This window comes from Frankia sp. Allo2 (genome assembly GCF_000733325.1).
In the GTDB taxonomy this organism is placed as follows: Bacteria; Actinomycetota; Actinomycetes; order Frankiales; family Frankiaceae; genus Frankia; species Frankia casuarinae.
In genome coordinates, this window is sequence record NZ_JPHT01000024.1 from 1 (window position 1) to 57,671 (window position 57,671).

General features: G+C 72.0%; 53 protein-coding genes and 5 pseudogenes (1 of these 58 running past the window's edge). 35 read left to right on the forward strand and 23 right to left on the reverse strand.

Annotated features, from left to right (window positions below; genetic code table 11):
• The 3 genes and pseudogenes from ALLO2_RS15595 to ALLO2_RS15605 all read left to right on the forward strand — a co-directional run.
• Positions 1-337, forward strand: a 337-nt coding sequence (locus ALLO2_RS15595) for an ISAs1 family transposase (protein WP_035732960.1), incomplete at its 5' end; no start/stop codon positions are given.
• A 311-nt stretch (positions 338-648) separates the two neighbouring features.
• A pseudogene (locus ALLO2_RS24645) lies at positions 649-1,194 on the forward strand (transposase); the annotation flags it as partial.
• 29 nt (positions 1,195-1,223) lie between these two features.
• A pseudogene (locus ALLO2_RS15605) lies at positions 1,224-1,741 on the forward strand (IS5 family transposase); the annotation flags it as partial.
• 166 nt (positions 1,742-1,907) lie between these two features.
• Here the strand turns inward: ALLO2_RS15605 and ALLO2_RS15610 are convergent.
• Positions 1,908-2,396, reverse strand: a complete 489-nt coding sequence (locus ALLO2_RS15610; protein WP_023841898.1) for a DinB family protein — start codon at positions 2,394-2,396, stop codon at positions 1,908-1,910.
• A 412-nt stretch (positions 2,397-2,808) separates the two neighbouring features.
• Here ALLO2_RS15610 and ALLO2_RS15615 point away from each other — a divergent pair, with 412 nt between their 5' ends.
• Complete coding sequence (locus ALLO2_RS15615) at positions 2,809-3,324, forward strand: Tn3 family transposase (protein WP_035732963.1); 516 nt, start codon at positions 2,809-2,811, stop codon at positions 3,322-3,324.
• Positions 3,325-4,851: 1,527 nt separating this feature from the next.
• On the opposite strand, the gene ALLO2_RS15625 is transcribed toward ALLO2_RS15615, so the two are convergent.
• Positions 4,852-5,658, reverse strand: a complete 807-nt coding sequence (locus tag ALLO2_RS15625) for a methylenetetrahydrofolate reductase (protein WP_035732966.1) — start codon at positions 5,656-5,658, stop codon at positions 4,852-4,854.
• A gap of 471 nt (positions 5,659-6,129) precedes the next feature.
• Here ALLO2_RS15625 and ALLO2_RS15630 point away from each other — a divergent pair, with 471 nt between their 5' ends.
• Positions 6,130-7,509, forward strand: coding sequence for a hypothetical protein (locus tag ALLO2_RS15630; protein ID WP_232235126.1), 1,380 nt, complete (start codon positions 6,130-6,132; stop codon positions 7,507-7,509).
• 77 nt (positions 7,510-7,586) lie between these two features.
• On the opposite strand, the gene ALLO2_RS15635 is transcribed toward ALLO2_RS15630, so the two are convergent.
• On the reverse strand, positions 7,587-8,261 hold the full coding sequence (locus ALLO2_RS15635; RefSeq protein ID WP_011436725.1) for an SUMF1/EgtB/PvdO family nonheme iron enzyme: 675 nt from the start codon (positions 8,259-8,261) through the stop codon (positions 7,587-7,589).
• Between the two features lie 109 nt (positions 8,262-8,370).
• On the opposite strand from ALLO2_RS15635, the gene ALLO2_RS15640 reads away from it, so the two are divergent.
• Both ALLO2_RS15640 and ALLO2_RS23430 read left to right on the forward strand, forming a co-directional pair.
• Positions 8,371-8,967, forward strand: coding sequence for a TetR/AcrR family transcriptional regulator (locus tag ALLO2_RS15640; protein WP_011436724.1), 597 nt, complete (start codon positions 8,371-8,373; stop codon positions 8,965-8,967).
• An 83-nt stretch (positions 8,968-9,050) separates the two neighbouring features.
• A complete protein-coding gene (locus tag ALLO2_RS23430; protein ID WP_023841344.1) occupies positions 9,051-9,569 on the forward strand; it encodes a TIGR03086 family metal-binding protein in 519 nt (172 codons plus the stop codon).
• Between the two features lie 77 nt (positions 9,570-9,646).
• Here ALLO2_RS23430 and ALLO2_RS15650 read toward each other — a convergent pair whose 3' ends face one another.
• Together ALLO2_RS15650 and ALLO2_RS15655 are read right to left on the reverse strand one after the other, a co-directional pair.
• On the reverse strand, positions 9,647-10,330 hold the full coding sequence (locus ALLO2_RS15650; RefSeq protein ID WP_011436722.1) for a DUF2599 domain-containing protein: 684 nt from the start codon (positions 10,328-10,330) through the stop codon (positions 9,647-9,649).
• Between the two features lie 97 nt (positions 10,331-10,427).
• Complete coding sequence (locus ALLO2_RS15655; RefSeq protein WP_035732971.1) at positions 10,428-10,706, reverse strand: GlsB/YeaQ/YmgE family stress response membrane protein; 279 nt, start codon at positions 10,704-10,706, stop codon at positions 10,428-10,430.
• Positions 10,707-11,059: 353 nt separating this feature from the next.
• Here ALLO2_RS15655 and tatA point away from each other — a divergent pair, with 353 nt between their 5' ends.
• Together tatA and ALLO2_RS15665 are read left to right on the forward strand one after the other, a co-directional pair.
• Positions 11,060-11,344, forward strand: a complete 285-nt coding sequence (tatA, locus tag ALLO2_RS15660; RefSeq protein WP_035732972.1) for a Sec-independent protein translocase subunit TatA — start codon at positions 11,060-11,062, stop codon at positions 11,342-11,344.
• Positions 11,345-11,435: 91 nt separating this feature from the next.
• Positions 11,436-12,485 carry a site-specific integrase gene (locus ALLO2_RS15665; RefSeq protein WP_108913407.1) on the forward strand — a complete coding sequence of 350 codons (1,050 nt, stop codon included), beginning with the start codon at positions 11,436-11,438 and terminating at the stop codon, positions 12,483-12,485.
• A 141-nt stretch (positions 12,486-12,626) separates the two neighbouring features.
• Here the strand turns inward: ALLO2_RS15665 and ALLO2_RS15670 are convergent, their stop codons facing one another.
• Complete coding sequence (locus tag ALLO2_RS15670; RefSeq protein WP_035732973.1) at positions 12,627-12,806, reverse strand: hypothetical protein; 180 nt, start codon at positions 12,804-12,806, stop codon at positions 12,627-12,629.
• 190 nt (positions 12,807-12,996) lie between these two features.
• On the opposite strand from ALLO2_RS15670, the gene ALLO2_RS25720 reads away from it, so the two are divergent.
• A complete protein-coding gene (locus ALLO2_RS25720; RefSeq protein ID WP_023841343.1) occupies positions 12,997-13,173 on the forward strand; it encodes a hypothetical protein in 177 nt (58 codons plus the stop codon).
• Positions 13,174-13,245: 72 nt separating this feature from the next.
• Here ALLO2_RS25720 and ALLO2_RS15675 read toward each other — a convergent pair whose 3' ends face one another.
• Positions 13,246-13,845 carry an adenylate/guanylate cyclase domain-containing protein gene (locus tag ALLO2_RS15675; protein WP_011436715.1) on the reverse strand — a complete coding sequence of 200 codons (600 nt, stop codon included), beginning with the start codon at positions 13,843-13,845 and terminating at the stop codon, positions 13,246-13,248.
• Positions 13,846-13,946: 101 nt separating this feature from the next.
• Entirely contained in the window at positions 13,947-14,984 is a 1,038-nt protein-coding gene (locus tag ALLO2_RS15680) for a pentapeptide repeat-containing protein (protein WP_035732978.1), read from the reverse strand.
• A 747-nt stretch (positions 14,985-15,731) separates the two neighbouring features.
• On the opposite strand from ALLO2_RS15680, the gene ALLO2_RS15685 reads away from it, so the two are divergent.
• The 7 genes from ALLO2_RS15685 to ALLO2_RS15715 all read left to right on the forward strand — a co-directional run bounded on the left by ALLO2_RS15685 (position 15,732) and on the right by ALLO2_RS15715 (position 24,648).
• Entirely contained in the window at positions 15,732-17,990 is a 2,259-nt protein-coding gene (locus ALLO2_RS15685) for a VWA domain-containing protein (RefSeq protein ID WP_349256636.1), read from the forward strand.
• Positions 17,987-18,595 (forward strand): cob(I)yrinic acid a,c-diamide adenosyltransferase, encoded by a 609-nt coding sequence (gene cobO, locus ALLO2_RS15690; RefSeq protein WP_035732980.1) that lies wholly within the window; start codon positions 17,987-17,989, stop codon positions 18,593-18,595. Before ALLO2_RS15685 ends, cobO begins: the two co-directional genes overlap by 4 nt.
• Positions 18,589-20,271: a cobyrinate a,c-diamide synthase gene (locus ALLO2_RS15695; RefSeq protein ID WP_035732982.1), complete on the forward strand. Its 1,683-nt coding sequence runs from the start codon at positions 18,589-18,591 to the stop codon at positions 20,269-20,271. The genes cobO and ALLO2_RS15695 overlap by 7 nt, the downstream gene beginning before the upstream one ends.
• Positions 20,268-20,744 carry a cobalamin biosynthesis protein gene (locus ALLO2_RS15700; RefSeq protein WP_011436710.1) on the forward strand — a complete coding sequence of 159 codons (477 nt, stop codon included), beginning with the start codon at positions 20,268-20,270 and terminating at the stop codon, positions 20,742-20,744. The genes ALLO2_RS15695 and ALLO2_RS15700 overlap by 4 nt, the downstream gene beginning before the upstream one ends.
• Before the next feature lie 331 nt (positions 20,745-21,075).
• Entirely contained in the window at positions 21,076-22,773 is a 1,698-nt protein-coding gene (locus ALLO2_RS15705) for a carotenoid oxygenase family protein (RefSeq protein ID WP_035732984.1), read from the forward strand.
• A 58-nt stretch (positions 22,774-22,831) separates the two neighbouring features.
• The gene (locus tag ALLO2_RS15710; RefSeq protein ID WP_035732986.1) at positions 22,832-24,055 is read left to right on the forward strand and encodes an NAD(P)/FAD-dependent oxidoreductase; all 1,224 of its coding nucleotides are present in this window, start codon (positions 22,832-22,834) and stop codon (positions 24,053-24,055) included.
• 41 nt (positions 24,056-24,096) lie between these two features.
• On the forward strand, positions 24,097-24,648 hold the full coding sequence (locus ALLO2_RS15715; RefSeq protein ID WP_011436707.1) for a hypothetical protein: 552 nt from the start codon (positions 24,097-24,099) through the stop codon (positions 24,646-24,648).
• A 157-nt stretch (positions 24,649-24,805) separates the two neighbouring features.
• On the opposite strand, the gene ALLO2_RS15720 is transcribed toward ALLO2_RS15715, so the two are convergent.
• Positions 24,806-25,078 carry a helix-turn-helix domain-containing protein gene (locus ALLO2_RS15720; protein WP_035733019.1) on the reverse strand — a complete coding sequence of 91 codons (273 nt, stop codon included), beginning with the start codon at positions 25,076-25,078 and terminating at the stop codon, positions 24,806-24,808.
• Positions 25,079-25,292: 214 nt separating this feature from the next.
• Between ALLO2_RS15720 and ALLO2_RS15725 the strand changes: the two genes are divergently transcribed.
• From ALLO2_RS15725 to ALLO2_RS15735, 3 genes and pseudogenes are all read left to right on the forward strand, one after another.
• Positions 25,293-25,781 carry a MarR family winged helix-turn-helix transcriptional regulator gene (locus ALLO2_RS15725; protein WP_035733021.1) on the forward strand — a complete coding sequence of 163 codons (489 nt, stop codon included), beginning with the start codon at positions 25,293-25,295 and terminating at the stop codon, positions 25,779-25,781.
• 30 nt (positions 25,782-25,811) lie between these two features.
• Positions 25,812-26,005 (forward strand): annotated as a pseudogene (locus ALLO2_RS27330) (prolipoprotein diacylglyceryl transferase); the annotation flags it as partial.
• A 149-nt stretch (positions 26,006-26,154) separates the two neighbouring features.
• The gene (locus ALLO2_RS15735) at positions 26,155-27,612 is read left to right on the forward strand and encodes an MFS transporter (RefSeq protein ID WP_035732988.1); all 1,458 of its coding nucleotides are present in this window, start codon (positions 26,155-26,157) and stop codon (positions 27,610-27,612) included.
• 82 nt (positions 27,613-27,694) lie between these two features.
• On the opposite strand, the gene ALLO2_RS15740 is transcribed toward ALLO2_RS15735, so the two are convergent.
• Positions 27,695-29,212 (reverse strand): helix-turn-helix domain-containing protein, encoded by a 1,518-nt coding sequence (locus tag ALLO2_RS15740; protein WP_023841336.1) that lies wholly within the window; start codon positions 29,210-29,212, stop codon positions 27,695-27,697.
• A 196-nt stretch (positions 29,213-29,408) separates the two neighbouring features.
• Here ALLO2_RS15740 and ALLO2_RS15745 point away from each other — a divergent pair, with 196 nt between their 5' ends.
• On the forward strand, positions 29,409-30,395 hold the full coding sequence (locus ALLO2_RS15745) for an amidohydrolase family protein (RefSeq protein ID WP_035732990.1): 987 nt from the start codon (positions 29,409-29,411) through the stop codon (positions 30,393-30,395).
• Between the two features lie 889 nt (positions 30,396-31,284).
• Positions 31,285-32,235, forward strand: a complete 951-nt coding sequence (locus tag ALLO2_RS15750; RefSeq protein ID WP_035733027.1) for a hypothetical protein — start codon at positions 31,285-31,287, stop codon at positions 32,233-32,235.
• Between the two features lie 20 nt (positions 32,236-32,255).
• On the opposite strand, the gene ALLO2_RS15755 is transcribed toward ALLO2_RS15750, so the two are convergent.
• Complete coding sequence (locus tag ALLO2_RS15755; protein WP_035733029.1) at positions 32,256-32,477, reverse strand: hypothetical protein; 222 nt, start codon at positions 32,475-32,477, stop codon at positions 32,256-32,258.
• A 287-nt stretch (positions 32,478-32,764) separates the two neighbouring features.
• Between ALLO2_RS15755 and ALLO2_RS15760 the strand changes: the two genes are divergently transcribed.
• Positions 32,765-33,238: a TM2 domain-containing protein gene (locus ALLO2_RS15760; RefSeq protein WP_232235127.1), complete on the forward strand. Its 474-nt coding sequence runs from the start codon at positions 32,765-32,767 to the stop codon at positions 33,236-33,238.
• Here ALLO2_RS15760 and ALLO2_RS15765 read toward each other — a convergent pair.
• Positions 33,223-33,801: a TetR/AcrR family transcriptional regulator gene (locus ALLO2_RS15765; protein WP_023841334.1), complete on the reverse strand. Its 579-nt coding sequence runs from the start codon at positions 33,799-33,801 to the stop codon at positions 33,223-33,225. The genes ALLO2_RS15760 and ALLO2_RS15765 overlap by 16 nt on opposite strands.
• A 103-nt stretch (positions 33,802-33,904) precedes the next feature.
• On the opposite strand from ALLO2_RS15765, the gene ALLO2_RS15770 reads away from it, so the two are divergent.
• The gene (locus ALLO2_RS15770) at positions 33,905-35,254 is read left to right on the forward strand and encodes an MFS transporter (RefSeq protein WP_011436696.1); all 1,350 of its coding nucleotides are present in this window, start codon (positions 33,905-33,907) and stop codon (positions 35,252-35,254) included.
• A gap of 256 nt (positions 35,255-35,510) precedes the next feature.
• Here the strand turns inward: ALLO2_RS15770 and ALLO2_RS15775 are convergent, their stop codons facing one another.
• From ALLO2_RS15775 to ALLO2_RS15805, 7 genes are all read right to left on the reverse strand, one after another.
• Positions 35,511-35,735, reverse strand: coding sequence for a helix-turn-helix transcriptional regulator (locus ALLO2_RS15775; RefSeq protein ID WP_011436695.1), 225 nt, complete (start codon positions 35,733-35,735; stop codon positions 35,511-35,513).
• A complete protein-coding gene (locus tag ALLO2_RS15780; RefSeq protein ID WP_232235128.1) occupies positions 35,732-36,151 on the reverse strand; it encodes a hypothetical protein in 420 nt (139 codons plus the stop codon). Before ALLO2_RS15780 ends, ALLO2_RS15775 begins: the two co-directional genes overlap by 4 nt.
• Before the next feature lie 188 nt (positions 36,152-36,339).
• Entirely contained in the window at positions 36,340-37,530 is a 1,191-nt protein-coding gene (locus ALLO2_RS15785; RefSeq protein ID WP_023841333.1) for a lysophospholipid acyltransferase family protein, read from the reverse strand.
• A gap of 115 nt (positions 37,531-37,645) precedes the next feature.
• A complete protein-coding gene (locus ALLO2_RS15790) occupies positions 37,646-39,250 on the reverse strand; it encodes a lactate racemase domain-containing protein (RefSeq protein WP_035732992.1) in 1,605 nt (534 codons plus the stop codon).
• Positions 39,251-39,368: 118 nt separating this feature from the next.
• Positions 39,369-40,532, reverse strand: a complete 1,164-nt coding sequence (locus ALLO2_RS15795) for a zinc-binding dehydrogenase (RefSeq protein ID WP_035733036.1) — start codon at positions 40,530-40,532, stop codon at positions 39,369-39,371.
• Entirely contained in the window at positions 40,529-42,889 is a 2,361-nt protein-coding gene (locus tag ALLO2_RS15800) for an HAD-IB family phosphatase (protein ID WP_035733037.1), read from the reverse strand. Before ALLO2_RS15800 ends, ALLO2_RS15795 begins: the two co-directional genes overlap by 4 nt.
• A gap of 350 nt (positions 42,890-43,239) precedes the next feature.
• Positions 43,240-44,163 carry a 5'-3' exonuclease gene (locus tag ALLO2_RS15805; protein WP_198031022.1) on the reverse strand — a complete coding sequence of 308 codons (924 nt, stop codon included), beginning with the start codon at positions 44,161-44,163 and terminating at the stop codon, positions 43,240-43,242.
• Between the two features lie 157 nt (positions 44,164-44,320).
• Between ALLO2_RS15805 and ALLO2_RS15810 the strand changes: the two genes are divergently transcribed.
• From ALLO2_RS15810 to ALLO2_RS15825, 4 genes are all read left to right on the forward strand, one after another.
• Complete coding sequence (locus tag ALLO2_RS15810; RefSeq protein WP_193359376.1) at positions 44,321-44,761, forward strand: Lrp/AsnC family transcriptional regulator; 441 nt, start codon at positions 44,321-44,323, stop codon at positions 44,759-44,761.
• A 91-nt stretch (positions 44,762-44,852) separates the two neighbouring features.
• The gene (locus ALLO2_RS15815; protein WP_084588453.1) at positions 44,853-46,499 is read left to right on the forward strand and encodes an amidohydrolase; all 1,647 of its coding nucleotides are present in this window, start codon (positions 44,853-44,855) and stop codon (positions 46,497-46,499) included.
• Positions 46,500-46,815: 316 nt separating this feature from the next.
• Positions 46,816-48,408: an apolipoprotein N-acyltransferase gene (gene lnt / locus ALLO2_RS15820; protein ID WP_232235129.1), complete on the forward strand. Its 1,593-nt coding sequence runs from the start codon at positions 46,816-46,818 to the stop codon at positions 48,406-48,408.
• Between the two features lie 148 nt (positions 48,409-48,556).
• On the forward strand, positions 48,557-49,396 hold the full coding sequence (locus tag ALLO2_RS15825) for a polyprenol monophosphomannose synthase (RefSeq protein WP_232235130.1): 840 nt from the start codon (positions 48,557-48,559) through the stop codon (positions 49,394-49,396).
• Positions 49,397-49,698: 302 nt separating this feature from the next.
• Here ALLO2_RS15825 and ALLO2_RS15830 read toward each other — a convergent pair whose 3' ends face one another.
• Positions 49,699-50,049: an RNA polymerase-binding protein RbpA gene (locus ALLO2_RS15830; RefSeq protein WP_011436684.1), complete on the reverse strand. Its 351-nt coding sequence runs from the start codon at positions 50,047-50,049 to the stop codon at positions 49,699-49,701.
• A gap of 96 nt (positions 50,050-50,145) precedes the next feature.
• Between ALLO2_RS15830 and ALLO2_RS15835 the strand changes: the two genes are divergently transcribed.
• From ALLO2_RS15835 to ALLO2_RS15860, 5 genes are all read left to right on the forward strand, one after another.
• Positions 50,146-50,664: a hypothetical protein gene (locus ALLO2_RS15835; RefSeq protein ID WP_035732999.1), complete on the forward strand. Its 519-nt coding sequence runs from the start codon at positions 50,146-50,148 to the stop codon at positions 50,662-50,664.
• The gene (gene msrB / locus ALLO2_RS15840; RefSeq protein WP_011436682.1) at positions 50,661-51,080 is read left to right on the forward strand and encodes a peptide-methionine (R)-S-oxide reductase MsrB; all 420 of its coding nucleotides are present in this window, start codon (positions 50,661-50,663) and stop codon (positions 51,078-51,080) included. The genes ALLO2_RS15835 and msrB overlap by 4 nt, the downstream gene beginning before the upstream one ends.
• A 599-nt stretch (positions 51,081-51,679) precedes the next feature.
• The gene (locus ALLO2_RS15845) at positions 51,680-52,075 is read left to right on the forward strand and encodes a DUF5753 domain-containing protein (protein ID WP_011436681.1); all 396 of its coding nucleotides are present in this window, start codon (positions 51,680-51,682) and stop codon (positions 52,073-52,075) included.
• 12 nt (positions 52,076-52,087) lie between these two features.
• A complete protein-coding gene (locus tag ALLO2_RS28310) occupies positions 52,088-52,567 on the forward strand; it encodes a DUF397 domain-containing protein (RefSeq protein WP_011436680.1) in 480 nt (159 codons plus the stop codon).
• Positions 52,568-52,869: 302 nt separating this feature from the next.
• Positions 52,870-53,121 carry a hypothetical protein gene (locus ALLO2_RS15860; RefSeq protein ID WP_023841324.1) on the forward strand — a complete coding sequence of 84 codons (252 nt, stop codon included), beginning with the start codon at positions 52,870-52,872 and terminating at the stop codon, positions 53,119-53,121.
• Between the two features lie 39 nt (positions 53,122-53,160).
• Here the strand turns inward: ALLO2_RS15860 and ALLO2_RS15865 are convergent.
• Together ALLO2_RS15865 and ALLO2_RS15870 are read right to left on the reverse strand one after the other, a co-directional pair.
• Positions 53,161-53,652, reverse strand: a pseudogene (locus tag ALLO2_RS15865) (recombinase family protein); the annotation flags it as partial.
• A gap of 94 nt (positions 53,653-53,746) precedes the next feature.
• On the reverse strand, positions 53,747-54,145 hold the full coding sequence (locus tag ALLO2_RS15870) for a hypothetical protein (protein ID WP_011436677.1): 399 nt from the start codon (positions 54,143-54,145) through the stop codon (positions 53,747-53,749).
• Between the two features lie 237 nt (positions 54,146-54,382).
• Here ALLO2_RS15870 and ALLO2_RS15875 point away from each other — a divergent pair, with 237 nt between their 5' ends.
• Positions 54,383-54,730 carry a hypothetical protein gene (locus ALLO2_RS15875; RefSeq protein WP_011436676.1) on the forward strand — a complete coding sequence of 116 codons (348 nt, stop codon included), beginning with the start codon at positions 54,383-54,385 and terminating at the stop codon, positions 54,728-54,730.
• A gap of 190 nt (positions 54,731-54,920) precedes the next feature.
• Here the strand turns inward: ALLO2_RS15875 and ALLO2_RS15880 are convergent.
• A pseudogene (locus tag ALLO2_RS15880) lies at positions 54,921-55,829 on the reverse strand (acyl-CoA desaturase).
• 544 nt (positions 55,830-56,373) lie between these two features.
• Between ALLO2_RS15880 and ALLO2_RS15885 the strand changes: the two are divergent.
• A protein-coding gene (locus ALLO2_RS15885; RefSeq protein ID WP_084588454.1) for an RNA helicase crosses the window boundary here: on the forward strand, positions 56,374-57,671 show its 5' end (the start). Its footprint extends 1,360 nt past the window's final position; 1,298 of the gene's 2,658 nt are visible here — the first part of the coding sequence; its start codon is at positions 56,374-56,376; its stop codon lies off the right edge, out of view.

Genomic DNA, 57,671 nt, shown 5'->3' on the forward strand with positions numbered 1-57,671 from the left:
CACCCGGACGATCCCGAGCACTGTCACGGTCCACGTCCTGACGAGCCTCACCCTCGACGCGGTCACACCCGCTGATCTCGCGGGCTACGCCCGAGGGCATTGGACGATCGAGAACAAGGTCCACTGGGTGCGCGATGTGACGTTCCGTGAGGATGCCTCGCGGGTTCGGACCGGCCCACTGCCCCGCATCNTGACCACNCTCCGTAACCTGATCATCGGGCTGATTCGCCTCGCTGGCCATAACCGCATCGCCCCGACCATCCGCAGAATCCGACACGACAACGCCCTGCTCCTGGCCATCCTCACTCTCGACAACCCCGCTGACCTGCATCAATGACTTTGCGGGTCACCCTGCGGGTACGGGATCTCCCGGTTCTCGTGCCTGAGGATTCCGTGCATGCCATGGTTCTCCGACCGCGCGGGGCCCGTCCCGAACTCGCGTCTAGCGCTCGCGACGGTGTTGCCTTCCGTGCTTTCGACCACGTCGGCGCACCCGGTCTTCTCATTTCGCGGCTCAATAGCCTGGCCTACACGTGCCCCTACCAACGCTTCAGCCGCCCCCTTGCGGAAGCAGCCACATGGCTCGGGGTCGTCGTGGATCGCTACTCCTTATCCTAAGGCCGGTTTATCCCGGCGCATCCGAAAGTCGAGGTCCGCACGTTCACCACGACCGGGGGTTCGTTAGGTCTCCTCGCGGACTGGCTGGCCCAGAACAAGGTCACGGTCGTGGGAATGGAATCAACAGGGGTTTACTGGAAACCTGTCTTCCGCCTGCTGGAAGACCAGTTCGAATGCTGGCTTCTCAACGCCGCGCATGTCCGTAACGTACCAGGCCGGAAAACGGATGTGGCCGACGCCGCGTGGCTTGCGGACCTCGTCGCGCACGGCCTGGTCCGGCCGTCGTTCGTTCCCCCGAAGCCGTTCCGGGACCTGCGCGACCTCACCCGGGCGCGGCGCACGGTCGTGGAGGAGAAGACCCGCGAGGTCCAGCGGCTGGAGAAGCTGATGCAGGACGCCGGGGTGAAACTCACCAGCGTCGCCTCCCAGCCGCTGGGAGTCTCCGGCCGGGCGATCCTGGAGAAGATGATCGCCGGGGAGCGGAACCCCGAGTATCTGGCGGAGCTGGCCCGCGGCCGGCTCCGCGGGAAGATCCCGGCGCTGAAAGTGCAGCCCGCTGGTCAACCGGGCCAGCACCTGCACATAGAGCGTGTCTCGTGTGGCCGCTCCGGTGGTCATCGGCGATCGTGGACGCGGCCAGCCTGCGNGCNAAAAANGGGGAAGCCTGACCGGTCCGAACCCGGTCGACCGCGGCAAACCGGGCTCGAAGATCCATGTCCTGACCGACGCGGGCGGGCTGCCGCTGGTCGTGGCGGTCTCCCCGGCGAACCCGCACGACAGCGGGGCCTTCGTCCCGCTGGTGGCCAGCATCCCGGCGATCCGTTCCCGACGTGGCCCGCGGCGGCGCCACCCGGCCACGCTGCGTGCGGACAAGGCCTACGACCAGCCGGAACGACGGCGTTTCCTGCGCCGGCACGGGATCGCGGTGCGGATCGCCCGCCGTGGTGTGGACAGTACCGAACGCCTCGGCCGGCACCGGTGGAAAGTCGAGAGAACCCTGGCCTGGCTCGGTGGCTACCGCCGCCTGAGCCCGCGTTATGAACGTAACGGCTACAACTTCCTCGGGTTCCTCTGCCTGGCTGCCGCGATCACCTGCTGGAAGAAGCTCCCGCACTCGACGTGAGACACGCTCTTAGCCTGTCCGGCCAGCTGTCGCAGCATGCCGATCTTCGCGAGATGGTGGGCGCCGCCGCGGGTCACCTGCCGGCGGACCCGCTCGTCGTTGACGGCCACCCCCAGCTCGTCGGCGGCGACGGACCGCGGGGGCCGGTGGAGCGACGGGCTGTCTGCTACCCGAGTACGCCGGTCGCTCCGTCGGTGAGCTCGCGCACGATGTCGGCGTGGCCGGTATGGCGGGCTGTCTCTTCGATCATGTGGATGTAGATCCACCGCAGTGATACCTGGGGTAGGTCGGGGCGGGAGACAGGGGTCGCGACGATGTCGTCGAGCGCGTACCCGGCCGCGGCCTTTCGGGAGGCTGCGCACGCCTGGTCGTACGCCGCCAGCAGCGAGTCGATGGTGTCGGTGTCGGCAAGCACCCAGCTGGTGTCTTCCTGGCCGGTCGGGAGTGTGTCGGGGTCGTCGGTCAGCCGACCGAACCAGTTTCGCTCCACCACGGTCAGGTGTTTGACGAGGCCGGCGAGGGTGGTGAGCGAGGGCAGCATCCTGCGTGCGCTGTCCTGGTCGCTGACACCGCGCACCTTGTGGACGAGGACATCCCGGTAAAAGTCGAGGAACGCTTCCAGGGTTTCGCGTTCGCCTGCGGTGCTGGCCTGCATGACCCGCAGTGTCGGCGGGCGTGGCGGTGGNGGNTGCATGCCGGCAACCNTAGCGCGCTGCGAAGACGGGGCCTGAGAGTGATCAAGTCTGGTGCGCGGGTTGGGTCAGGTTCCGATGACGAGGACTTCGCGGGCGGTGCGGTAGGATCTCGACGATGACCGCGAGCCGTGGCGGGCGGCCAGCGGGCGCGCTGACGGCCGCGGGNACGCGCTCCTGCCGACGTGGAGTCACACCGTTGTTCTTGCGCGTCTCCGAACGCACTCGACCAGGATCTGTGGGGAACCGACCTGGTAGGGAGGCCACCGAGATACGGCAGAAAGGGGCAACGGGCGGCTGTAGCCCGGTGGCGTACGGCGTTGGGTCGCTCGGTATCCTGCCGATCACTATCGGGGGTGTAGTACGGGGTGGCTGGTGGCATCGATCGAGGAGGAGGCTGCGGGGGCGGCCGATCCGATCGGGGAGGTCTCCGAACGCGCCGGCCGGCTGGTGATCAAAACGTTGGCGGAGGCCGGCTGGAAGAATCTGATCCGCGCCGCGATCTCGATCCGGGAAGGCGTCCGCTCCTCGGTCACGCTGCTGCGCCGTCTGGGCAAGGTCGAGGCCTTCCACGGCTTCGCCGACTGGCTGATGTTCGGCGGGGACCTGATCGGCCACAACGATCCCGACCATCACGAGAAGATCGTCAAGTTCAACGAGCTGACCGCGAACTGCGTGATCCACCAGAACGCGTTGGACATCACCGATGTCGTTAACCAGCTCGTCGCCGAAGGGCAGGTGGTCGAACCCGACGACCTGGCCACCATCAGCCCGTACANCCGCGANAACGNCCGCCGCTTCGGTGAANGGGGGCTCGACNCCNCCCCNCCCGAGCAGNCCGTCNCCCGCCTCGACGTCACTCTTCCCACCTCTGTGGATATTCGTCGATGACGCCGACGGCCCCCGGAAGTGGGGGAGACAGCGGGGGTGCGTGGCTTACCCGGATCGGGGAGCTGTTCGGGATTGTTCTGGCTCCGGTAACGGTACTCACCGCGCTGCTCTACGACTTCGGTTTCGTCCGTGCGCAGGCCCTGTTCGGCTATTTCGGCCTCGAAGTCAGCCAGCTGGACTTCTCCTTCCAGGATCTGGTGCTCCGCAGCGCCCAGGTCGTCTTCCGTCCCCTGATCTTCCTCGCCTTCCTGGTTCTGCTGACCCTGGCTGGCCACGCCCTGCTCACCCGGCAGCTGCGCCGACGTCCCCCCACCNCCCGCGTCGCTCGGGGGGCCTCTCCCGCAACCGGGCTGGTTGCCATGCTGCTGTTCCTGACCGCAGCCGGCAGCCTCGACCTGATCAACCTGAAGTTGATACCTGTGCGGGTGGCGCCGGTCGCGCTTGGCATGGCCGCCGTGCTGACCGAGTACGCCGTCCACCTAGCCGAACAGCAGTGTCACCGGCGACGCCGCCGCCGCGCCCGCCGCGGACCACCCCCACCGCTGATGTCCGCCCCGCTGACCCGACTACGCCGCGCCACTCTCGCCGCGACACTGCTGATCGCCCTGTTCTGGGGGTTTTCCGTCGAAGCCGATCGCCAAGGCAACCAGCTTGCCCGCGGCATCGCCGCGACCGTCGGGCAACGATCGGCAGCCATCGTCTACAGCACCGACCGACTCCCGTTAAGCCCGGACTACCAGGTCGACGAAGTCGACCTCACACCCGCCAAAACCATCTGGCGCTGGCGCTACACCGGCCTGCACGTCCTGGCCTACCGCGCCAACCGCTGGTTCCTGCTACCCACCAGCTGGACGAAGGACAACGGCGCACCCGTCGTCATCCTCACCGAGGACCCCACCCGACTCCGCGTCGACATCGTCCCATAAACACAAACTCCCGCCAGGCCACTCTTCCGGCCGAATTGTGCGATATAAAAGAAAGCGAGAAAAGTGTCTCACCCGCCCCCGGAAATGTGCGAGGAAGGCGCGGTTCCCCCACCTCCCGCGGGAGCATTATCGCCATCCGGCGGGGATACCCGAGGACTGGAAGGAGGTGGAGTCCCCGATTCGGGGCGCACGCTCGGGATTCCGCCGCCACCACCGCGCGAAACGGCTGCCGAGACCCCAGGAATCTGTCCATTGATTGATTTTTTCTGGTCGATTGTGGGATGCGGCTGGGGTAGCGTGGGGATCGCGAAGCCGGTAGGAGTACTCGAATGCTCTTCCGTTCCGGAGGTTGTGGGGGATGGGCTAGGCACATGAGATTGAGAAGATGATCTGCACGCTGCCACGAGGACGATCAGACTGACGGGCAGCACAACGAACATAGCTGTCCACCTCCACCAGCCCTCCCTTTTCCTGGCACTCCTGCTGTTTCGGCGTCCACCCACCACATCCCCCGACGATGTTGCTCTGCGACAGATCGACATCTCTTCGTACTAATAATCACTGTCGGGGTGCCCTGTGTCACTCACTCCGGCCCGGGCGGTTAGAGAAGGTCCTCAAGTCGGGTGGCGACCTGGCGGTAGCGGCTAACCGGGACGAGGTGCACACCGGCGAAGGCGCCGCTGTCGCGCAGCCGTAGCACCTGGTCGCAGGCCGCTTCGACCCCGGCCGCCTGGTCCCGTTCGACTGCTTGGACGAGGTCGTCGGGAATGTCGATGTCGGGGATGGCCGCGGCGAGGCGGCGGGCCATCCCGGCGCTCGCGAGGACCATGACGCCGGCGTAGATCGGCAGTTCGACCGGATGGGCGTCGCGCCAGCGCAGCAGGGCGTCCACCGAGTAGCTGATCTGTACGAACAGGAAGTCGGCCGCTCGTTTCCAGGTGGGCAGTGGACGTAGGCCAGCCGCGGCGCCGACCCGGAACGCCGGCATGTCCGCGAAGACCGGATCCTCGCTGGCCGCGCGGGCCTCGTCCATCATCGCGCGCACGGTCAGGTCGCCGGTCCGGTTCCCGGCGGTGGGTTTGTCGCCGTGGACGAACAGGAATTCCTCGACGCCGTAGGCCGCGGCGGTGAGCAGGTCGCGGCGGAAGCCGAGCAGGTTACGGTCGCGGGAGTTCACGCAGGCGATGCTGCGTCCCCCCATCGTCGCCACCTCGTGGGCGACGGCGATGCTCGACACCGTCGCGCGTCCGATGTGGTTGTCGGGGATCAGGAACGCGTCGGTGACGGGGCTCAGGACGCCGATCTGGTGGCGGGCGTGGGTCAGGTCCGGCCGGGTCGGCGGCTCGATCTCGCAGATCATCTCGAAGCCGCGCACCGGGCGTTCGTGACCCGCCGTGGGTTCGCGCATCCTGACAGGATAGGACTCCACGGACCACAGCCACACCGCACGGGTGCGCTGCGCTGCTGTAGCACACCGTAGGAACAGTCCGAGGTGGCCCACCGGCAGTTCGTGCCACTGAAGTTGGACCGGACCGGATCACCATGTCGGCGCATGCGCTGGTCCGATTCCCCCCAGGCCCATGTGCACCCGAGCCAGCGCGGTCCCTGCCAAACAAAGCGGCCGGAACCCGGCCATCTACCGGGGCCGGTCACAGGGAACCATCCCGGGATGATCATTTTCTGACGCCCGGGAAGGGAGGCTTATCGGGCGTCAGGACGCGCCATGCCACGCGCTCCCCTGAAACGTTCCGTTTCGTGGTATAACGTTTTTTCAAACGTTTCATCGCTTGCGACGATATGTAAGTGGAGGGGATGGGTCATGTCTCGGGTGCCACGACCGCCGCACCAGCGTCGGGAGCCGCCTGAACCGGTGGGGCCGATGCGGCCGCCGCGTCCCCGTGACGGCGAACCCGTGCTCCCGGCGGCCGGCACGTCTTCGGGGGGAGCGCCGGGGGCTGGGGGCGGCCCGGCGACGCCGGAGGGATCCACCGCCGGCCCGGCGGCCGGCCACGCGGTCCCCGAAGGCACCCGCGCCCGCGGCGGCGGGGACGACGGCGGGGACGACGGCGGGGCCGGCGGCGCGCCCCCGTCCGGACACCCGGCGCCGTCCGGCGGTGCGGCCGGGTCCGAGGGTGCGGCGGCCCGCGCCGCGACGGCGCCGCGCTGCGCCTTCCCGGGATGTACCCGACCCGCCGCCCCCGCCGAAGGCCCGGGGCGCCCGCCGGCGTACTGCGACGACCCGGCGCACAACCGGCTCGCGGCCTACCGTCGCCGCCGTGAGCTCGCCGGGCGTGGCGGTGCGGACTCCGCCGGCACGCCCGCCGCCCGGGCCGACCTCGCCACCCTGCCGCTGGCCGCCGGTCGGCTGCGCGCCGAGGACCTCGCCGCTCAGGTGCGCGCCCTCGCCGCCGAGCTGACCTGCACCCTCGACGCCTTCAGCCGGCAGATGTCCGCCCTCGGCGACGTCACCGCCGTCGAGGCGGCCGTCGAGGCGGCCGAGGCCGAAGCCGCCGAACGGGTCGCCGAGGCGGTGGCCCGTGCCGTGCGCGCCGAGCAGCGGGCCCGCGCCGCCGAGGCGGCCCGCGCCGAGGCCGAGGCCGTCGCCGGCGAGGCGGTGAGCGCCCTGGAGGACGCCGAGACCCGCCTGGCCGCCGCCGAGGCGGCCAGGCGGCAGGTGGTCGAGCACTCCGCCGAGACGGTCCGCGCGGCCAACGACGCCGCCGAGGCGGCCCGCGTCGAGGCCGACGCGCAGGTCCAGGCCGCCGCCGCCCGCGCCGCCACCGAGATCGAGGCGGCCCGCGTCGAGGCCGCACGGCGCATCGACGAGGCCGTCGCCGCCCGGGAGCAGGCCTCGACGCGGCTGGAGGAGGCCCGGCGCGACGCCGAACGCGACGCGCACACCCTCACCGAGCTACGCGCCGAACGCGACGCCCTGCGCGAGGACATCCGCCGCGAACGCGCCGAGGCCGAGCGCGTGCGTGCCGAGGCGGCGGCGCAGCTCGACCAGGGCCGAGCCGCCGCGGCAGCCGAGGCCGAGCGGGTGCGTGCCGAGGCGGCGGCCGAACTCGACCGCGTCCGCTTCGAGGGCGAGGCACGCCTGGCCGGCGAACGTCNGGCCGCCGCCGAACGTCTCACTGTGATCGGCGAGGCCCGCGCCGAGGCCCGGGCCCGCGCCGAACGCGCCGAACGCCAGGTCGACGAACTGACCGCGGAGCTTCGCGCCGTGCGCGCCAGCCCCACCCGCCCCGACCCCACCTGATCAGGCCCCACCTGATCAGGATCGCTCTCGTCCGGCGGGCAACACGGACCGGTGCGTGAGCACGGATGCGACGTGGGTCAGGGCACGGCGCAACGCGCGACGCGGAACCCCACGTCGTCGAGGTGGAAGGCCGGGTGGCCGCGGCGGCGTACGGAGGCCCGGCAGCTCCAGTGCTCGTCGAACCACCCGCCGCCCCGCAGCACCCGATAGGTGCCGTAGACCTCGGTGTCGTACAGGTCCCAGCACCAGTCCCACACGTTGCCCAGCATGTCGTACAGGCCCCAGGAGTTGGGCTGTTTGCCGCCCACGTCATGGATTCGCCCGTGGGAGTTGCCGCGGTACCAGGCAATGTCGTCGAGCGGCCCGTACCGCGGGCCGCTCGTGCCGGCTCGGGCGGCGTACTCCCACTCAGCCTCGGTCGGCAGCCGGTACCCCTCGGCGCGGGTGTCCCACTCGACACCCTCGCCGTCGGCCTGGACACGGTACGCGGGCGCCATCCCGTCGCGGTGGGACAGGGCGTTGCAGAACCGGACCGCGTCCCACCAGGAAACCCCCTCGACGGGCAACCGGTCCCCGTGGGCCGAACTCGGCCGCTGGCCGCCGACCGCCGCGTACTGCTCCTGGGTGACCGGAAACGCCGCGAGACAGTACGGCGCGAGCTCGACCGACCAGCTGCGCTGCGTTCGCCGGTCGGACAGCGTCACCCGCCCCGGCGGGATGGAGATCAACGTGTTTCCCACGCCCGCGTCCATGGCCGGCGATCCTACCGAGGCTCGTCCGTACGGAGAGTCCCGGTAGGATCGCGGGACGTCCGTATAGAGTGTTACTCTAGAGTGGTGCTCTATGGGAGGTGTCGGGGTTATGAGAGGTGTCGGGGTAGCGCCCAGTCGGGCCCGGCTGGTGGACGCGGCCGTGGCCTGCGTGCTGGAGCAGGGCTGGGAGGCCACGTCCATGCAGGCGGTTCGGCGTCGGGCCGGTGTCAGTAACGGCAGCCTGTTTCACTACTTCCCCACCCGGGGGGACCTGGCCGCGGCCGTGGTGGGTGCGGGTCTTGCCGATCATCAGGGCGCGCTGTGGGGTGAGCTGCACACCTCGACCGGGCCCCGTGATGGCGTGACCCGCCTGGTCACCCGCCATCTGCGGTGGGTGGAAGAGCATCCGCGGCTGGCCCGACTGCTGCTGACCGCGCCGGTCGATGTCCTGCGCGGCTCGATCGATGAGCGCACCGCCGCGGACAACCGCGGCTTCTTCGCCGCGGTGGCCGACTGGCTGCGTGGCCACGGCTGGTCCGACCGGCCCGACCTGGCGGTCGTCGTCGCGCTGTGGATCGGCCCCGCCCAGGAATACAGCCGCCACTGGCTCGCCCGCCCCGCGGGCTCCCCGACGCTCGTCGCCGACGACCTGGCCGACGCCGCCTGGCGGACGCTCGGTCCCCTGCTCACCCCGCGGAAGGAGTAAGGAGTCATGACCCGTTCCTTGCAGTGCTACCGCCGTGCGCTCGACACGTTCACCACCATCGTCACTCGCGTGCCGTCACTCGCGTGCCCGCCGACCGGTGGGACGCCCCGTCCCTCTGCCCGGTGTGGACCGGGCGGCAGTTGACCGGCCACGTCATCGACGGCCAGCAGCAGATCGTCAGCCTGCTCACCGGGCACGGCCCCCGCCCGCCCGTCACCGATCCCGCCCTCCTCACCGCCCTCGCCGGCCCCGATCCGGGCGCATCCTGGCAGCGCACCCACCAGAACACCGAACGCACCCTCGCGGCCCTGGACCCGGCCACCGTCGTGGACACCCCCCTGGGCGCCCGGAGCGTGGACGAGGTCCTCACCGTCGCCGTCATCGAGCCCCTCGTCCACGCCTGGGATCTGGCCACCACCATCGGGCAGACCGTCCAGCTCGATCCCGACACGGTGACCGCGACGCTCCCCGCCGTCGAAGCACTCGGTGGCCAGCTCGCCGCGACCGGCATGTATGCCGCCGCCCAGCCCGCGCCCGCCGACAGCCCACCCCAAGACAGGCTCCTGGCCGCACTCGGACGCCGCTGGACCCCGAGGAACTGACATCAGCAGTATCACGTGGGGGCTGATCACACGGGCTCGTGCGCCAAGTCGTCAACCGCCAAGTCGTCAACCCGCCGTCAGGCCTGCTCGCCGGAGACCGTCCGCTGGGGGCGTACGCCGTCCGGCCGGTAGATCCTGGCCGGTGGCCCGGGGGGATCGGTGCCGAGGGTGTTCCCGCAGCGGGTGGAGATCCATGTCCGGATGCCGCCGGGACGCGGCGCCGGCCGCCAGCTTTCCAGGTCGTAGGTCTCGCCGGTGGCGAAGCCCTTCCCGCCGTTCAGCGCCGGTAGCTGCGCGAAGTTCTGATGGCACGCCAGCTGGTCACGCAGACTGTCGGCAACCTCGCCGCGCAGGCCCGTCACACACCCCTGCACGGCCTGCCAGATCTCGGCGGCAACCTGGCCGGGGTCCCCGGCGCGCCGCCCCTCGGGGGTGGGGCGCACCTGGATGCGAAACCGGCCGTCCGCCCACTGCTGCACGACGATCTCCTCGACGTAGCGGCTCGGGCCGCAGTAGGGCGTGCTGGCACCGGCGGCCCGCGGGCTGTGTGTCGCCTCGGGGCTGGGGCTCGGGCTGTGCGCGGGNGTCGGGCCGCCCGGGGGATGCACCCCCGCGATGGCGTGCGGACCGGCCGGGGTGTCCGGGCCGCAGGCGACGGCGAGCAGCCCCACCGCCGGCACGCCCAGCAGAACCCGCACGAGGAGCGCGCACAGGCGCGCCCCCACGATCCCGGACGCGGTGCTCCCTGCGGTCCCCGCCATGTGCGTTCCCCCGGATCCGGTGCGGGTGGGTTCCGCAGGTTATCGCCGCGTCAACCCACCGCACCGGGCTGCCGTGAGGCGGCCTCGGGGACGAGCGTCAGCGGTGCAACGTACGGCGGCGNCCCNCCGCCCGCCACACCAGCAGCACGACGATACCCCCGATGATCGAGCCGACGATGCCGGACGGTTGCAGCGCGCCCTCGCTGAGATCACGGTTGAACAGGACGTAGCCGAGGAAACCGCCGACGAACGAGCCGACGATGCCGAGCAGGATCGTCGCAGGGATACTCATCGGATCAGGTCCGGGCACGAGCAGGCGCGCGACCGCGCCGGCAACGAGACCAAGCAGCATCCAACTGACGAGGGTCCAGACCATGGAAGACCTCCGACCAATAATGATCATCGATGGCCGACCTATGATCATGGTCGACCGATGATCGAGGAGTAGGACGTCCGCCGTATACCCGACCGACCCGGTTCGTCAAACAACATCCAACAACATCCGAAACGTCGTCCTGCGGACAGCCTGCCCGTCGAGCGGACAGCCTGCCCGTCGAGATGACTGTCGAGATGCCCGTCGAGCGCCCTCCCGGACCGGGCCGGGCGCCACCGCATCATCGGCCCGGCCGTGGCCCGATCACCGGACGGGGCTGCGAACGGGGCGGCGGCCGGTCGTAACATGTGGACCAGGCCGACCGTGCGTCGGATCCCGTCNGAAGGATGGTTCCCGTGGGTGACATCGGCGCTCCCGAACTGATCATCATCATCCTGGTCGTCGTCGTGCTGTTCGGCTCGAAGCGGCTGCCCGACGCCGCCCGTTCCCTAGGCCGCTCCCTGCGGATCTTCAAGTCCGAGATCAAGGGCCTGCACGACGACGAGGCGCCGNCCCCTNCCGCGGCCGTTGCCGCGGCNCCCNCCCAGGNCNCCGNCCCCGCGCCCGCCGCACCCCACACTCCGCCGTCGGCCGAGCCGGCCACGCCGGCCACGGGTGGATCCGGGAACCGGTCCGCCTGAGGCCCGCTGAGCGTTTCCCGCGGCGAGGCCGGGCGAGTCGCGGCGGACTAGGGTGGATCTCGATGCCCCAGGATGCCCGGACGCCCCGGCGGTGAACGACGAGACCACCAGGCCGATCGCCGGCCCCCGTGCGTTACCGGCCGGCTCCGCCGGCGCGGCACAGCCGCCGGTGCCGGTCCTGGCGCCGGGCACCGATGGACAGCTCACCGCCGATCTGCTCGCTCGGGTAGGGGACTACGCCCGCGCCGCGCGTTCCACGGCGACCTGGCGGGCCTACGACAGTGACCTGCGTCAGTTCCGGGCCTGGTGTGAACGTCAGACGGTGCCGCTGTGCCCGCTGCCGGCGACCCCGGCGACGGTCGCGGGTTACCTCGCCACGCTCGCCGACGCCGGGTACAAGCCCTCGACGATCCGCCGCCGGCTCGCCGCGATCTCCGTCTCCCACCAGCTCGGTCGCCATCCCAACCCGGCGAGCGCACCGGAGGTCTGCGCCGTCTGGGACGGTATCCGCCGCACCCGCGGGGTCCGCCCGAACCGCAAGGCCGCGCTGGACACCTCCCTGCTGGCCCGGGTCGTCGCCGGGCTGCGCGACGACGACCTCGCCGACGTCCGCGACCGGGCCCTGCTGCTGATCGGATTCGCCGGCTGCCTGCGCCGCTCCGAACTCGTCGGCCTCGACGTCGCCGACCTGCTGGAGACCCCCGACGGAGTCGTCCTGACGATCCGGGCGTCGAAGACCGACCAGGAGGCCGCCGGTGCCCTGGTCGGCGTCGCCTACGGCTCCTACCGGCCGACCTGCCCGGTGCGGGCCTGGCGGGCCTGGGTGGACGCCGCCGCGCTGACCGACGGGCCGGCGTTCCGCGCGGTCAACCGGCACGGGCAGGTCGCGCCGGGGCGGCTCTACCCGGGCTCGGTGGCCCGAATCGTGCAGCGCCGGGTGGCCGCCGCCGGACTCGACCCGGCCGACTTCGCCGGGCATTCGCTGCGCTCCGGGTTCGCCACCGCCGCCGCCCGCGCCGGTGTCGCCGACCGGTCGATCATGCGCCAGGGCCGGTGGCGCTCCTCAGCGTCGCTCGACGGCTACGTCCGCGCCGGACGGCTGTTCGACCGCGACAACCCCTCCGGCCGCGTCGGGCTGTGAACCCGACCGGCCTGGGATCCGGCGTGGACGGAACCGCGCACGCGGCGTCCCCGGCATGCAGGTGCGGGTCGGGCCGGTGCGCGAGGTGGCCTTCGCCCCGGACAGCCGACTGCTGGCCACCGCCGGCGAAGCGGTGCGCGTTCAGGCGTCGCCGAGATCCTGTCCAAGGGGGAGATGGCGGTAGACGGTGGTCCGTCCGCGTCGGGTGAGCGCGGCCACCAGGTCGATCGGCACCCCGCCGGCGCGGGCGGCGCGGGCGGCCTCCCACATTCTTTCCTCCGCCTCGCAGGCAGCGTCGACCGAGGCGGACAGGGCGGCCATGAGCTCATGGTGAGCCTGCGTCCTCGGCGTCCACGGCGGGCGGGGCATCCACCCACCTTATGGGCGTACCAGATTGACATGCAAACACGTGGAAGATTAGCGTCTCAGATAGGTATGCGAACTGGGAATGTGATGCGTCTGTCGCGGCATTGCCGCATTCTGGCCCTACCCGAGCATCCGAAGGGACCTCATGATGGCCAGATACACCTGCACGTACTGCGGTATCACCTCGGACCGGGTCGCCACCAAGGCCGAGGCGTCCCATCTGCTCGCCACCCACATGCAGGTCCGCCACGGCGGGCTGGGCCGCGGCCCCCAACCGGCCGCCATCCCGCGGACCGGTTCACGTCGCGTCCGGCGCCGCTGACAGTCCCGCACCGCCCTTCGTCCCGCTCGCCCACGGATCCGGGGCCGGAGCACCGGCGGCGGCCGGTAGTGCTCAGGCGGCCGGCGACGGAGCGGCCAGTCCGATCAGCCGGTGCACACGCAACGGGACGGGCCTGCCCTGCACGACGAGGGGATCCGCCTCGCTCGCGGTGACGCTGTCCCGGACGAGATGATAAGTGGTGCCGCCGATGAAGATCTCGCCGGCGGGCGCGGCGTGTTCCAACCGGGAGGCGACGTTCACCGGGTCGCCACTGGCGCCACCGGCGACGGTGACCTCGCCGGTGTTGATCCCGATCCGCACGCGCAGCCTCAGGTCCCGGTTGTGGTGCCGTTCGGTGTTGAGCGCCTCCGTCGCGGCCCGAATCTCAAGGGCGGCGTGGACGGCGCGCAGCGCGTCGTCCACATGCGGCTCGGGAACGCCGAACACCGCGAACGCGGCGTCCCCGATGAATCTCTCGACCGAGCCGCCATGCGTGGAGACGATGGTGCGCACGAGGGTGAACGCCCGCCGCAGGACCTCCTGCAGCGATTCCGGGTCGATTCCTCTGCCGATGTCGGTGGTCCCGGTGATGCCCACGAACATGCTCGTGGCGGTGATGCAGGCGTCCCGTTCCGGGTCCTGCCGGATGTCGCCGGTATCCTCGCGTGCCATGGTCCCATCCTGACGCGCCATCCCGCCGGTGAAGACGTGATTTCCGCGCCGTGACCCGACCGGGGGATCGGACCCGGCGCCGGCGACGACTGGTCTGCCGGTCAGCGGCGGCGTGGGGAACGAGGCGACCGAGGAGAACGAGGCGACCGAGGAGAACTCGCCGACCGCCGCGGCCGGGCCGCGCTGGGCGACGACGAGGGGATCGGCACCGTCCCGGGCCCGGGGCCCGAGCCCGCCACGGGGTGCGTTCTGGGGTCCGGCCGCGTCGGGTCCGCCGTGCGCGTCCAGTGCACGGGGCGGGTCAGAGCCGGGGGCAGCGCCGTGGTGGCGTCCCCGCGGGCGGCGTCGAGCTGGGCCTGAACGACGAACAGGGCGCCGTGCAGGTTGGCGCCGTGCAGGTCGGTGTCGCGCAGGTCAGCGCCGAGCAGGTCGGCGCCGCGCAGATCCGCCCCCCGCAGATCCGCGCCGATCAGGAGGGTTCCCTGCAGCGCCGCGCCGCGCAGATCCGCCCCGGCGAGGTTCGCGCCGAGCAGGTCGGCGCCGCGGGGGCGCCGCCGGGGACGCCTGTTCCCGGCACCGCCCGGCAGCTCGGCGCGGACCAGGTCGCTGGCCTGCAGCAACAGCAGATGGACCGCCTGACGCAGCGCGGGGACGTCCACGGCGAGCAGCGTGTCGGCGTCGGCGCAGGTCAGCAGCATGGTGCGAGCGCGGGCGTCATGCAGCTCGGCGTGCAGCGGGGCGGCGGCGGGCCGGCTCAGCGCCTCGCTCAGATACCACAGCAGCTCGTGCAGCGTCCGCATGACCGCGAAGACATCGAACATCTGCCGGGCACTGTCCGGGGCCGCTCGCCAGTCCCGCCCGCCGTAGGTGACCTGGCAGACCTGCTGCCCGGCGCCGAAGCAGTCATACACGGCGCAGCCGCGGAACCCCCGCGGCCGCAGCTGCTCGTGGACGGCACAGCGGAAGCCCGCGTTCAGGTTGGGGCAGGCCGTGCCGGCGGGNTTGTCAATCGCGAAGTCCACCGAGGCGGAGAACGCCGGTGCCACGCAGCACAGCGCGAAACAGCGCCCGCAGTCGGCACGCAGCCGGCCGCGGGCGTCCCCGGTGATTCCCGCGGCGGGATCGAGATCGTCGGGCAAGGTGTGTGCCCTTCTGAACGTCGACGGGAGACATCATTCTGACAGACGCGACCGCGGAGGATGACGTCGCCACCCCCGTGTCCACCGGCCTCGGGCTGGCCGGGATACCAGTTCGCCCGCGATCCTCGCCCACGACCAGCGCCGGTTCAACGAGCACAGGGCGTCTGGTCAGCGGTCAGCGGTCAGCACCCAATGGTCATCTGGGTGGGAGGGAGGGTCGTCTCGACGTCCTGGTCGTCGAGACGACGTACTGGTCGCCGACGGATATGTCATGCTGACAGACGCGACAGCAGGGGGAGGAAGCCGGTGCGAGTCCGGCGCGGTCCCGCCACTGTCACCGGGAAGCGAACCCTTCCTGGGCAGGCTCGCCGACGAGGAGGCGGGCGTGCCCGGCGATCGCCCGACCAGGGGTCCGGAGAGGAACCCCGAGCCGCCCCGGCGGGGCGACGGGCCACGGCCGCAGCGGCGGCTGGAAGGCCGAAGGTGCGCGTCGATCCGGGAGCCAGGATACTCCGGCCGTCGCCGTGATGACCATGGGCGAGGACCCTGGGAGGACCCCGGCATGCCCGTACCACTGCCACATCGGCCATCCCGGCCGCACGCGCCGCATCGGCATCCGTGGTATCCGTCGTGTCGATCCTGTCGATCCTGTCAGCCGCAGCCGGTGCACACGACGCACCGGCGACACCCGCTTGCCTCGACGGCGTCGACACCGTGGTGAGCTTCCCGCTGTCGGCGGTGGTCGGCATGGACGACCTGCGCCTGGCCCTGCTGCTCAACGCGGTCTCCCCCACGCTGGGCGGAATCCTCGTGCGTGGGGAGAAGGGCACCGCCAAGTCCACCGCCGTGCGCGGCTTGGCCGCCCTGCTGCCCCCGGTGACGGTCACGGAGGGCTGCCGGTTCTCCTGCGCGCCCGACGCGCCGTTACCGGACTGCCCCGACGGCCCGCATCCCGCGCCGTCGCCGTCACTGACCCGTCCGGCCCGGCTGGTGGAACTACCCGTGGGCGCCTCCGAAGACCGGCTAACCGGTTCCCTCGACCTGGACCGGGCGTTGGCCGACGGGGTCAGCGTTCTGCGCCCGGGTCTGCTCGCCGCCGCCCACCGCGGGCTGCTCTACGTCGACGAGGTCAACCTGCTGGGGGACCATCTCGTTGACCTGCTTCTCGACGCCGCCGCCTTCGGGGTCGCCCACGTCGAACGCGACGGGGTGTCGGTGCGCCATCCGGCGGTGTTCCTGCTGGTCGGGACGATGAACCCGGAGGAGGGCGAGCTGCGTCCGCAGCTGCTCGACCGGTTCGGGCTGACCGTGCACGTCGCGGCCAGCCGTGACCCGGCGGTGCGCGCGGAGGTCGTCCGCCGACGGCTGGCGTTCGAAGCCGACCCGGCCGGGTTCGCCGCGACCTGGGCGGACGCGGAGGCGGAACTCGCGGCCCGGGTCGTCGCCGCCCGCGGCCGGCTCGGCACGGTCCGGCTCACCGACGCGGCGCTGCGGGCCGTCACCGCCATCTGCGCCGGCTGCGACGTCGACGGCATGCGCGCCGACGTGGTGCTGGCCAAGACCGCGATGGCACTCGCCGCGTGGGCGGGGCGCGCCACGGTGCTCGCCGCCGACATCCGTACCGGTGCCCGTCTCGCGCTACCGCATCGCCGCCGCCGCGGCCCGTTCGACGCCCCCGGAATGGACGACGAGACCCTCGACGCCGTCCTCGACGAGGCCCTGGCCGCTCTCGACGAGCGCGTCGGGGCCGAACGCGAGGCCGGCGAATGTGAAGCCGGCGAAGAAGCCGGCGAAGAAGCCGGCGGATCCGGTGCCGGGGAATCCGGTGCCGGGGAATCCGGTGCCGGGGAATCCGGGGTACCGGTGAACGATGCGCGCCCCGATGACGACCCGCCCGACGGCGGCGGTTCGGGGGGCGCGCCCCGTGGTGACGGCGGTTCCCACGGCTGCGACGGTGCGGGGGATGGGAACCGCGGCGCGGGGAACGGCGGGGATGACGGGAACGGCGGGGATGACGGGAACGGCGGGGACAGCGGGGACGGCGGGGACCGGTGGTCGGCACGGCTGTCCCCGTCGGCGTCTTCGACCGCGACGGCGTCTTCGACCCGGCTCGCCGGCGCACCGGCGGCGGCGAGCCGGCCGCGGCTGCTCACCGTCGCCGGCCTCGGAACCTCCTCGGGAGCCACCGGACGTCGATCCCCGGCCCGCGGCAGCCGCGGCGCGCTCGTCACCACCGCCGCGGACGCACCCGGCCTGCATCTGCCGGCGACCCTGCTCGCCGCCGCCCCGTTCCAGGCCGCCCGCGGCCGGTGCGGACCCGGCCTCGTGCTGGTCCCGGCGGACCGCCGTGGCGCCGTGCGCGTCGGCCGGGAGGGCAACCTGGTGCTGTTCGTCGTCGATGCCAGCGGGTCGATGGCCGCCCGCGCGCGGATGACCCTGGTCACCACGGCCGTGCTGGCCCTGCTCGTCGACGCCTACCAGCGCCGCGACCGGATCGGGATGATCACTTTCCGGGGGTCGGGAGCGGAGGTGGTGCTCGCGCCGACCTCGAGCGTGGAGGTGGGCGCGGCCCGGCTGCGCGCGCTGCCCACCGGCGGGCGGACCCCGCTGGCCGCCGGGCTGGGCCTCGCCGGTGAGGTCCTGCGCGCCGAACGGCGCCGTGATCCGACGCGGCGGGCCCTGCTCGTGGTCGTCACCGACGGCCGGGCGACCGCCGGGGACGACCCGCTGCCGGTGGCCCGCGCGCTGGTGCGCGCCGCCGGTGGCGCGGCCGGACCGGCGACGGGCGGACGGGCCGGTACCGGGGGGCGTGGCGGTGGGGGGCGTGGCGGCGGCCGGGGTGAGTTGAGCAGCGTCGTCGTCGACTGCGAGAACGGTTTCCTGCGCCTGGGCCTGGCCCAGCGGCTCGCGGGCGCCCTCGGCGGCGTCACGATCCCGCTGGACTCCCTGCACCATCTCACTCCCCGCGCGACGCCCCGCGCGACGTCCGGAAAGGTGGCCTGTTGACGCCGCAGGGACAGCCCGAGACCGNCCCCGACGACGGGCTGACCACCCGCCAGCGCCGCGACCGGCCGCTGCTGATGGTTCACACCGGCGACGGCAAGGGGAAGTCGACGGCCGCGTTCGGTCTGGCGTTGCGCGCCTGGTCACAGGGCTGGCCGGTCGGAGTGTTCCAGTTCGTCAAGTCCGCGAAGTGGCGTATCGGCGAGGAACGCGCGCTGCACGTCCTCGCCGACTCCGGCCAGGGCGGCCCGGTCACCTGGCACAAGATGGGCGCGGGCTGGAGCTGGGTACGCGAACGGGTCGACCCGGACGGCGACCCGGGTGCCGCCGCCCGGGAGGGCTGGGCGCAGATCACCCGGGACCTCACCGCCCAGACCTACCGGCTGTACGTGCTCGACGAACTGACCTACCCGTTGCGCTGGGGATGGCTCGACGTCAACGAGGTCGTCGAGGTCCTGCGTTCCCGCCCCGGCCGCCAGCATGTCGTCGTCACCGGGCGACGCGCCCCCCGGGAGCTGCTCGACGCCGCCGACCTCGTCACCGAGATGACCAAGGTCCGCCACCCCATGGACACCGGGCAAAAGGGGCAGCGGGGCATCGAGTGGTGAGCGAGCCCCGGGCGGAGATCGACATTCCCCGGCTGGTTCTCGCCGCCCCGGCCAGCGGCGCCGGCAAGACGACGGTGACCACCGGGCTGATGGCCGCGTTCACCGCCCGCGGCCTGCACGTCTCCCCGCACAAGGTCGGCCCGGACTACATCGATCCCAGCTACCACGCGCTGGCCTGCGGCCGGCCGGGCCGCAACCTCGACGCGGTGCTCTGCGGCGCGGCGCGCATCGCCGCGCTGTTCGCCCACGGGGCCCGCGGCGCGGACCTCGCCGTCGTCGAAGGGGTGATGGGCCTGTTCGACGGGGTGGCCCGTCCCGGTCCCGGTGAGCAGGCCGACCATGCCTCCACCGCGCACGTCGCCCGGCTGCTCGACGCCCCCGTCGTGCTCGTCGTCGACGTCTCCGGCGCCGCCCGCTCGATCGCCGCGCTCGTCGCCGGGTTCCGCGGATTCGACCGGCGGATCCGCCTGGCCGGGGTGATCCTCAACCGGGTCGGTTCCCCCCATCACCGCGATCTGCTCACCGAGGCACTCGACGACATCGCCGTGCCCGTGCTCGGCGCGCTGCCGCGGGAACAGGCCGTCCACACCCCCTCGCGGCATCTCGGTCTGGTGCCGGCGGCGGAACGCAGACCCGCCGCCGTCGCCGCCGTCGACCGGCTCGGCGCGCTGGTCGGATCCGCCTGCGACCTCGACGCCCTGCTGCGGGTGGCACGCACCGCGCCGCCGTTGCGCGTCGCACGTTGGGAGCCGGCCACCGTGCTCGCCGCGGCCGGACCGGCAGCGGTCACCACAGCGGACCCGGCGATGCCCGCGATGCCCGCGATGCCCGACCGGCCCCCGCGGGTCGCGGTCGCCGGGGGAGCCGCGTTCACCTTCGGCTACCCCGAACACATCGAGCTGCTCACCGCCGCGGGCGCCGACGTCGTCCCCGTCGACCCGCTGCGCGACGAGACGCTGCCACCGGGAACCGACGCCCTGATCATCGGCGGTGGTTTCCCCGAGGAGCACGTCGCCGCGCTCGCCGACAACGCCCGGTTACGCGCCGAGGTCGCCGCGTTCGCCGCCCGCGGCGGGCCGGTCGCCGCCGAGTGCGCCGGACTGCTCTACCTGGCCCGCACCCTGGACGGCGCGCCGATGTGCGGGGTTCTCGACGTGGAGGCGGTGATGGGCCCGCGGCTCACCCTCGGCTACCGCAGCGCGATCGCCGCCGCGGACAGCCCCCTGGCGGCGGCCGGGACCACCGTGCACGCCCACGAGTTCCACCGTACGGTCCTACGGCCCCCACCCGGCCGGGCGCCGTGCGACCCACGGTCGCCGTCCCCCGCCCACGGCGCCGCAGGCCCGCCCCCCGGGTCGTCGTGGGTGGCGGCGTGGTGGCTGCCGGTACCCGAAACCGCGCCCCGACCCGCACCGGGACGCGTGGCGGGTGGTGGCCGGCGCGGCGGGCAGCAGGCGGCGTCGCCGTGGATGTCCGAGGGGTTCGTGTACCGCCGGGTGCACGCCTCCTACCTGCATCTGCACTGGGCTGGACGGCCCGGCGCCGCCACCCGCCTGCTCGCCGCCGCCCGCGCGGCCCGCCGGGAGGACGGCCGGGACACCGCCGGCGCCGCACCCCGCGTCCGCGCCCCGAAGCCCGCCGGCCCACCCGGCCGGATCCAGCCCGGCGCGGCGTGACCGGAGCGGAACCGGGGGACGGGAGGCTGGTCGTCGGTGTCGGCGCACGGCCCGGGGTGACGGCGGCGGAGATCCTGGAGCTGGTCGAGGCGGCGCTGCACGACCTCGCGGCGCCGGCGAGCGCGGTGCGCCGGATGGCGACGGTCGAGGCCCGCCGGGACGAACCGGGCGTCGTCGCCGCCGCCCGCCACCACGGCTGGCCGCTGGTGGGCCATCCCGCCGCCCTGCTCGCCACCGTCGACGTGCCCCATCCCGGTGCCGCCGCCCACGCCGCGCTCGGCACCCCGAGCGTCGCCGAGGCCGCCTGTCTGATTCCCTTCGCTGTCCCCCCGTCCCCGGAAACGGCCACCCTGCCCCCGGCAACGGCCATGCCACAGCCGGTCCTGCTCGTACCCAAACGCGCCGGCCGGCGGGCGACGGTCGCGATCGCCCGGCATGGCACGCCGGATCGGGATGGCGGCGCTTCCGCGTGACCGCGGACCAGGTCGGCTGGGTGGCCGAGCGGACCACCTTTGATCAGCATCGGCTCGCGCCGCTGGTGTTGTTGACGTACTACGCGGTCACCCCACTGCCCCTTTTTGCCGCATCTCAGCGTGACCCCTATAGATCTATACACGCGGACAATGGTACGGACGGCCGGTGTTTTTCGGCGTGGTGAGCTGTTGTAATCTGGCTGTGGCCGGTGAACGGGCCGTGTCAGGACAACCGTTCAGAGCAGCTGTTCAGAGCAGCTGTTCAGAACGACATAGCGTTGAACCCAAAACATGGTGGGTCATCGTCGCGGGGGCACCGACAAGGAGTCGCATGGATCACGCGCTCTACCATGTCCTCGAACCAAGTCGCGAGTATGACGTCGAGCTGACCACAACTGCCGGGCAGTGGCCGGCCGGCCTGCGCGGACACGCCTTCGTCGTCGGTCCGTCCCAGCCGACCGCGCTCGATTTCTTCCTGACCGGGCCGGGCATGCTCACCCGGGTCGACCTGGCCACCCAGCGCTGGCAGACGCGCCGGGTCGTCACTCCGGACCTGGCCATTCTCGGCGCGCTGCGCTCGGTGCTGCCGCCGGCGGAGCTGGCCGGGTTGCTGGTGGGCGCGCGACCGGCGGTGAGCCACACCGCGCCGCATTTCTTCGGCGACCGGCTGCTGTTGACCTCCGATCGGCAGCGGCCGGTGGAGTTCGATCCGGTCACCTTTGATTTCAAGAGTTTTCTCGGTGGCGTGGACGAATACCCGCAGGTCGGCGCGCACCCGCTGTTCCCGGGTGTGCAGACGACGTCCCATCCGGTCGTCGACCTGGACGACGGTTGCCTGTGGTGGTGCAACATCCACCTACGCCCCCGGGGAAATTCGACGGCCGATGTCGAGGGGCCGCTGTGGGTGGTGCGCTGGGACGGCAGCGGCGCGTTGGAAAGCTGGCACGTACCGGGCGCCCGCATCGTGCAGGGCACCCACGAGGTGACGGTGACCAGGGACTACGTCATCTTCACCGAAATCGGTTTCCGGCCCGAGCCGGGCAGCGTCGCCGGCCGGAACCGGACCAGGCCGCACCAGCCGTTCACCGATATCTATCTGGTGGCGAAGAGGGATCTGACCACCAGACGGGTGGGGGGCGCTGTCCCCGTGGCGCACGCCCGGGTGCCCTACGAGTCGTTCCACGAGTTCGCCGACTACGCCCAGGACGGCGACGACATCACCCTGTACGTCGCCCACTCGAACGGCTGGGACATCAACTACGCGATCACCGACACCGACACCGTCTGGGGGTCCGGGAAGCACTTCCCGGCCAGCCTGCGCGGATTTCTCCCGACGCCGGTCGACGCCTCACNGGTGGGTCGGTACGTCATCGCCGGACGCACCGGCGAGGTACGCGCCACCCGGTACTTCCTCGAGCCCCGGCGGCACTGGGGCACCCTGCTCTACGCCAGGGACCTGCGACGCCCGGCCCTGGAACGCGGCCGGTACCTGTGGCAGGCGTATTGGGGAGCACCGCCGGACAGCCTGGTCAGCCGGGTCGTCGAGATGTACCGCGACCACCCGCACCGGGTCGTGCCGGTGGATCAGCTGCCGGCCGGCGGGACTGCCTCGTCGGTGGTGTGCATCGACCTCGAGACGATGACGGAGAAGTGCTCGTGGTCGTTTCCGACCGGCACCATCGGCGAGTCGCCGGTGTACGTGCCGGTCACCGGCGACGGCGACGTCGCGCCCGGCGGAGAGAACGGCGATGGTAGTGGGGACGGATGGCTGCTGGTCTTCCTCAAGCACGCCGACCGCACCGAGATCCAGGTCTTCGACGCGCTCGCGCTCGATGCCGGCCCCGTCGCCGTCGCCACCGCGCCCGGGCTGAAGATTCCGGTTCTGTTCCATTCCGGGTATGCGGCGAGCATCCGGTCCGTCGACACCGGATATCGCCGGTTCTTCGCGGACGACCTCGGTACCGCCTGGAGAAGTCTCGGGCCGACCGTGCGCAGGGTCGTCGCCGACGTCCTGGACCGGCTCGGCTGACCGGTGGACGGGGCTGACCGGCACGGGTGTGCGACGCTCGTTCAGAAGGGTTGACTGGATGTACGACGCAATTGTGGTGGGTGCCCGGTGCGCCGGTTCCCCGCTGGCCATGCTGCTGGCCCGGCGCGGCCACCGGGTGCTGCTGGTCGACCGCGCGACCTTTCCGGCGGACACGCTGTCCACCCACTATCTGCCCCAGGCCGGGGCACACCAGCTGGCCGGTTGGGGGCTGCTTGACCGACTTGTCCGAACCGGGTGTCCGCCGATCACCGAGATGACGCTGTCCTGGGAGGACAGCGTCATCACCGGCGGCGTCGATCCGGTGGACGGCATCAGCGCGGCCTACGCACCCCGGCGCACCGTGCTGGACGCGATGCTGCTGGACGCCGCGCTCGACGCCGGCGTCGAGGTCCGCCTGGGCTACCCGGTGACCGACGTACTGGTAGCCGACGGCCGCGCGGTGGGTATCCGCGGTGGCACCCGGCGCTCCGGCGGCGCCGCGGCCGAGGATCGGGCCGCCATTGTCATCGGCGCGGACGGCCCCCGCTCCACGATCGCGGCGACGATGAACGCCGCCTTCTACAACGTCGTACCGGCCGCCAGCTTCATCTACTACTCGTACTGGAGCGGCCTCGACCGGCAGCACAGCGCCCGCTTCCGCAACGGGGCCCAGATCGGCTGCTGGCCGACTAACGACGGCCTGACCGTGGTTGCGGTTATGCGGCGGCGGGAGCGCCTGGCCGAGTTCCGGGCCGACGTGCCGGGAAACTTCCTCGGTGTCGTGCGTGCCGTCTTCCCCGAGTTGGCCGACGAGCTGGCCACCCGCGGCCGGCGCGAGGAACGCTNCCACGGCTCCCTCTACCCCGACAACTACTACCGCGCAGGCCACGGGCCGGGCTGGGCGCTGGTCGGCGACGCCGGTTACCACCGCGATCCCGTGACCGCCCAGGGCATGCTCGACGCCTTCACCCAGGCGGACCTGCTGGCGGCCGCGGTGGACCGCGGCCTGTCCGGGCAGCAGCCGATGAACGCCGCCCTGGCGGATTTCCAGCGGCATCGCGACGAGGCGACCGCCGCGTCCTACCGGCTTGCCTGCACGGTAGGCGAACTGGCGTTCCCCCCCGAACTGGCCGCGCTGCTGGTGGCCGCGGCGAACAGTCCAGAAACCCGGAAAAAGTTTCTCGGTATGGTTGCCGGCTTCGTTCCGCTGGCGGAGTTCTTCGCCCCGGCGCACCTGACCGAACCGAAATGCTCTCCAACGAATCCTGACCCTGAACCCTGAACCAACCCCCGCCCCCAGCCGGCAGGAATCGAGATCATCCAGTGCTCGACACCACGCTCGAAGTCAGCCTGCACATTCCACTGTCCGCAGCGGAGATTTACGCCTTCATGGCAACTCCCGACAACTGGGTCGGCACCTTCGCTGCGACGAAGGCGGTCCGCGGGGAGAACACCGACCGCCCGGTGCCGGTGGGGGCACGATTCGTCGACGTCATCGAGGTCGCCCCGGACACAACCGTCGAGGTCGAGTGGACGGTCACCCGCGACGAGCCCGGAGCCATCTGGCAGATGACCACCGACCCCGCCATAAGCGCCGACCCGGCCGACGGCACTGTCCACATCGTCATCACCTACACCTTCGCCGGCGGCACAGAAACGGAGCTCGCCGCCGACACCGTAGCCGCCGCGGCCGGCTCTGCCGGTGCCGGTGCCGGGACGCTGGTCACCCGTGCCCTACGCGCCACCTACCTCGGCAACTCGCCCATTCCCCTGGCCTACCGCGACAGCTGGACAGACCAGGCTGGCCCAGCCCACTTCCTGCAGACAGTCCGGGAAACTCTGCTCAATACCAGGTCCACCGGCCGGCGGCCTTGACGTCTCATCAGCTTTGACCTACCAGAGCCGGGGATCGCGTGTTCTCCGGGTGATACGCCCCGCGCCCACGGTCGTGCCGTGCGGCTCCCCGCCACCGGNAATCTTCAGCGACTCAGCCGAACGGAGGACAAACACGAATCTTTCTTCCCGAGGTTTCTCAGCCCCATGCGACGCCAGACGGGATCGCCGCATCGGCGCAGGCGTCGGCGATCAGGTCCAGGGACAGGCCGAGGACCCGCGCCAGCGCGGCGACGGTGAAGAACGCCGGGGTCNCGATCCGGCCCGTCTCGATCTTGCGCAGCGTCTCCGCCGACAGCCCGGCCGCCGCGGCGACCTCGACCATGCTGCGGTCCCCCCGGGCGGTGCGCAGCAGGGCGCCCAACCGCTCCCCGCGTTCNCGTTCCAGCCGGGTCAACGGCGTCCGCACCATGGCCATGATGGTAGTACCGGCATGCCCCTACCCGACTCCGCACCACAACCGTGATACTAATAACGGTATAAGAATTGGTCACGGGTGCGGGTCCGAGCCCGCCGGCCGAGCAGGGGCGGGTGAGGCCTGCGGTGGGGTCTGGGCCTCGTCGTGGAGAACCTGCTGATCCGACCGGTGAAACCGGCCCTTTTCCAGCTATCCTGTCGGGGTGGTGGTGCAGCTACGGCTGGAGCGGGACGCGCGGGCGTTGACCGAGGTCGTCACTCGACTTCGGCGGGNGCTGCGGNCGAGTATCCGCAGCGACTACCCGTGGGAGGCCCTGCCGATGGCCCAGGTGGAGTTGTTGCAATGCCTGCAGGAACGCGATGGCGCGCGGGTGGGCGAGCTCGCCGGCCTGCTCCACCTGGCCCCGAATACGGTGAGCACCCTGGTGCAACAGATGTCGGACGCGGATCTTCTGCGGCGGGTCACCGACCCGGCCGACCGGCGCGCGGCCCGGGTGTCGTTGACCGAGACCGGTACCCGCCATCTGCAGGGGTGGCGCGAGGCCCACGAACGCAGGCTCGGCGACGCACTGGGCCGGCTCGCCGCCGCCGACCAGGCCGTTATTGTCGAAGCCTTGCCGGCCCTGTCACGCCTGGTCGAACAGCNCGATGACCGCCGCCCGGCCGACCCGTCCTCCGTCGCCACCGGCGGACCCTGACCGCAGGTTCCTCGGGAGGCGTGCCGAACCGGTTGCCGCCGCTGCGGGATCACGCCCGCCGGCTTCGCGGACGCCGCCGCGCCCGGGCTGGTGCTGGCGCAGGCGATCGGACGGTGGGTAACTACTTTCAGGACCTCGGCGTGCTGCTGCTCGCCGCCGACCGGCGCTGGGCCTTTCGCCGGGGAAGGCTGTTCGCCCTGTACGTCGCGGCCTACACCGCCGGCTGCCAACGCCGCGTGCCCACCTCCAGCGGCCGGCCTGGCATCCGCCCCCGCACCGGCCTACTCTGTCTGAAACAGAGTTTATCTGTCACAGACAGAGCTGGGGAGCCGCGCCCTGCCGTGAGCGGCTTCCGCTGGAGGAGCAGGTAGCCATGGACCCGGGCGTGCGTACCTCCGCATCCCGCAACACCCTGATGTCGCTGCTGGCCCACGAGCGGGCCCGCCCTCGCGCGGTCCGCGACCTGCCGGGCGGCTGGTGGCTGGCGGTCGCCACCGTGTGCTTCGGCGCGTTCATGGGCCAACTCGACGCCAGCATCGTCACCCTGGCCTACGGGCCGCTGTGCGCACAGTTCCACGCCCCGCTCGCTGCAGTCACCTGGGTCTCCCTGGCCTACCTGCTCACCCTGGTCGCCCTGCTGGTGCCCGTCGGCCGGCTCGCCGACGCCCACGGCCGCAAACAGTTCTACCTCTACGGACTCCTCGTCTTCACCGCCACCTCGGCCGCCTGTGGCCTGGCTCCCAGCCTCGCCGCTTTGATCGGTTCCCGCGTCGCGCAGGCCGTCGGCGCCGCGATGCTGCAGGCCAACAGCGTCGCCCTTGTCGCCACCAGCGCACCCCGCCCGAGGATGCGCGCCGCCCTGGGCGTCCAGGCCGCCGCCCAGGCCCTCGGCCTCGCTCTCGGCCCCACCCTCGGCGGAGCCCTGGTCACCACCCTCGGCTGGCGCTGGGTGTTCGCCATCAACGTCCCCGTCGGGACAATCGCCCTCATCGCCGGCTACTNCCTGCTNCCCCGCACCCGCCAGCGCACCGACCCTGCCCCCTTCGACTGGCCGGGCCTGGCCCTCCTCGCCACCGCCACCACCACCCTGCTGCTGGCCATCTCGGCCGTCTCCGGCCTGAACCTGCCCTCCGCGGCCACCGCCATCCTCGCCATCCTCGCCCCGCTCGCCGGCTACGGCCTCGTCCAACGGGAACGCCGCGCGCNGGCACCCCTGATCGACCTGCGCCTCCTTCGCATCCCTGCCCTCGCGGGGGGACTCGTCGGCGCGCTGTGCGGCTACCTCGTCCTGTTCGGCCCGCTCGTCCTGGTCCCCGTCGTCCTCACCGACCGCGGCACCTCCCCCCTGCACGCCGGGCTGGTCCTCACCGCCCTGCCCGGAGGCTTCGCGCTCGCCGCCAGCGGCGCCGGGGCGGTCCTACCCGACCGGTGGAGCGACCGCCGCCGCTACGCGCTCGGCGCCGTCACCTGCACGATGGCACTCGCCGCCGCACTCGCCGTGCCACTGTCCGCACCCTGGCTGATCCCCCCNATGGCCATGCTCGGCCTCGGCCTCGGCGTCTACACCCCCACCAACAACACCACGATCATGAGTGCGATCCCGGCCCACGCGTCGGGTACCGGCGGCGGACTGGTCAACATGACCCGCGGTCTGGGCACCGCCCTCGGCGTGGCCATGGTCACCCTCGCCGTCCACCTCGCCGCCGGCGCCACCGGACCCCGCCTGGCAATCGTCGGCCTCACCGCGGCATCCCTCCTCCTGTTCACCCCCCTCCTCACCCCTAGCCGGGGCATGAGGAACATCGGAACGGAAAACAGCGCCAGGTGCTGATCTAGTACTCCCGTGACAGTTCTAGTACTCCCGTGACAGTGATCCTTACGTGGTCGCGGCCCGGTGAGTCCGGGCTGAGCGGCTACCTGACCCGGATGCCGTACTGGGCGATCCGCCGGTAGAGCGTGGACCGGCTCAGGCCGACCCGCTCGGCTGCCTCGGCCATGGTGAGGGACGGGTCGTTCAGAGCCCGCACGATCTCGTCCCGCTCGAACGTCTCCAGTCGCGTCAGCCGGTGGCGGCCGTGCGAGAGCACCTCGGCCGGGAGGTGTCCGACGTCGATCGGGTCGTGGCGGCGAGCCAGTTTCTTGACGACCTGCATCAGCTGCTCGACGTTGCCCGGCCAACGATGGTCGGACAGGGCGCGTTCGGCCGCCGGGGTCAGATCCACCTCGCGGCCCCGTGCCCGCAGGGCCGCCACCCGCGCCAACGGCCCGATGTCCTCGGGCCGTTGGCGCAGCGGTGCGACCGGGACGATCCCGTCAACGATCGCGCGCAGTGCGGCCGGGATATCCTCGAACCGCTCTACCGTGATCACGAAGGGTAGGCAGCCCGCCGGGTCGGCTGCGCCCGATCGCGCCTCGACCCGGGCCCTGAGCACCCGGTCCCGCACCTGTTCGGCCACCCACAGGGGGAGCAGGTCGACGTCGCGCACGATGACCGCCGTGCTCGCCTTCGTCAGCTCCGGGGTCCACAGGGACAGCCACGGCTCGACGTCCGCCGCTGCCGGGTTGCTCGCGGCCAGGATGCGGTAGCGCGGAAAGGCCCGGCGCAGGGCCTGCGCGAGCGCCGTCGTACGGCCACTGCCCGGCTCGCCGACACAGGCCACGACCCGCCCGTCGCGCAGGCCCGCCTCTGCCAGTGACACCGCACGGCGCCAGGAGCCGGAGAGGTCGTGCAGACTGCCGGCCCCGGGCTCCGCGCGCGGGCTTTCCACCCGGAACACCTCGCCGCGTGGGCGCGGGCGGCCACCCGTGACGCCCCCGGACCGCAACCGCATCAGGTCCGTCGTGTGCTGCGCGGCGGACTCAGCCAGCGCGAGCAGCAGGTTGCTCGACGACTCCGACCAGGTCGTCAGGTTGACCGAGCCCTCGAGGCGTCCGGTCCCTGGGTGGAGCACCGGCGCCGCGGCGCAGGTGTAGCAGCACAGCCCGACGGCGTAGTGCTCCTCGGCCCGCACCAGGGACGGGGCGCGGTCCGCCAGCGCGAGCCCGAGTCCCGTCGTACCCACCACCCGCTCGGCGTAGGAGAAGCCCGGCGCGAGGTGGACCCGGTCCAGCGCGCGCAGGAGGCTGGTGTCCCCGCTGAGACGGTTGAGCACCAAGCCGTCCGCGTCGGTCAACATCAGGCTGACGGGCTCCGCGGCCAGCGTCCGGTGGAGGCTGGCCAGCACCTCGCGGCCGCTGTCGTAGAACAGCGAGCTCTGGTCGATCGTGCCGGAGAAGACCGGGTCGACGTCGTCGAGGGAGACGCCGTACTCCTCGCTGCGCTGCCAGGAGGCCATCAGCCGGCAGGAGACGTCCGACCGGGTGTGGTCGCGCCCCGCGCGCGCCTCGGCCGCGAACCCGCGGGCACGTGCCGGGATGACGTCGTCGGGCATGACACTCCCTGAAAGCCCCGCTGTGATCCAGGTCATAAGCGTAGGCGCCAGCCTCGTCCCTGGCACGGCCGCGCGTGTCTCAGTTTGGGACATTCGGTCATCCCACAATGAGACATCGACCCCGGGACCTCTCCCCCCACGCGGGCACTAGCCTCCCGACAGGCCCGCGATGGCCGTGGGCCGGAGGAGGACCAGGATGTACGCCAAGGACGGTGAGAACTACTTCATCGTGGACGCCCACATCGCGTTGTGGGACGGGCGCCCGGAGAACCAGCGCAACGTCCACGGCAAGCAGTTCATCGACTGCTTCTACGCCTACCACACGAGCTTTACCCCGGCGTCGGAGATGTGNGAGTACGACGAGTACCTCTACCAGGGCGGCGAGCGGCTGATGAAGGATGTGTTCGAGACCGGGNACGTCGACCACGCCATCTTCCAACCCGCCTACCTCGGGGAGTTCTACACCAACGGGTTCGGGCAGACCGAAGAGGCGTTCGCGCTCACCCAGGCCCACCCCGACAAGCTGACCTACAACCACAACTGGGATCCGCGCAACGGCGAGGCCGGCCTCGACCAGCTCCGCGCCGACGCCGAGAGGTTCGGTCTCAAGGGGGTCAAGCTCTACACCGCGGAGTGGAAAGGCGGCTCGCGCGGATGGAAGCTGACCGATCCCTGGGCTTATCGGTACCTGGAGGCCTGCCAGGAGTTAGGCATCAAGAACATCCACGTCCACAAGGGACCGACCATCAAGCCGCTGGACCGCGACGCGTTCGACGTCGCCGACATCGACCACGTCGCAAGCGATTTCGAAGACCTGAACTTCATTGTGGAGCACGTGGGGATGCCCCGGCTGGAGGACTTCTGCTGGATCGCGACCCAGGAGACCAACGTATACGGCGGACTCGCGGTGGTCATGCACTTCATGTACTCGAAGCCGCGCTACTTCGCCCAGGTCATGGGCGAACTTCTCTACTGGATCGGCGAGGACAAGATCCAGTTCTCCTCCGACTACGCGATCTGGACGCCCAAGTGGCTCATCGAGAGTTTCGTCGACTGGCAGTTCCCCGAGGACATGGGGTACGCACCCATCACCACGGAGCAGAAGAAGAAGATCCTCGGGCTCAACGCCGCCAAGATGTACGACCTCCCGGTGCCGGCCGAGCTGCGGCTGGCAGGCGCGTGATGACCGTCGCGTCAGCCGTCCTGACCGAGGCCGACGTACGACGGCAGCTGGACCAGGTCGTCGACCCGGAGCTGGGATCCGGATCAGCGCCCGCCGCGGCAGCAGCCGCCCACCCCGGGCCAGCAGCGCGTTGCGCCGGGTGATCTCGGCGGCGTTCGCGCGCAACCGGTCCTCGCCGCGCGCGACGAGCACGAGGTTGACGAGCACGAGGTCGGCGCCCCGGGCGGCGAACTCGCGGGCGAAGACGGCGCCGATGCCCGTCGACGCACCGATGATCAGTGCGGTCTGCCCGCGGAGATCCACTGCCTCTCCCTACCACAGTCTCTCCCTACCACAGTTCTCCCTATCGGCAGGGTGGCCCGGCCACGGGGAGGCGAGGCTTGCCCTGGCAGGTGAGTTGTCCGCCTGTGAGTTATCCGACGGATCGCGGATTGGCGGCGACGGCGGGGCGTCGAGGGAACAGGATCTGGACCGATGGCTCGACGACCGGGAACACCGCACCCCCCGACCTGCCTGACCTGCGCCGCGACCACCTCACCGGCGGGGGCGGGCACGGCGGGGACGGACCCCGAGCTCGATCATCGGGAACGTCCGAGCTGTCCGGGCCAGACCAGGAGCAGACTCTGATCAATCTGTCAAACCGCTGTACACAACCCCCCTCTTGCGCGGTAGCTTGCGACTGGTCACAGTGTTTGCCGGATCAGCTACGCACTGGGGTGAACCGTGCGGGTTCATCAGCATCATCGGCGTACGGCCGGCCGTGCCGACCGGCGGCGGCCCCAGCCACGGGACGACGCAACGAAGCATGGTCCCCGCCCGGTCGGACATCCGTCGCCGGGCTGTGACCGGTGCGCCACGAGGCGCCGGTGCGGAACGTGAGGGGATGGTCATGAACGGCCTGGAACTGTCGCCCACCCGGGCCTCGGACCGGCTCGGTCTGGCGTCCGCCGGACGGGCCGCGGCGGTACTCTCCCGGGAGATCACCTTCGCCGATCCCGATCCGGTGACGCTCACCGAACTCGACGACCGGCTGCACCGGTACGCCACGACCCTGTTCTCCGCCCCACACACGACGCTGGTGGGCCCGGTCATCGCCGACTGGCGGCGGGTCCAGGCCGCCCNGGGNCGGCGGCTGTCCCCGACGGTGCACGCCGAACTGACCCGGGTCGCCGGCTACTTGTCGTTCTCCCTCGGGATGCTGGCCGTCGACACCGGCGACGACACCTCGGCGCGGCGGTTCGCGACCCTCACCGAGCAGTTCGCCGCCCAGCTCGACGACCGGCTGCTCACCGGCACCGCGCACAGCCTGGACGCGGCGATCGCCTTCGTCACCGGACGCTACGCCGCCGCCGGCAACGCCGCGGCCAAGGCGGCCGCCGTCGACCATCCCTACCTGCACGGCTGGGCGGCGGCGGTGCAGGTCACCGTCGCCGCGGCCACCGGCGACGAGGCAGCCCTCGACGCCGCCCTGAACCGACTGCGCCACCGGCCGACCGTGCTCGGCCTGCGCCATCCCGGCTGGCCCCCCTTCGACGAGGTCCGGGAGGCCTGCGTCGTCGCCGACGCGATGGCCCGCCTCGGGATGCCCGGGGCGCGGTCCGCCGCCTACACCGCGATCGACCTGACCACCCCGGCGACCCTCGACCGCGGCTGGGCGCTGGCGTCGCTCGCCGCCACCACGCTGCGCCGCGATCCCGCGGTGGCCCAAGCCGCCCTCCTCGAGGTGGAGGACATCCTCGACAAGCACCCGTCGCGGGTGCTCACCCTGAGGATGAACGAGATCCTGATGCTCACCTCGGCGCACGCCGAGCGCGCCTCGCGGCGGGCCGGCGCCGCCTGAGCCGAGCCCGGGGGAGCAGGTCACCGGGCCGGGCGGCCGGCCGCGGCGCGCAGCCGCGCACCGCGGCGCACGAGCAGCCGTTCGGCCAGCGCGTCGGCGCGTTCGATGTCCTCGAGGGTGGCCCGCGTGCGCCGCTCGACCTCCAGGATCGCCGCCAGCAGCTCGGCGGACAGCCGGGTGCGGGCGGCGACCCGGGCGACGCTGGGAGGCAGCGCGGGCGCGCTGCCCGGCACGGCGGGCACGGCGGGNCGGGNGGNGGNGGTCGGACGAGAAGTCAGATGCGCCAGAGCCATACTCCAGTGATATCGCGGCCGGTACGCACCGCAACATCTTGACTTCTCGGCGAATCCGGGATCAGCATCGCCCCACAGGACATCCACAGGGTCGCGGCAGGTTACCCACCGGCTTGTCGACAGGTTTATCCACATAACGATCTTTGTGTGGTGAATGTCACATTCCTGAAGGTTGGGGATGCCGATCGCGGTTCCGGTATTCCGGTCCATTCACGTAACCGGATGATCCTGTTACAGTGTGCACCGACAAGATCGGGGGTCACATGACAAGGTGGGACGATCCGCACCGGCAACCGCAGCAGCCCGGGCCGGCCGGATACTACGAGCCGTACGGATACGAGCCGTACGGACAGCCGCCGCCTCACGGCCAGGCCGGCGGGCCGGGTCCGACGCCGTATCCGATCGGCCCGCCGCAACCCTTCCCGGGTCCCGGCCCGGGCCAGGGCTACCCGCCGGTACCGCCGAAGTCGGTCGCGGTCGCGCTGCTGCTGACCTTCCTGTGGCTGGGCGTGGGCCACATCTACGCCGGCAAGACCACCACGGGTGTCGTGCTTCTGATCGCCGACCTGTTCCTGTGGATGTTCTCCTTCTTCATCATCACACTGATCATCACCGTTCCGGTGTGGTTCATCGTGTGGGTGATCGCCATGGTCAGCTCCGCCTCGGCGGTCCAGGAGTACAACACCCGGCTCGGCTACCCGCGCGGCTGACCACCGCCGCGGGCGAGTAGGGCGTCCACCAACCGGCGGGCGTCGGCGAGATCGACCGGGTCGGCGACGAACAGGATGCGGTACATCATCGGCGCCATGACTCCCTCGACGATCTCACCAACCCCGGGGGTGGGTTCACCGCGACGCGCGGCCCGTTCGACGATGACCCCGATCTGCTCGCGGATGTACAGGTCACAGCGGCACGCCGGCCGGTCGTCGCCGCAGGAAGCGACCAGGTCGCGCAGGAACGCCCGGCCCGCGGGGGAGGACATCTCCTCCAGGTACTGCTCGCAGTAGGCGGCGAGATCGCCGCGCAGCGACCCGGTGTCCACCGGCGGGGTCTCCGGGCGCAGCCGCTCGGCGGCGACGTCGGCGAGCAGCTCGGTCAGATCCCCCCAGCGCCGGTAGACGGTGGAGGCGGTCACCCCCGCCCGGGCGGCGACCAGCGGCACCGTGATCTCGTGCCGACCCCGCTCGGCCTGCAGCGCGCGCGCCGCGGCATGCACGGACTGCTGGACCCGCGCGCTACGCCCCCCGGGCCGCGGACCCTCGGACGGACTCACGCATCCAGCCTAACGCACATCCTTTGCGTTAACGTCGGGCCGAGGGTACCGTCGGGCGCTAACGCAAAATCTTAGCTTTAGCTGTCCGGTGAAGGGAAACCCGATGTCCTCCCAACCCATCGCCACCGGCCTTCCCGCCGACCAGACCGGCCAGACCGGCGCCGCCGGTTACGGGACCCCGTCCTCGGCCACCGCCCCGGTACCGGCGGTGGCCCTGCCGCGGCAGGCCGCGGCCCGCGACGCCCCGTCCGACCCGGGCGCGGCGCCCCACCGGGGCAGGCTGTCCCCGCGCGCCGGATTCCTCCTGCAGACGTCGATGATCGGCTCGTTCCTCGCCGCGTCCTCGGCCCCCACCCCCCTCTACCCGGTCTACCAGGCCCGCTGGGGGTTCTCCCCGATCACCGTGACCGTCGTGTTCGCCGTGTACGCCCTGGCCGTCCTCGCTGCGCTGCTCACCGTCGGAGCCCTCTCCGACCACATCGGGCGCCGTCCGGTGCTGCTCGCCTCCTCGCTGCTGCTCGCCGCCGCCCTGGCGGTGTTCGCCACCGCCGGCGGGGTGGGGGAACTGACCGTCGGCCGCGTTCTGCAGGGCCTGGCGACCGGCGCCGCCAGTGGCGCCCTCGGCGCCGGCCTGCTCGACCTCGACCGGGCCCGCGGCACCCTGGCCAACGGAGTCGGCCCGTTCACCGGCCTGGCCCTGGGCGCCCTCGGGTCCAGTCTGCTCGTGGCCTACCTGCCCGCTCCCACCCGTCTGGTCTACCTGGTGCTGTGCGCGATCGTGCTCGCCCAGGCGGTCGGGGTCGCGGCGATGCCCGAGACCGCACCGCGCATCCCCGGAGCGCTCGCGTCGCTGCGCCCGACCATCGGCGTNCCCGCCGCCGCCCGCCGCGACCTGCTGATCGCCGCGCCCTGCCTGGTCGCATCCTGGGCCCTGAGCGGGTTCTACCTCTCCCTCGGCCCGAGCCTGGCCCGTCTCGTCGTCGACTCCCGCTGGGTCGTGCTGGGAGGTCTCGCGGTCTTCGCCCTCACCGTGACCGCGGCCCTGACGGTGCTGCTCCTGCGCGACACCGCTGCCCGTACCGTGATGTTCCTCGGTGCCCTGGGCCTGCTCGTCGGCGTCGGTGTCACCCTGCTCGGCGCGGACCTTCCCTCCACCCCGACGTTCTTCGTCGGCACCACGCTGGCCGGTATCGGTCTCGGCGCCGGTTTCCAGGGCGGCCTGCGCGTCCTGATCCCCCTGGTCGCCCCGCACGAACGCGCCGGCCTGCTCTCGACCGTCTACGTGCTGTGCTACCTCGCCTTCGGCGTCCCCGCGGTCGTCGCCGGCTACCTGGTCACCCACCACGGGCTGCTGCCCACCGCCCGCGGGTACGGCCTGGTCGTCATGGCCCTCGCCGCGCTGGCGCTTCTCGGCCTGCTCACCCGCGCCCGGCGCCCGGCGCCCGGCGCCTGACGGTCCGGCGGATCAGCCGCCGGTCTTCGGCCAGCGTCCCGACTACTGGGGATACGCCAGCAGCGTGAAGTGCGGGATGCGGCATGCAGGAGGCATGGGCGCGGCCCGAGGTTGCTGGTCCGGGTGAGCTGTTTGCGGTGGAGGGCAGGACCGCTGTGGTCACCGGTGCTGCCGGTGCGTGCCGGTGATCGGCGATCTGTCGACGGAGCGGGGTGTCGATGTTGGAGTGGCTGGGGCGCGTTGGCCGAGGTCGAGCTCAGGGCCGGTCGGTGGCGGTGGTTGTCCCTGACCGGTCGGGGATGAAGATCTCCTCGATGGCCAGGCTGAAGATGTCGGCGAGGGTGAATGCCAGGAGAAGACTGGGGTCGTACCGTTCGGTCTCGATCGCGTTGATGGTCTGCCGGGACACCCGGCATCGGTCGGCCAGGTAGGCCTGGCTCCACCGGCGTTCCGCCCGCAGCACGCGCAGCCGGTTCTTCATCGGCGTAGACGGGTGCGCAGGTCTGCGATCAGCAGCCACATCGCCACGCCGCCGATGGTGATTATCTGGGTGAGCTGGCGTAGCTGGACGATGCCGGCGGCGTCGAGCAGGGCGGCTAGCTGAAGCCCTACCAGGACTGCCGCGAAGGTAATCGCCATGCTCTCCACTTGGATCTTGCGCTGGTACTCGTCGGCGCGGCGGAAGGCGCGCAGCAGTACCCATGCCACGGCGAGCGTGAACGCGCCGCTGGCCCCCAGCCACCAGGCCTTCTGGGCGGCGGTCTGGTCGGGGCCGCTGCCCAGGGCCAGAGCGATCCCGCCGAGGGTGGCGACGGGGAGACCGTCCAGGAAGATCGCCCTGCGGGCGGCGCGTGTCACGTTGTCCCGCCGCGTCTCATCGGTCATGTCATCGGTCATGGCATGAATGTAAAGTCGACTTTCCATAAAGTCAAGTTTGCTTGTCATAGGCGGCCCTGGGCGTCAACGTAGGAGGAGTGAGAGGAGACCGGCGTGGTGTCCCCGCGCGCCTACCTGGCCCATCTCGCGCAGACCGGCCCCGCGCTCTGGCCATCCTCGACCTCGCCGGGCCAAGCCGCGGCCCGGTTCTAACGCCGCCAGGGGGAACGCGACCCGGGGCGCGGCGCCGGCTCGGTCGCCGCCCAGATCCGCCGCCACCGCGCCGTCGGGGTGTTCGGGGCGCCACGCAGCCGCGCGGAGACCGCCGCCGACCCCGCGGCCCCACCCGTCCCACCCGTCCCACCCGGTCGGGGGACCGCCCGCGGGCTGGTCCGACCGGGGAAGCCCCCACCACCGGCCGCACCGCCGGGGTCCCCGGCGGTGCGGCCCGCCGGCTCGGACCCCGCCGGGGTCGCTGCGACGTCCGGGGCCGAGCGCGCCGCCGGCACCTGCGCCGCATCCCCGACCCGCGCCTCCTCAGCCGTCCCAGCCGTATCGGGCAGACCAGCCGCACCGGGCAGACCCGAGGCGAAGGCCGCCCGCGTCGCCTCCCACCAGGAGGTCGCGTCCTCGGCGCAGAGCCGGTCGACCTCGGCGGCCAGCCGCGCGGTGAACGCCCGCACATCCTCACCCGGCGCGGGGCGCATCGGCCGGCCGAACCGCACCGACACCGGCGGACGGCCCGCCACCGGCCAGGACCGTCCCCGCGGCATCGCCGCGTACGCACCCCGCAGCCCCACCGGAACCACCGGCACCCCCGCGTTGATCGCCAGATAGGCGGCCCCCAACCGGAACCGGCCCCGCGCCCCGTCCCGCGACCGCGTCCCCTCCGGGAAGATCACCAGGTTCCAGCCGTCCCCCAGCAGGTTCATCGGCGTCGCCGACGGCGCCCCACCGTGCCGTTCGATCGGCACCGTCGCGAACGCGAACGCACTCGACGCCCCCCGCCAGGCACTGTCGAAGAAATAGTCCGCCGCCGCCGTCACCACCGTACGCGCCCGCACCCACCCGGGCACCGTGCACAACAGCAGCGGGGCGTCCAGATGACTGCTGTGATTCGACACGATGATCACCGGGGTGTCGCGGACCCCGTCGAACGCCTCCGCACCGTGCACCGCCACCGTCAGCGTCGTCCGCAGCAGCGGGCGCATCACCCCACGCAGAAACACCCCCCGGGCGGCCCGCGCCGCCGGGCGACGCGCCCACGCGGTCGGGAACTCCCGCGGCACCTCGGGGACCCGATGCGCCTCGGCGCTGCCCGGGACCGGCCCGCGGCCCCCCGGCCGCCACCCGGCCAGCACCGCCCGCAGCCCCACNCCCCGTCGCGGCCTACCCGCCATCCCGTTCACCTCTGCCCCTGCCGATCCGGTCCACCGCTGGCACCTGTGCTCCGCCGCGCATGGCCACCGCGTCCCAGCCGGCGACCGCACGATCCGTGACCCGCATCTCCCGCGGTCACCGTACTTCGGCGATCAGATGGGGTGGGGAGTGCAGATAGGTGATAGACGGATCACGGCCCACCGATCCCGACACCATCTCCAACGCATCCGCCAACGTCGACGCCGCCCGGAACCCCAGCCGCGCGCACGCCGCCCGATCACCGCCCACCCACACCACATCCCCCACATGGGCCATCGCCGGCGCCGCCTCATACCAGCGGTGGAACGGATGCACCCCGTGATGAGCAAGCGACGTCCGATACAGCGACGCATACCAGGGATCGGTGGCGTACTGCCGTTCGAACTTCGCCTCCACCGTCGCAGCCTCGGTCGACTCGGCGAGCACCTCCTCGTAGAAGTCCACGTAGGAGGGGTGATGCAGCTGGGAGAACCGTGGCGTCAGCGGATGGTAGACGATCAACGCCCCGTTCTCGCGGACCACCGGCCGCCCCCGGTACCGGCCGAAAACCTCCCCGAGCGCGCCGTGCGCCGCCAGCACCGGGTTGACCACCGCACCCGCGTCGAACGGCCCGAACGGGCCCAGCCCGACGACAACGACGTCGCTTTGCCCATCGACGGTGACCCGCTGCTGGGCGTCGACCGCCGCCGCCGCGACCGCCGCGACCGCCGTAGGATCCCCCGCGCTCACCGAGGTGACCGCATAGTCGGCAGCGAAGTCACGCAGCAGCCGGCGGCGCGCCCGCGACCCCACCAGCNCCAGGCCACGGCCCAGCCCGACCGCCATCGCCTGATCGGCCAGCGACCACTCCCACTCCCGGCGGGTCAGGAACGGATAGTGCACCGGCGCCGTCGCGGCGTTCACCGTCACCGCGACGGCGAACACCCGCACCGCCTCGCACAGCAGCCGACCCATCCGCGCCGCCGGACCCGGCGGCGCACCAACCCCCCCATCCCCGACGCCGCCAGCGCCGTCCCCGGGCAGGCCGACGCGGCGGACCGCCGCGGCGACGCTGTGCACGTGACGCAGCGTCGCATACGACGACAGGCCGGTCACGAGCCCGCCCGCACCGACCGCCGCCGGGCTCTGCACGACCCCGACGTGCACCAGCAGGTCGGCGGCGGCGACCCGGCGGGAAACCTCCACCNGCTCGTCGGCGTCGGTCACCCCCACGACGGTGAGATTGTCAGGATCCTCCGCGTCATGGCTGCGCAACTGTCCGGGCCAGAACGAGCGGAACNCCCGCTCCCCGACGATCCGCTCCNCCTCGCCGGCGCTCAACCGCCGGTTCAACCCGTTCGCCACGACCAGCGCCACATCGTCGACACCGGCCGCCGCCGCCGCCGTCAGCACCGCCTCGATGATCCGCCCCCGCACATCCGGGCGACGCATCCGCGGCAACGGCGTCGACAGATCGTCAAAACTGATCGTCAGCCGCATCCCCGGACGCAGCAACGCCGCCAGCGGCTCGCTGCCCACCGGCGCCGCCAACGCCGCGGCGATCGCCGCATCGACGTCACCGACCCCGGGCAGCGACTCGGGCGGATACACCACCCGTGTCCCGAGCGGGAACTGCTCGAGCAGCACGCCCTCACCCTGGTGCACCAGCAGCGGGGGAGTCCGCTCGTCAACCTCGAGCACGAACCCCGGTCTCACCAGCATGATCCCTTCCACGTCCGGCACGAAGGGACAACCCCTCCGTGTTGGCGCCCCGCCCGGCGGCGCAGCCCCGCCATGACCCCACCCGCCCCGGCCCTCGGCCCGATCCCGGCACGCCCGCTCACAGCGCCACCGTCGGATCGAACGCAATCCGCACCGCACCGAGCCGACCCGCGCACAACGCGTGCTCCAACGCCTCCCGCCAGCGGGTCAGCGGATACGTCGCCGCGACCACCCCGTCCAACGGGGCGCCGGCGGCCAACGCGAACGCCCGGGCCAGCACCGAAGGCGCCGCGCCGCGCCGCGCCGCCCCCACCAACTCCAACCCCCGCGCCCACAGCGGCGTCAGATCCACCCGGCCCGTGGGCACACCCGAAAGCACCACCCGCCCCCCCGCCCGGGTCGTGCGCAGCGCCGTGGACAACGACGACGCCCGCCCCGCCGCGTCGAACGCGACATCCACCCCGCCGAGCAGGAACGCCCCACCCGCCCGCGGCGACACCCGCATCGCATGCGTGGCCCGACGCACCCCGGCGACCGCCCCGTCCGGGTCGAACACCACGTCCGCCCCGAACCGGCGCGCCAGCTCCGCCTGGCGGGGATACTTCGCCACCNCCGCCNCCTGCCCCGCCTCGGTATGGGCCCGCAACGCAAGCACCGTGCACAACCCGGCCGCCCCCGCCCCGACGACGAGGACCCGCTGCCCGGCGCCGACCCGCGCCCGGTCCACGGCATGCACCGCGGCGGCCAGCGGGTCGACGAGCACCGCCCGGGCATCCGGCAACGTCGCGGGCACCGGGCACAGCTGCCCACGGTGGGCGAGCATCACCCGGCTCCACCCACCGCCGCCCACCCCCCGCGCCCACCCGCCGTCACCGGCTCTGCCGTCACCGACTCTGCCGTCACCGGTCCCGGGACCGCTGCCCGGCGCCGGATCGACAACGACCCGGTCCCCGGCCGCCAGCACCCGCCCGTCGTCCAACGTCACCGACTCCTGCACCTCGGCGACGACCTCCTGACCCGGCACGAACGGCAGACCCACCATCGCCGTCAGATAGGCCGACACCCGACCCGTCACCAACGCCAGATCCGACCCGCTGATCCCCGCCAGCCGCGGCCGCACCGTCACCCACCCCGGACCCGGCACCACCGGATCACCATGCTCGACATAGCGCAGCGGCGCCGCCACCCCGGCCAGCCCCGACCNCCCCGACGGCCCCGCCCCGACCAGCCGCGACGCCGCCTGCCGCGACACCGACGCATACAGCTCCAACCCGCGGGTCACCGCCCACCCCCCGACACCACGACCCCCGCCGGCCCCGTGCCCGGGCCTGGCCTTGAGCTCAAGGCCGCCGCCCCCGCCCGCGCCGCCGCGGCCCGCAGGCCACGCTCCCGACGGTCCCCGACGACCAGACGCGGCTCCCCGGCCGCCGACGCCCACTCCTCGATCGGCCACCCCGCCCCCCGCGCCACCTGATGCAACGCGAGATCCGGGTTCACCGCCACCGGGTTACCGACCGCCCGCAGCAACGGCAGATCCGACTGGCTGTCCGCATACGCCCACGACACCCCCAGATCCGCCCCCAACACCCGCGCATGATGATCAATGAACGCCGCCCGCGCATCCCCGACCAGCGGCGAGGACTCCAACCGGCCGGTCAGCAGACCATCCGCACCCACCTCCAGCCGCGCGGCGACCACATCGTCGAACAACGGCGCGAACGGCCGCGTCAACACCTCCACCGCCCCGGTCAGCAGCACCGTGCGATGCCCCGCCGCCCGATGCTCACGCACCCGACGGATCCCCGCCGGTTTCACCCGCCGCAGCAGAATGTCCCCGGCGACCTCCACCACCAGCCGTTCCAACTCCGCCGGATCCACCCCCGCGTAGCGCGCGTACACCGACCGCATCAGATGCCCCCGGTCACGACGCTCCGCACGCACATACCGCGGCAACNCCACCGCCAGCGACGCAAGCTCCCGCACCCGCCGCGGCGCCGAGGCGTCCGCCAACCGCATCCACAGATACGACTCGATCACCGTCGCCGACGCCACCGCCCCATCCAGGTCGAACACCGCCAGCACCCCGTCACCGGCGGCCAGATGCCCCGACAGCCGCCGCGGCGGCGCGGGATCACGCGGCCGGCGCAGCACCGCCGTCACCGCCGGGCAGTGCACGTCCTGCAGATAGTGCCGCCAGTCGAAACACGCCGGATCAAACCCGAACTCCGCCTGATCGGCCGGATCCATCGCCGCGTGCAACGCACCCGTGGCGTCGTCGACATAGACCAGCTCCGCCTTCGTGTACGCCCGGTACACATCCGAGTAGCGGCGCAGAAACCCCACCCGGCTCTCCGCCCGCTCCAGCTCCCCGGCAAACCGGCGCACCCGATCCGAGGGCGGGGCATGCTCCAACGCCCGGCCCGCCAACCCCACCAGCCGCTCCGAGCGACGCAGCTTCGCCTCCACCGCCGCCGCCCCCGCGAACGGCCACTCCGGCACCGCGAACGTCCCCCGACCGCGCCGCGGCAACGGATCGGCCTGGAAATAGTCCCGCACATAGGCGTACAGATCCCGAAACAGCAACGGATTACGAAAACCCGAACACACCGTGTAATAGGCCGGGGTGTCCGCCGGCGGCACCACCGCCGCCGCCGCCAGGATCGCGTTGACAACCAGATCCACCGGGATGATGTCCACCACCGCGTCCGGGGAGGCGGGGAAGTCCGGCAGCTCACCGCGGCCATAGGCCAGGATCAGCGGCTCGGCCATCTTGAACCCCTCGATCCACCCCGGGAACGGCCGGCGCAGCGCACTCTCGATGATCGAGGGACGGACGACCGTCAACGGCAGATCCCCGTGATGATCCTCCAGATACCGCTCACCCAACGCCTTGGTGAACGTGTACGCATCCGTCCACCCCAGCACCTGCGCCCGCTCACCCCCGGCCGTCACCATCCGCCGCGCCACCCACGCCCGGCGCAGCCGCTCCGCCTCCGCCGACACCGTCTGCGCCCCGGCGGCGGCGAACCGCCGCGACGCCTGCGCCCGAAACCGCGCCGAACACTCCGGCGCCCGCGAGGCGTCCTCGGTCTGCTGGCGCACCCGCGACGCCGCATCCCACTCGACCCGCCAGTCCACGTCATGGGCCAGCGGCCCCTCGGCGATGTGCCCCGAACGCANCCCCGCCACATACGCCGTCGACACATGCACCAGATGAGGCCTGGCCCCCCCGGCCGCAAGCGCCCGCAGCAGCTCCGCCACCCCACCGACGTTCGTGGTGAACGCCTCGTCGACCGGCGGGTCGAACGACACCTCCCCGGCACAGTGGATGACCACGTCGAGGTCGGCGGGCAGATCCGGCATCGACGCCAGANCCCCCTCGATCNCCNCCNCCCGCTCGGCGAGCAGCNCCNCCNCCCCCGCCGCACCCAACCCCTCCCGCAACCCGCGAAACGCCGGCTTCCGCATCATCCGCGCCAGCCGCGCCGCCCCGCTGTGACTGCCCCGCGGCCGCACCAGCGCCACCACCGCCGTGTCGGGGAAGTCCGACAGCAACCGTTCCAGCAGCGCCTCCCCGACGANCCCGGTCNCCCCGGTCACCAGGACCCGCCTGCCCGCGAGCCGCTCACGCAGCCCCACCCTGACCTCCGCTGCCGTCACCTGCACCGCCACCTGCTCGTCCGGTGAGCATCCGCTGCACCGCTGCGCCGCCTGGGCCCTGCTCGTCCGGGTGGGCACCCGCCCACCCGAAGCTCACCCGGAGGGCAACAGTAGGCGACGATCCGCCCCCGCGACGTCAACCGGCGCACCGCCTGCGTGTGCCCACGCCGAGGTACGCAGGGAAACCTACCGTCACCAGGGCAGCGCCATGACGGGCAGCCCCNCCNCCCNCCCGCCGAGATGACCCTGCGCGTCACTGCGACAGCCGGACGAACACGCCCGCTCAATCGGCAACCGGACGAACACGCCGGCTGAGGCCGTCCACGGCCTCAGCCACCCGCGGCCTCGGCCAGCGCCCGCACCAGCCGCGTGCACGAACCGGTCAGCCCCCACCGTTCGGCGAGCGCCCCCACCGCCGCCGGATCGACCGGCGCCGCCGGCAGCAGATCAGCGAAGGCACCCACCGGCACGTCCCGCACCACCGCCACCACCCCCACCGCGGCACGCACATAGTCCCGGGCGCCCCGCAACCGACGCCGCGCCCCGGCCGGCAGACCCGCGCCGCCGTCGGCGTCAACCGCGGCGAGCACCGCCGCGAGCGACCCGAACCGGGTCAGCAGCGCCGCGGCGGTCTTCGCCCCGATCCCCGCCACCCCCGGCAACCCGTCACTGGGATCACCGCGCAGCACCGCGAAATCGGCATAGGCCCGCCCCGGAACGCCGTAGCGTGCCGTCACCGCCGCCTCGTCCACCACCGCGAACTTCTCCACCGCGTACCGCACCCGCACCCCGGCCGCGTCGTCGACGAGCTGGAACAGGTCCCGGTCACCGGTCAGAATGTCCACCTCCCCCCGGTGACGGGTCGCCAGCGTCGCGATCACGTCGTCAGCCTCGAACCCGGCGGCCTCCGCCCGGGCGATCCCGAACGCGTCGAGGACCTCGTCGATGATCGGGAGCTGGGCGAGCAGGTCGCCGNCCNCCCGCTCGNCCTGCCCGCCCCCGCCGGCCTCGCCGGCCCCGACGTCGGCGACCCGGTGCGCCTTGTAGGACGCCAGCAGCGCCACCCGGAACGCCGGCCGCCAGTCGGCGTCGAAACACGCCACGACCCGCTTCGGGCGCACCTCGCCGATCTGCCGGGCCAGCACGTCGAGCAGTCCCCGCACCGCGTTCACCGGCGTGCCGTCGGGAGCCCGCACCGAACGCGGCACCCCGAAAAACGACCGGAAGTACAGCGACGGGGTGTCGACAAGCATCAGCCGACCGTCCGCCCCCGCCCGCTCACCCACAAACACCGTCCCACCCTCCCCGCACACAGCCGGTACCCATCCCAGCGGCTATCCCCACGGGACCAGACCACGGACCAGAAACATCCACATCATCCCCCGTCCTCCTGCATACGCTCCGAACGTGCTGGAAGATCTCGACCGTCAAATCGTGCAGATGCTGTGCCGAGATGGGCGTATGAGCTTCACCGACCTCGGCCGAGCCACCGGCCTGTCGGTCTCCGCCGTCCATCAGCGCGTCCGACGCCTGGAACAGCGTGGAGTGATCACCTCCTACACGGCGCTCGTCGACCCCGCCCAGGTCGGCCTGCCCCTGACCGCCTTCATCTCGATCACACCGATCGACCCGAGCCAACCCGACGACGCCGCCGACCGGCTCGCCCACATCGTCGAGATCGAGGCCTGCCACAGCGTCGCCGGCGACGAGAGCTACCTGCTCAAGGTGCGAGTCGCCACCCCCGGCGACCTCGAGACGCTGCTGCAGCAGATCCGCGCCGCCGCGAACGTCTCCACCCGCACCATGGTCGTGCTCTCCACCCCCTACGAAGGACGCCCCCCCGCCCTGTGAACACCCGCCGGACCAACCCCCGCCCCGGACCGCCCCCGGACCGGAGCGCCGCTCACCGCACCAGGGCACGGCCACCGCCCGGATCGAACAGATGGATCCGCGTCACGTCCAGGGCGGCAGACTCACCACCGTGACCGACGACGCCCCCCGACCCGCCCGCACCATCCTGTACCGGGGCGGGCGCATCCACACCCCGGCCGACCCGTTCGCCACCGCGATGCTCACCGACGGCGACACCATCGCCTGGGTCGGCTGCGACGCCGCCGCCACCCATCTCGACGCCGACACCGTCATCGACCTCGACGACGCCCTGATCACCCCCGCCTTCGTCGACGCCCACGTCCACACCACCGCCACCGGCCTGGCCCTGTCCGGCCTCGACCTCACCGGCACCCCCACCCGCGCCGCCGCCCTGTGCGCCCTCACCGCACACGCCCACCGCCACCCCACCACCACCCTGTTCGCCACCGGCTGGGACGAGACCACCTGGACCGACGACCCACGCCCACCCACCGCCACCGACCTCGACCGCGCCGCTGGCGGCGCGGTCGTCTACCTCGCCCGCGTCGACGGCCACAGCGCGGTGATCTCCTCCGCGCTCGCCGCCGCATCCGGCGCCCCCCACCACCCCGGCTGGCACCCCGACGGCACCGTCACCGGCCACGCCCACCACCTCGCCCGCCGGACCGCCGACGCCACCCTGACCCCCACCGGGCGCCGCGACGCCTGGAACACCACCCGCACCCGCGCCGCCGCCCTCGGCATCGTCGCCCTGCACGAGATGGCCGGACCCGACATCTCCTCCGCCGACGACCTCGCCGGCCTGCTCGCCCACGCCCGCGCCGTCCCCGGACCCGACATCGTCGGCTACTGGGCCGGGGACATCGCCACCGCCGTCGAACTCGGCACCGCCTGGGGCGGCGACGCCTTCGTCGACGGCTCCCTCGGCTCCCACACCGCCGCCCTGCACACCCCCTACGCCGACATCCCCCACATCCGCGCCACCACCCACCTCGACGCCGACACCATCCGCGACGCCGTCCTCGACTGCGCCGACGCCGGCCTACAGGCCGGCTTCCACGCCATCGGCGACGCCGCCATCACCACCGTGCTGGACGGCCTCGAAGCCGCCGCCACCACCCTCGGCCACAACCAGATCACCGCCGCCCGCCACCGCCTCGAACACGCCGAAATGACCACCCCCGACCACCTGCCCCGCATCGCCGCCCTCGGCCTCGTCGCCAGCGTCCAACCCGCCTTCGACGCCCGCTGGGGCGGCGAGAACGGCATGTACGCCACCCGCCTGGGCCCCACCCGTGCCGCCGCCATGAACCCCTTCGCCGCCATGAACCGCGCCGGCATCCCCCTGGCGTTCTCCTCCGACGCCCCCGTCACCCCCCTGGACCCCTGGGGCGCCATACGCGCCGCCGTCACCCNCCACNCCCCCNCCGCCCGCCTCTCCGCCCGCGCCGCGTTCACCGCCGCGACCCGAGGCGGCTGGCGCGCCGCCCGCGCCGACACCGACGGCCACGGCACCCTCGCCCCCGGCGCCCCCGCCACCTACGCCGTCTGGGCCGTGCCCGGCGAACTCGTCGCCCAGGTCCCCGACGACCGCATCGCCGCCTGGTCCNCCGACCCCCGCGGCGCCGTCGCCGCCCTGCCCGACCTGTCCGCGCCCGCCCCGACCTGCCTACGCACCGTCCTGCGCGGCCGCATCCTGCACGACACCCTCACCTGAACACCGGCCCCGCCCGACCTGCCCACGCACCGTCCTGCGCGGCCGCGTCCCCCTCGGCTTCGAGTCAGCTTCGAGCGTCAGGGCCGCCACACGCCCGCCGACCAGGACCGGCGTGCTCAGCACGACCCGTGTGACCGAAACTGGTCCAGTGACCCCACCGCCCGCCCGCCCGCCCCACCAAGCGGCCGGTGACACGGCCCCCATCCCACCAGCCGTCCCCGAACCGCGCGTGAACGGCGAACCACCCGTGAACGGCGAACCAGGCATGGGCCCGCGGCCAGACCCGGCGGACCCGCAACCCACCCTGAGATCCACCTTGAGATCCACCCTGATCCGCCACACCCGACGCCCACTCGCCGCGCTCCTCGGCGGCGCCCTGCTCTACCTCGCCACCCCACCGGTCGGCTGCTGGCCCCTGGCCCCCGTCGCGGTCACCCTGCTCACCCTCGCCGTCCGCAACCGGCGTCTGCGCGCCTCCTACGGCCTGGGACTGCTGTTCTCCCTCGCCTTCTGCATCCCCCTCCTGCGCTTCGTCTCCTTCGTCGGCGCAGACGGATGGCTCGTGCTCTCCCTCGCCGAAGCCGCCATCCTCGCCCTCGTCGCCCCCGCCACCACCCTCGTCTGGCGGCTACCCGGCGCCTGGCTGTGGACCGCCGCCGTCTGGGTCGCCCAGGAAGCGCTGCGCAGCCGAGCGCCCTTCGGCGGCTTCCCCTGGGGACGACTCGCCTTCACCCAGCCCGACAGCCCCTTCNCCGCCCTGGCCGCCCTCGGCGGCGCCCCCGCCGTCACCGCCGCCGTCGCCGCCACCGGCGCCCTGACCGCCCTCACCATCGTCAGGATCACCACCCCCGCCCGCGGCACACCCACCCCCCGCACCCTCCCAACAGCCGCCACGGCCCGCCGCCTCGCCGCCCCCATCCTCGGCACTGCCGCCCTCACCCTCACCGGCCTGCTCGTACCCCTGCCCACCGCCCCCGAGCACGGCACCCTCACCGTCGCCGCCATCCAGGGAAACGTCCCCGCCGACGGCGGCTACCGCGCCCTCGGCCGCGCCTTCCAGGTCACCGCCAACCACGTCACCGTCACCAGGCACCTCGCCACCGACGTCACCACCGGAACACACCCACAACCCGACCTCGTCCTGTGGCCGGAGAACTCCTCCGACCTCGNCCCCCTCNCCANCCCCGCCGTCGCCACCGCCCTGCGCGCCGCCGCCCGCACCGCCGGCGCCCCCCTCCTCGTCGGCGCCGTCCTGGGCGGCCCCGGACCAGGCCACCTCCGCAACGCCGGCATGATCTGGACCGCTGACGGCTTCACCGGCCAGATGTACGTCAAACGCCACCCCGTCCCCTTCGCCGAATACCTCCCCGGCCGCGCCCTACTCGAAAAACTCATCCACCGCTTCGCCGACGAGATGCCCAGCGACTTCCTCGCCGGCACCACCCCCGGCGCGCTCCACGCCGCCGGCACCACCATCGGAGACATCATCTGCTTCGAAGTCGCCTACGACGGCCTCGTCCGCGACACCGTCAACCACGGCGCCGATATCCTCGTCATCCAGACAAACAACGCATCCTTCGGTCGCAAAGGTGAAAGCCAACAGCAACTCGCCATGTCACGTCTGCGCGCAGTCGAACACGGCCGGGCCACCGTCCAGGTCTCCACCAGCGGTGAAAGCGCCCTCATCACTCCCGACGGCACCCTGCTCGCCAAAACCGGCCTCTACGAAGCAGGCATCCTCACCGCCGCGCTACCCCGACGCACCACCCGCACCCTCGCCGACCAGGCCGGGATCCTCCCGGAGGCGGTTCTCATCGCCCTCGGCCTGACCGCCATGATGGCAGGGGTGATCCACGCCCGGCGAACCCGTCCCACGGCCCGGACCGTGACACCGCCAACACCGACATGACCGCCAACACCGACATGACCGCCACCCCGTAGCCGGCACACCACCAAACCCCATGACCCCGCGAAACGACACCGACAGCGCCACCCACCGTGACGCCACCCGGGCAGACACCACCGCGGACATGGTCCCTGACCAGGAGAGGAAGCGCGTGGATCCCAACCGCGTTGTCGTCTGCGTCCCGACCTACAACGAACGGGACAACCTACCGGACACCGCCCGCCGCCTGCGGACGGCCAACCCGACGGTCGACCTGCTCGTCATCGACGACGCCAGCCCCGACGGCACCGGGAAGATCGCCGACGAACTCGCCGCCTCCGACGACCACATCCACGTCCTGCACCGCGAAGGCAAATCCGGCCTCGGCACCGCCTACGTCGCCGGGTTCTCCTGGGCACTACACCACGGCTACACCGTCATCGTCGAAATGGACGCCGACGGCTCCCACCAACCCGAGCAGCTACCCCGCCTGCTCGCCGCCCTCGACCACGCCGACCTCGTCATCGGATCCCGCTGGATACCCGGGGGAGAGGTCCGCAACTGGCCGCGGCGCCGCTTCCTGCTCTCCCGCGGCGCCAACCTCTACGTCCGCGCCGCCCTCGGCATACCCCTACGCGACGCCACCGCCGGCTTCCGCGCCTACCGCGCCGACGTCCTCCGCGACCGCGACCTGCACCGCGTCACCTCCCAGGGCTACTGCTTCCAGGTCGACCTCGCCTGGCAGGCCTGGCGCCGCGGCTTCCGCGTCCGCGAAGTCCCCATCACCTTCGTCGAACGCGAACGCGGCACCTCCAAGATGAGCAACGCCGTCGTCGCCGAAGCCCTCTGGCGCGTCGCCTGGTGGGCCGCCACCACCCGACGCCACCGCCCCACCCCGAAGACAACCACCGACACCACACCCCACGAGCCCCTCCACACCCCCCAGGACCGCAACGTCACCCAGGACCGCAACGTCACCCAGGACCGCAACGTCACCTCCGGCCACGCCTGAATCCGACGCCCACCGGCCGAACCGGCCCCCCACCACCGCCCAACACCCGACCGCCCAACACCCGACCGCCCAACACCCGACCCGAGGCCGCACGCAACCAGTCGGCACAACACGATGCGACACCCGGCCGGACCCGACGCGGCCACCACGGCCGCCCGGGCACGGCTCAACCCGCCCCGTGCCCGGCAGCCCACCCCACGAACACGACACAACGAACCGACCGCGGACACGGCGAAAGGTCGGACACGGCAACCACCCCGCGCCCGACCCCTACCGCACAACCACCCAAACGATCAGGCCGATCAGGCTGAACGCCTGTCCGTACCGGCACCCCGCAGAACGGCCAACCGCTCCGCCAGGACCTCTTCAAGGTCATCCGTCGTCCGACGCTCCATCAGCATGTCCCAGTGCGTACGCGGCGGCTTCGCCTTCTTCGGCTCAGGCCGCTCACCATCGACGATGACCGACGCCCCACCACAAACCCTGCACTCCCACACCGACGGCACCTCGGCCTCAGCCGCGAAGGGCATGGTGAACTGGTGGCCGTTCGGACAGTCGTAGGACGCGGACTGCCGTGGGGCAAGCTCGGTGCTGCGGTCAGTCTCGTAGGACACAGCACCGAGACGGCTTCCCCGCAGGATGCGCTCGCCCATATAACTCCTCCGAGCGTCGAGACGTGTGCAACTACCCCTCGATAACGTTCCAGCCAGCCCAGGCGTTCCCACCGACGAAGGACCACCAACACAACCATGAACACCCAACGCTCCCACTCCACCACAAAATACCGCACCGCCCACTCCCGAACCCTGCACACCACCACCCTCGGCATCACCCGCGCCACCATCGGCATCCTCGCCCTCAGCCGCCCCGTCGACATCATCCGCCTCACCGGCGTCGACCGCGTCACAGCCGGCAGACTCGCCTGGCTCGCCCGACTCGCCGGCATCCGCGACCTCGCCCTCGGCACCGGCCTCCTCCACGCCCTGATCNCCCGCCGCGACACCACCACCTGGCTGTGGACCGGAATGATCGCCGACGCCGCGGACGTTGCCGTCCTTGCAACCGCCACCNCCCGCGGCGAACTCCCNCCCATGATCGGCACCGCCATGACCACCGCCGCCCTCGGCGGCGTCACCGCCGCCGTCCCCCTCGCCCTGCCCCGACACCACCCGAACACCGACCCACCACCGACCATCGACACCGGGGGAGAGCACCACCACCCCGCCCCACCCACTCCCACCCGCAGAAAGGCAGCCACGACACCATGACCGACCCCCACGACACCACCGGACCCGACAAAATCGTCAAGACCGACGAGCAGTGGCGCGCCGAACTCGACCCCGAGCGCTACGCCATCCTCCGCCGCGCCGCCACCGAACCCCCCTTCACCGGCGCCTACACCTACAGCAAAGAAAACGGCACCTACCGCTGCGGCGGCTGCGGCGCCGCCCTGTTCACCTCCGACACCAAATACGACTCCGGCTCCGGCTGGCCCAGCTTCACCCAACCTGCCGTCGCCGACGCCCTCGAACTCGTCGAAGACCACTCCCACGGCATGATCCGCACCGAAGTCCGCTGCGCCCGCTGCGGCGGACACCTCGGCCATGTCTTCGACGACGGACCCGGCCCCACCGGCCAGCGCTACTGCATGAACAGCCTCGCCCTCGACCTCGACCCCCACTGAAGCCGCCTCCAGGTAAACCGTTTCCCCCGCAGCCCGGGCTGCCAGGCACAGGGAAGCAGGGCCCACACCTCGGCGGGTTCACGCCGGGCCCTCCCCCACCCACCAAAAACGCCGATAATGAGCATTATGTCAAGTAGAGCTGGTCGCAGGGCCTCCCCTCCTCGGCCCCGGGCCGCTCAGCCGCAGTTGATTCACCGGCCCGGCTGAACGTGACACACCTCGACCGGTGGCGTCCCCGGCCAGCGATGTCCCCCATCCGGATGCCGCCGGTCAAACCCGGCCGTCACCGGCCATACGAGGCTTCCATGCCTACCAATGATCAACTTGGCTTGATCTGCCTTTACTCCCCCGGTGCTGGTTGGTGTTTTTGTTTTTGATCATGGCATGTGAGATGTCGTCAACACTGTTGATTATCTTGAAGTGAATGTGGGGGACCTGGGCACGGTCCGCGGTCCCCCAGCGGACCGTCACCGCCCATGCCTTGAACAGCTCGGCAGCCGCGCCCTGGATGACGGCGTTACGGGCGAACCTGCCCCGGGCCGCCTCCGGGACGGCGACGTTCGCCGCCGCGTCGGGATCGTCGGGCGGGTCGGCAGCGGATGCTGCGGCGACCTGGCGCTCCGAGCTACGAGCTGCTGATCGACGAGGCCGCGGTCCGGCGACCGTCCGCGCCGCCGCCGGTGATGCGCGAGCAGCTCGCGCATCTGGCGGCTCGGGCCGACGAGGAGAACGTCACGGTGCGGGTGCTGCCGATCGAGGCGGTGGTCCGCGACTACCAGACGTTGCCGGGAGCGCTGTCGCTCTACACCTATCCCGATCCGGGCGACCCGGTGGTGGCGGCGATCGAGTCCATCACCACCGACGTCATCGTGACGGATTCCGCGCAGGTCGCACGGTACGCCGAGCGGTACGACCTGCTGGCCGAGGTGGCGCTGTCCCCCGGCGACAGCGTCGAGTTCATCAGCCAGGCCGCGACGAAGCTGCCTGACCGTTAGGAAGCGACCACCATGAACAGTGCCGTGAGCACCCCCGCCTTCGCCTCCCTCGTCACCGCCTGGCGCAAGTCCAGCCGCAGCGAGCCGACCGCCAACTGTGTTCAGGTGGCCGCGGCCGGGGCTGGCGCGGCCCGCCGGATAGGCGTCCGCGACTCCAAATTCCCGTCAGGCCCTGATTTGTGGTTCACCCCGGCCGTCTGGGCGGCCTTCGTCGACCAGACCAGGCGGCAGCCCGGCGCGCAGATCCGGGACGGCGGCGTCATCACCGGGCACATTCCGGCCGAGCAGGTCCCAGCGGACTTCCACAGGGACGACAAGGTCTTCGAGCCGGGACGGCCGGCGATCACGATGCGCGGTACCGCCGGTTTGGATGGCCCGGTCCTCTACTTCACCGAGGTCGAGTGGGAGGCCTTCGTCGCCGGCGTGACGGCCGGCGAGTTCGACGACCTGCCCGGCGGCCTGGCGGAGGAGCCAGGGCGCCCCAGCCGGTAGCGTCACCGACGTCCCAGCCGTCAGGGGCCGCAGCCATTCAGAGGGCTGCGGCCCCTGACGCGTTCTCGCGTCCTTTCGCCCCGCCGCGCGGCGCCGAAACCCGTTGGGGCTTGTCACATTCGGTCCGAACTCGGATACTGCCCTCACGATGTGCGTTGCTGCACTGTGCAGAGCTGTGCGCAGTGATACGCACTGGCAGTCCGGGGAGGCCTGGCGTAAGCGGGCGTCACCGTCGTGGCAGAGGCCGCGTTCCAGGACCGGCTCTGGACCCCCATCTGGAACCGCTCACCGCCCACGCCGACGTGCGAATCATCCGCTGCACCGTCGACGCCGCCGTCGCCCACCAGCGGATCACCACCCGCGCCGGGCTCGATCCCCACCGCACTGCCCACGGCGACCGCGACCTCCTCGACGACATCGCCGCCGGCCGCCACTCTCTGGATGGCTTCGTCGACATCAGCCTGGACCTCCCGCGGCTCCCCGTCGACACCAGCGACGGCTACCGCCCCGGTCTCGACACCATCGCGGCGTTCCTCACCGAGTCCGTCCCGTGAGCGCTGAGCCGTCGGACGGGTCTGGCAGGCCGTGTCGACTCAGCCCGCGGCAGCTGCCGTCTCGGTGGCGCGCAGGTAGCTGTACACCGTCTCGCGGCTGACGCCGAACTCGCGGGCCAGATCGGACTTCTGCTCGCCGGCGGCGGCGCGCGCGACCAGATCCCGGGCCTGGCCCGGGGTCAGGGCGGGCTTGCGGCCGGTGTAGGCGCCGCGCTGCTTCGCGGCGGCGATGCCCTCGCGCCGGCGTTCGAGGATCAGTGCGCGCTCGAACTCGGCGAACGCGCCCATGACGGACAGCAGCAGGGTCGCCATCGGCGAGTCCTCGCCGATGAAGGTCAGGCCCTCCTTGACGAACTCGACCCGCACGCCCTTGGCCGTGAGGGTCCGCACGATGCGGCGCAGATCGTCAAGGTTGCGGGCGAGGCGGTCCATCGAGTGCACGAGCACGGTGTCGCCCTCGCGGACAAACGCGAGCATCTCGTCGAGCTTCGGCCGATCGGCATCCTTCCCGGACGCCTTGTCCGTGAACAGCNGCGGACAAACGCGAGCATCTCGTCGAGCTTCGGCCGATCGGCATCCTTCCCGGACGCCTTGTCCGTGAACAGCCGCTCGGCCTCGACCCCGTCTAGGCGAGCGGCACGCGCGTCGCGGACCGCGCCGACCACCAGACCCAGCGGGGTGCCAGCAACGCCTCGATCCCGGCGAGCACCCGCGCGGCCTGGCCGGCCCCGGCCAGGGGAACCGCGAGCCGCACCACGCCCGGCGCCACCGCACCGCCCGCCCCACGCGGGCCGTCCCTACCCTTCAGACCCTCCGGGCTGTCCGCACCCTCCCGACCGTCCGTGTCCTCCCGACCGGTGCCACCGCTCACCGTGGGCGCGGACGCGGCCCGGGGCCGGTAGGCCACCCCGAGGCCGGCTCCGCCCAGCGGGACCAGGGCGAGCAGATCCCGGCGGACGAACCCGTCGGCCCGCAGCCGGGCGAGCAGGCCCGACTCCGGGTAGGACGGGGATGCCGACGTCACTGGTCGATTCTCACCGGCGGGTCCGACAGTTCGCGCCCCTCCGGGACGGTGCTCACGGCTGTCGGGCCAGTACTCACGGTCGCGGTGCCAGGGTCCACGGCACCCCCGGCGGCCAGTGGCAGCCCGGTGACGCGACGCGCCCGAAGAGCTAGAAAGCCGAAATGCCCACGTTGGAAACGTTGAGCGGCAAGAATCCGACGACGGGAGATCGGAACCTTCGCGGGAAGAGGCGGTTTCATGGCAGGACGGGACAGCGAGTACGAACGCCCCATCCTGCTCAGCTGCGGCGGCTGCGACGTGCGCTGGACGGCGCTGACCGCGGCGCACTGCCCGTCCTGCCACGAGACCTTCGCCGGCACCACCACCGGCTTCGACGCGCATCGGGTGAAGGGGGCCTGTCTTTCCCCGGAACGGGCCGGGTTACGCCGCGACCGCGGATACTGGCTCAGCGGAGACGAACAGCCGCCCGGCCGCATCCTGCGGGTCTCCGACCGGCAAGGCGGTTCGGCCGGCCCCGCGGGCGCCCGCGGTGGCGCCGGAGGCGGGGCCCGAGGTGGCGCCGGCACGGTACGGATGGCCGGCTGACCGAGCCCTCCCCCTTGTGTTCCCCGGCTGCGGTCCCGCAGCACCCGGACGCCGTCGCAGACCGCTCTCCCCCGTCCAGGGACGCTTCCGTTGGGGTAAAGGGGCCCGGCAGTGAAGATTCGACCGAGATGGCACGCTTAAAGCCCATGCCGGTTTTTTCCGGCCAAGCTATGACGTTCGACGTCGTTTCTCAACGCCCCGCGCCGGCGTCCACTCGGCGGGCGGCGATCCGTTTGGCGGTGGGCCACCGCACGTCGTGCGCCCAGCCGAGCTTCTCGAACAGGCGGATGAGTGCGGCGCTGGGATCGATCTGGCCGGGCAGGACGCCGTGGCGGGCGCTGGTGGGGNCGGNGNGGNGCAGGTTGTGCCACGACTCCCCCAGCGAGGGNATGGCCAGCCACCACACGTTGCTGGAGCGGTCCCGGGCCGCGAACGGTCGGGTGCCGATCGTGTGGCAGATCGAGTTGATGGAGAAGGTGACGTGGTGCAGCAGCGCGATACGGACCAGCGCTCCCCAGAACAACGCGGTCGCGGCCCCGGCCCAGGACATGCTCCACAGGCCGCCGACCAGCGGCGGCAGCAGCACCGAGGCGGCGACGAGCCAGGGGAAGCGGGCCGAGATCGCCGCGATGTCCCGATCGGCGAGCAGATCCGGGCAGAACGTCTCCGGCGCGGTCCGTTCCGGGTGGAAAAGCCATCCGACATGGGCGTGCAGGAACCCTTTCGCCAGGCCCCTGCCATGATGACCGAAACGCCACGGTGAATGCGGATCAGCTGCCTGGTCGGAGTATTTGTGATGCCGCCGGTGGGCCGCGACCCAGTCGGTCACCCCCATTTCGATGGCGAGGCTCCCGGCGACGGCGAGGATTATCCGCAGCGGCCGACCGGTCCGGAAGGAACCATGCGTGAACAGCCGGTGGTAGCCCACGGTGACACCGAATCCGGTGATCAGGTACATGACGGCACCGATGACCAGGTCGTGCCAGCCCAGCCCCCACCCCCAGGCCAGCGGGACCGCGGCGAGCAGGGCAAGCAGGGGCACGACGATGAAGAACGCGAGCAGAACCTGCTCGCCGAGGGTCTTCGACTGGTCCGCCACGTCGGGACGGGTCGACCGCCTCGGCCCGGTGGCCCTGGCCGGGAGCGGCGGCCCCGACGGCAGGGTCGGGTCGGGGCGGGACCGGCCCGGCGGACACCCGTCGTAGTCACCGGGCCGGGATGCTGCGACGCGCGCCGCGGCAGAACCGAGGGTGCCCGATCCGAGGGTGCCCGATCCGAGGGTGGTCGTGGGGATGGATTTGGCCGTACCGGACGTGGTAGCCGTACCGGACGTGGTGACGGTAGATTTTATGATAACGGAATCGGTGCTGCCGGATACAGCGGCAGAGGCGGCGATGGCCGACTGCAGTTCGGATTCACGGGACACGTGTTTCCCTCCGTGTCTGGGGGATTGTCAGTGCTACCTGTGGTCGGTTTTCCGGATCGGGGCGTTGGTGCTACCCGCCAGAACCGGGTTGGGTGTACCCCCGCATCGAGGCGCGGAAAGCGGACTTCACGAACACCGTCCGTCCCGGGTAGCAGAGCGTCACGGGCCGCCCACCCGAGAGCCGTGGGCGGCGTTCGTCAGGCACGATCGAACGACCATGACACTCACCGACCACCTTCCCCCGACTTCCGGCACCGGCCATGACGGCGAACGGGCCGCCCACCCGAAGGACCCCCACCCGAAGGACCCCGACTCGAAGAACCCGGACCTGACCGGCCCCGACGACGGGCCCGGCGGCGGGCCCGATCCCGACGCACTCTATGACGCGTTCACCAGGTGGGTCGCAGAGCAGGGGCTGGAGCTGTACCCGGCGCAGTCCGAGGCGCTGATCGAGATCGTCTCGGGGTCGAACGTGATCCTGGCGACGCCGACCGGGTCGGGCAAGAGCCTGGTCGCGGCGGGGGCGCACTTCGCGGCGCTGGCGGCGCGGCGGCGTACCTTCTACACCGCGCCGATCAAGGCGCTGGTGTCGGAGAAGTTCTTCGCGTTGTGCGCGATGTTCGGCGCGGCGCAGGTCGGGATGATGACCGGGGACGCCAGCGTGAACGACACGGCGCCGATCATCTGCTGCACGGCGGAGGTACTGGCGAACATCGCGCTGCGCGACGGGGTCGCCGCCGACGTCGGTCAGGTCGTCATGGACGAGTTCCACTACTACGCCGACCCCGACCGCGGCTGGGCCTGGCAGGTGCCGCTGCTGGAACTGCCGCACACCCAGTTCATCCTGATGTCGGCGACGCTCGGTGACGTGTCGCTGTTCGAGGCGGACCTGACGCGGCGCACCGGGCGCGAGACCACGGTGGTGCGCTCCGCGCAGCGTCCGGTGCCGCTGTTCTACCGGTTCGTCACCACGCCGATGCACGAGACGATCGGTGAGCTGCTGGAGACCCACCAGGCTCCCGTCTACGTCGTGCACTTCACCCAGGCGCAGGCGTTGGAACGGGCGCAGGCGCTGATGAGCGTGAACGTGTCGACCCGGGCGGAGAAGGACGCGATCGCGAGGACGATCGGGAACTTCCGGTTCACCGCCGGGTTCGGCAAGGTGCTGTCCCGGCTGGTCCGCCACGGCATCGGGGTGCATCACGCCGGAATGCTGCCGAAGTACCGCCGGCTGGTGGAGCAGCTCGCCCAGGCGGGGCTACTGAAAGTCATCTGCGGCACGGACACCCTGGGGGTGGGGATCAATGTGCCGATCCGCACGGTGGTGTTCACCTCCCTGTCGAAGTACGACGGGAGCAGGGTGCGGCTGCTGTCGGCACGGGAGTTCCATCAGATCGCCGGGCGGGCCGGGCGGGCCGGCTACGACCCGGTCGGCAACGTCGTCGTGCAGGCCCCCGAGCATGTGATCGAAAACGAACGCGCGTTGGCGAAGGCCGGGGACGATCCGAAGAAGCG

Coding starts and splice junctions, on each gene's coding strand:
- ALLO2_RS15640 (WP_011436724.1), top strand. CDS start 8,371: ATGAGAGGTGTCGGGGTAGCGCCCAGTCGGGCCCGGCTGGTGGACGCG.
- ALLO2_RS15740 (WP_023841336.1), bottom strand. CDS start 29,212: ATGCCCGACGACGTCATCCCGGCACGTGCCCGCGGGTTCGCGGCCGAG.
- ALLO2_RS15845 (WP_011436681.1), top strand. CDS start 51,680: ATGCTGCGGCGACCTGGCGCTCCGAGCTACGAGCTGCTGATCGACGAG.
- ALLO2_RS15875 (WP_011436676.1), top strand. CDS start 54,383: ATGGCAGGACGGGACAGCGAGTACGAACGCCCCATCCTGCTCAGCTGC.
- ALLO2_RS15635 (WP_011436725.1), bottom strand. CDS start 8,261: ATGGACGCGGGCGTGGGAAACACGTTGATCTCCATCCCGCCGGGGCGG.
- ALLO2_RS15625 (WP_035732966.1), bottom strand. CDS start 5,658: ATGCGCGAACCCACGGCGGGTCACGAACGCCCGGTGCGCGGCTTCGAG.
- ALLO2_RS25720 (WP_023841343.1), top strand. CDS start 12,997: ATGATGGCCAGATACACCTGCACGTACTGCGGTATCACCTCGGACCGG.
- ALLO2_RS15610 (WP_023841898.1), bottom strand. CDS start 2,396: ATGCAGGCCAGCACCGCAGGCGAACGCGAAACCCTGGAAGCGTTCCTC.
- ALLO2_RS15780 (WP_232235128.1), bottom strand. CDS start 36,151: ATGACCGATGACATGACCGATGAGACGCGGCGGGACAACGTGACACGC.
- ALLO2_RS15675 (WP_011436715.1), bottom strand. CDS start 13,845: ATGGCACGCGAGGATACCGGCGACATCCGGCAGGACCCGGAACGGGAC.
- ALLO2_RS15670 (WP_035732973.1), bottom strand. CDS start 12,806: ATGGCCGCCCTGTCCGCCTCGGTCGACGCTGCCTGCGAGGCGGAGGAA.
- ALLO2_RS15830 (WP_011436684.1), bottom strand. CDS start 50,049: ATGGGCGAGCGCATCCTGCGGGGAAGCCGTCTCGGTGCTGTGTCCTAC.
- ALLO2_RS15775 (WP_011436695.1), bottom strand. CDS start 35,735: ATGAAGAACCGGCTGCGCGTGCTGCGGGCGGAACGCCGGTGGAGCCAG.
- ALLO2_RS28310 (WP_011436680.1), top strand. CDS start 52,088: ATGAACAGTGCCGTGAGCACCCCCGCCTTCGCCTCCCTCGTCACCGCC.
- msrB (WP_011436682.1), top strand. CDS start 50,661: ATGACCGACCCCCACGACACCACCGGACCCGACAAAATCGTCAAGACC.
- ALLO2_RS15685 (WP_349256636.1), top strand. CDS start 15,732: ATGGACGACCTGCGCCTGGCCCTGCTGCTCAACGCGGTCTCCCCCACG.